Raw genomic sequence first — 54,657 nt, 5'->3', positions numbered from 1 at the left:
GGGGCGCGGGGTGGGCACGTCCACGGCGCCGTCGCCGCCCGCGGCGGCGGGCTCACCGTCCCCGGGGCCGGCCGAACAGGCCGTCAGCCCGCCGGCGGTCAGCACCGCGACGAGCGCGGGGACCGCCGTCCGTGTGATGGTCGCGGCGCGCTGCACCGGGTGCCCTCCCTGCTCTCGGACCGGTGAACCGGCAGGGCACCATGTCTACCGCATGGCGTCAGGGCCAGACCAGGCAGTACGGCTGGTGGCCGGCCTCGTGCAGGCGGCGGGAGAAGTCCTGCCACTCGTGCAGCAGCCGGTAGACGCCGAACGCGTCGCTCGGCCCGCTGCGGTCGGGGACCGTGGACCAGATGAACGCCGCGGCGCCCACCGTCTCGTCGCCGATGCCGCGCAGGGGGTCGACCGCCGTTGTGGGCAACTTCACGACCGCGTAGTCGGGGTGGAGGACCACCAGCTCGAGCGGCGGGACCCGGTGCAGCGGGATGCCCTCGATGCCGGTGAGGACCATCGCGGCCATCGTCTCCGGCTTGATGCGGGTGAACATGCCCTGGCCCAGCTCGTCGCCGCCCAGCTCCTCGGGCCGCATCGACAGCGGGACACGGGCCGCCGTCGCGCCGTCCGGCGCGCCGAAGTACTTGTACGTCACCGCCATCCGGCCGCCCCTGGCCCGCGGGTCGAACTCGCCCGCCGCCGCGCCGTCGACGCCCCTGCGGCGGTGCCGGCCCCGGCGGGCACGCGCGCGCGGCCCCGCGGGCTCCGGCCCCAGGTCCCCGGTCCCCTCGCCCACTTCGCCACCGCGCTGCATGTCACCACCTGACTACTCGCGACCCCCGCCGCGCAACCGGATCATCGTTCCAGAGACCTCCCCCGTCTCACGGCGGTGAAACGCCCTGACACCGACCTGCGACGGCCTCTGTCACCATGGATCGCGTGACGCCATCCTATGCAGAAGCCCCAGTTTCGCAGACCCTTTTCGACCGGGCCGCCGCCGTGACCCCGGGCGGCGTGAACTCGCCGGTCCGCGCGTTCGGCGCGGTCGGCGGCACACCCCGGTTCATGGTGTCGGGCAGCGGCCCGTACCTGACGGACGCGGACGGGCGGGAGTACGTCGACCTGGTGTGCTCCTGGGGGCCGATGATCCTCGGCCACGCGCACCCCGAGGTCGTCGCCGCGGCACAGGAGGCGCTCACGCGCGGCACGTCGTTCGGCACGCCCACGGCCGGTGAGGTGGAGCTGGCCGAGGAGATCGTCCGCCGGGTCGCCCCGGTGGAACGCGTCCGGCTCGTCTCCTCCGGCACGGAGGCCACGATGTCCGCGATCCGCCTGGCGCGCGGCTTCACCGGCCGCGCCAAGGTGATCAAGTTCGCCGGCTGCTACCACGGCCACGTCGACGCGCTGCTGGCCGCCGCCGGCTCGGGCGTCGCGACGTTCGCCCTGCCCGACACGCCCGGCGTCACCGGCGCGCAGGCCGGCGAGACGCTGGTGCTCCCGTACAACGACCTCGACGCCGTGCGCGCCGCGTTCGAGGCGCACCCGGACCAGGTGGCGTGCGTCATCACCGAGGCCGTCCCGGGGAACATGGGCGTCGTCCCGCCCCTGCCCGGCTTCAACCAGGGGCTCGCCGACCTGTGCGCGGCGCACGGGGCGCTGCTGATCTCCGACGAGGTGATGACCGGCTTCCGGATGAGCGGCGCCGGCTGGTTCGGCGTCGAGGGGGTCGTGCCGGACCTGCTGACGTTCGGCAAGGTGATGGGCGGCGGCTTCCCCGCGGCGGCGTTCGGCGGCCGCGCCGACGTGATGGCGCAGCTCGCGCCCGAGGGTCCCGTCTACCAGGCGGGCACCCTCTCCGGGAACCCGGTCGCCACCGCCGCGGGCCTCGCGCAACTGCGGCTGCTCGACGGGACGGCGTACGCGCGCCTGGACGCGACATCGGCCGAGCTGCGGTCCCTCGCGAGCGGGGCGCTGGCGAAGGAGGGCGTGCCGCACGTCGTGTCGGCGGCGGGCAACATGTTCTCCGTCTTCCTCACCGACGGGGACGAGACGCCCGTCACCGACTTCGACGGCGCGCGGGCGCAGCGGGCCGACCGGTACACGGCGTTCTTCCACAGCATGCTGGAGCAGGGCGTGTACCTGCCGCCGTCGGCGTTCGAGGCGTGGTTCGTCTCGACCGCGCACGACGACGGCGCGATGGAGCGGATCGCCGGCGCCCTGCCGGCCGCGGCGCGCGCCGCGGCGGCGGTGGCGTGAACGCGCGGCGGGGAGACGGGCCGGGCACGGGCGGAGTACGGAGGACCGAGGGATGACGGACGAGCTGACGAGCGACCGGGGCGAGGACCGGGCGGACGGCGCGCCGCTGCGCACGGCCGCGGGCACGGACGGGGACGGTGACGGCGGGGGCGTCAGGACCGTCGTGCACGTCATGCGGCACGGCGAGGTGGAGAACCCGTCGGGCGTCCTGTACGGCCGGCTGCCCGGCTTCCACCTGTCGGACCTCGGCGTGAAGATGGCGGAGCGGGTCGCCGAGCACCTCGCGGACCGTGACATCACCGAGGTCGTGGCGTCGCCGCTGGAGCGCGCCCAGGAGACGGCCGCGCCCATCGCGCGGGCGCACGGCCTGGAGATCAGGACGGACCGCCGGCTCATCGAGGCGACCAACGTGTTCCAGGGCCGCACGTTCGGCGTCGGGGACGGCGCGCTGCGGCGGCCCGCGAACTGGCGCCACCTCCGCAACCCGTTCCGTCCCTCCTGGGGCGAGCCGTACGTCGACCAGGCCGTGCGGATGCGCAGCGCGCTCGACGCGGCGCGGGACGCGGCGCGCGGGCACGAGGCCGTGCTCGTGAGCCACCAGCTGCCCGTGTGGATCCTGCGGTCGCAGGTGGAGCACCGGCGGCTGTGGCACGACCCGCGGTCGCGGCAGTGCACGCTGGCGTCGCTGACGAGCTTCACGTTCCTCGGCGACGACCTCGTGGCCGTGACGTACACCGAGCCGGCCGGTGACCTGCTGCCCGCGCACCTGAAGGCGGGCGCGCGGCCGGTGAAGGGGGCCAAGGGGTACGGCGCCTGAGCCGTCCCCCCGAGGGCCGCGCGCCACCTCTCCCGCAAGCCCCCCACCTGGGACAAAAGCGGGACAAGGGGGGTGCGGAAGATCGCTCACCAGCGCATGGGAAACTTTTCACATGATCCAGTTCCGGGCTCTCGCCTCGGGTGTCGCCGGTCTCGCGGCATGCGTCCTGACGCTGACCGCGTGCCAGGGCCAGCAGGCGGGTTCGTCAGGTGACAACACGAACATCGTCCAGGGCTCCGGGGGGGTCCTCACGGTCGACCCGGAGGACCGGCAGACCCTGCCCGACATCAGCGGCGAGACCCTCGACGGCGACGAGCTGAGCCTCGCGGACTACCGGGGCGAGGTCCTGGTGCTGAACGTGTGGGGCTCCTGGTGCAGCCCGTGCCGCGGCGAGGCCCCGTCCCTCGTGGCCGTGGCGAACGACATGGCCGACGAGGGCGTGCAGTTCGTCGGGCTGAACCTGCAGGACCGCTCCCGGGAACCGGCGCTCGCGTTCGAGCGGACCTTCGACGTCCCGTACCCGAGCCTGTACGACCCGAACGGCGAGCTGCTGCTCGAGTTCCCGAAGGACAGCCTCAACCCGCAGGGCGTGCCGTCCACCCTCATCGTCGACCGGGAGGGCCGCATCGCCGTGCGCGCGCTGAAGGCCCTCACCGAGGAGGACCTGCGCGCCGCCCTCGAACCCGTCGTGGCGGAGAGCTGAGCGGGCGATGTTCAGCGAGACCATCCTCAGCGGTGCCCTGCTGCTGGCTCTGCCGGTGGCCGTCCTCGGCGGGCTGGTGTCGTTCTTCTCCCCGTGCGTCCTGCCGCTCGTGCCGGGCTACCTGTCGTACGTGACGGGGGTCGGCGGCGCCGACCTCGGTGACGCGCGGCGCGGCCGTCTGGTCGCGGGCGCGGCGCTGTTCGTGCTGGGCTTCTCGGCGGTGTTCGTGTCGTTCGGGACGCTGTTCGGCGAGTTCGGACGGAATCTGCTGCGGCACCAGGAGACCCTGAGCAGGGTCTTCGGCGTGCTGACGATCCTGCTCGGCATCACGTTCATGGGGCTGCTGCGCGGCTTCGGGCAGCGTGACCTGCGGCTCCACACCAAGCCGGTGATAGGGCTGATCGGCGCGCCGATGCTCGGGGTCGTCTTCGGGATCGGCTGGACGCCGTGCGTCGGGCCGACGCTGTCCGCGGTGCTGTCGCTGTCGTTCCAGCAGGCGACGGCCGCGCGGGGCGCGGTCCTCTCCCTCGCGTACTGCGTGGGGCTCGGGCTGCCGTTCATCGTGACGGCGTTCGCGTTCCGGCGGGCGCTGGGCGCGTTCACCTGGGTCAAGCGGCATTACGTGTGGGTGATGCGGCTCGGCGGCGGGATGCTCGTCGTCACGGGGCTGCTGCTGGTCACCGGCGTGTGGAACGACGTCGCCGCTGAGCTGCGCATCTGGACCTCCGGCTTCACGACAGGGGTGTGACCGCCATGACCGACGACACGGCGCCCGACGGCACCGGCCCCGGCCGGGCGGCCGACGAGCACGACGAGCAGGGGGAACACGGCGACGGCCCCCCGGAACGCGACGACGCCACCGGCGGGCTGAGCACCGCGCCCGCCGAGGACGACGGCACATCCGTCCCCGGCTCGTTCGGCGGCACGCGCGCCCCCGGCGTGCTCGGCGCGCTGGCGTGGACGGGGCGCGAGACGCTCGGCTGGGCGCGCTGGTTCTGGCGGCAGCTCACGTCGATGCGCATCGCGCTGCTGCTGCTGTTCCTGCTGGCGCTCGCGAGCGTCCCCGGATCGCTCATCCCGCAGCAGAACAACGACGAGCTGGCCGTCCGGGACTTCCGCGAGCGCAACCCCGGCCTCGCCGACTTCTACGACACGCTGCAGCTCTTCCACGTCTACTCGTCGGTGTGGTTCTCGGCGATCTACCTGCTGCTCTTCATCTCCCTCGTCGGCTGCATCCTGCCGCGGACCTGGCAGTTCGTGGGGCAGCTCCGCAGCCGCCCGGCGCGCGCGCCGCGCCGGCTCGACCGCATGCCGGCGTACACGACCTGGCGCACCGAGGCCGCGCCGGACGAGGTCCTGGACACCGCGCACCGCCTGCTGAAGCGCCGCAGGTTCAGGACCGACCGGCGCGACGACGCCGCCGGCAGGGCGCACGTCGCCGCCGAGAAGGGCTACCTCCGCGAGGCGGGGAACCTCCTGTTCCACCTGTCCCTGGTGGTCCTGCTGATCGCGTTCGCCGTGGGCCGCATGTTCTACACGGAGGGCTCGAAGCTCCTCGTCGAGGGCAGCAGCTTCGTCAACAACGTCACGGTCCTCGACGACTTCGAGGGCGGCCAGCTCTACGACCTGAACGACCTGGAGCGCTTCAGCTTCACCCTGGACGACTTCCGCGCCGAGTTCGCCGACTCGGGACCCGACATCGGCACGCCGGAACTGTTCGAGGCCGACGTCTCCTACCACGAGGACGACGGCACCGAGCGGCACACCACGATCGACGTCAACACCCCGCTGCGCATCGGCGACACCCGCGTCCGCCTGATCGGGCACGGCTTCGCGCCGGTGGTGACCGTCACCGACGCCGAGGGCAATGTCGCCTACCGCGACTCCGTCCCGTTCCTGCCGCAGGACGCCGCGCTCACCTCGACCGGCGTCGTCAAGGTCCCGGACTACGTGGGCCCCGACGGCGAGCCGGACCAGCTCGGCTTCCAGGGCCTGTTCAACCCGACGTACGCCCTCGACGAGGTGAACGGCCCGCACTCCACGTTCCCCGAGGCCCTCGACCCGCGGCTCACGCTGAACGTGTACCACGGCGACCTCGGCGTCAACTCCGGCCTGCCGCAGAACGTCTACCAGCTCGACACGACGCACCTCGACCAGCTCACCGACGACAGCGGCGAACCCCTCAGGTTCACGCTCACGGAGGGCGAGTCGTACGAGCTGCCGGACGGCCGCGGCACCATCACGTTCGAGGGCCTGGAGCAGTGGGCCACCTTCCAGGTGACCACCCGGTCCGGGAACACCTGGGCGCTCGTCGGCGCGCTGGCCGCCGTCGTCGGGCTCGTCGGGTCGCTGCTGCTCCAGCGGCGCCGCGTGTGGGTGCGTGCCTGGACGGGCGGCGACGGGCTCACCGTCGTCGAGATGGCGTCGCTCGGCCGGACCGAGTCGGCGCGCGTCCCGCAGGAGCTGGCCGGCCTCGCCGACCGCCTCGCCGCCGACGCCCCCCTCGTGCCCGACGATCCCGACGGCGATCCGGACGGCGGCGGACCGCCCGGCGACGACACCGACGACGGCGGGCCGTCCGACGACGACACCGCCTCCGAGTCCGCCCCTGCCGAAGGAGCACGCAGATGATGCACGTCGTGACCCTCGCCGCCGACGAGAACCTGGCCGACACGAGCAACGTGCTCGTGTACTCGGCCATGGCGGTGTACGCCCTGACCTTCCTCGCCTACACCGCCGAGTGGATCCTCGGCAGCCGCAGCAAGGTGGCCAGGACCGCCGCCGCGCTGACCGCCGAACGCGCCGCCGACGCGGCCGCCGTACCGGCGCAGCGCCCGTCCGTGACCGTCCGCTCCAGGGGCGGCACGGACGTCCTGGAGCGGCCGCAGGTCGTCACGCGGTCGTCCACACCGGCGCGGGACGCCGTACCGGACGGCCCCGGCGCGGCCGGCGGGGACGAGCGCGGCGACACCTACGGCCGGATCGCGGTGTCCCTGACGGTGCTGGCGTTCGCGCTGCACCTCCTGGGCGTCGTGACGCGGGCCGTGGCCGTGGAGCGCGGCCCGTGGGGCAACATGTACGAGTTCTCCGTCGCGCTCGGCGTCGTCGCCGTCGCCGGCTTCCTCGGGTTCCTCCTGTTCCGCGTGGACGTCCGCTGGCTCGGCCTGCCCCTCATCACGACGGTGCTGCTCGACCTCGGCCTCGCCGTCACGGTGCTGTACAACGAGCAGACGCAGCTCGTGCCGGCGCTCGACTCGATGTGGATGTGGATCCACGTGCCGCTCGCGATCATCTGCGGCGGCCTGTTCTTCCTCGGCGCGATCGCTTCGGGGATGTTCCTCTTCCGCGACCGGTACGAGTCGAAGCTGGAGGCCGGGCAGACGCCCGGCCGGTTCGCCGCCTCGGTCATGGAGCGGCTCCCCTCCGCCCTGACGCTCGACCGCTTCGGCTACCGCATCAACGCCGCCGTCTTCCCGGTGTGGACCTTCACGATCATCGCCGGCGCCATCTGGGCGGAGACCGCGTGGGGCCGCTACTGGGGCTGGGACCCGAAGGAGACGTGGGCGTTCATCACCTGGGTCGTGTACGCCTGCTACCTGCACGCCCGCGCCACGGCCGGGTGGAAGGGGCGGCGGGTCGCGTACCTCGCCGTCATCGGGTTCACCTGCTTCCTGGTGAACTACTTCGGCGTGAACATCTTCTTCAACAGCCTCCACGGCTACGGCGGCGTCTGAGCCCGCCGGCCGGTCACCCGCACGGGCGACGGCCCCCGCACCCGGATCGTGGATCACCGGGTGCGGGGGCCGTTTCGCGCCGTACGGTCAGGGCCGGTCGGGGCCGCCCGCGGGGTTGTCGTCGTCGGAGTCGTTCGGGGAGGAGTCCTTCAGGCGCTCCTCACGGCGCCGCAGGTCCTCCTCCCAGTTCTCCAGGAGCTCACGGTCCTGCGCGGACTCGGCGCGCCGCGCCTCGTCGTCGTCCCGCCGGGCGCCGTCGCCCAGCGAACGCAGGAATTCGGGGTTGTCGTCCGGAGCGACCCACTGCACCGAGCCGCGGCCCCCGGAGGGCGTACGGCGACGGCGGCCCACCAGGATCCAGGCGAGCGCGCCGAGCAGCGGGGCGAGGACGATGAGCGCGATCCACAGCAGCTTCGGAAGGTGACGGACGTCCTCGTCGTCGGAGCTGATGCAGTCCACCAGGGCGTAGATGGCCAGCGCTAGCGGCACCAGGAACAGCAGCACCCTGAGCATGGTAGTTCCCCCTGGGCGGTATGGACCGGAGCCCTGCGGTCAGGCCCCCTGACCGAAACCAGGGTAATGCGTCCGGAATACTGAGCGGCATGGCGTATGACGACCTTCGCGGCCTGCTGAAGGCCCTCGAACGGGACGGTGACCTCAAGCGGGTCAGGGCCGAGGTCGATCCCCACCTGGAAGTGGGGGAGATCACCGACCGCGTGAACAAGGCGGGCGGCCCCGCGCTCCTCTTCGAGAACGTGAAGGGGTCGGACCTCCCGCTCGCCATGAACGTCTACGGCACCGACCGCCGCCTGCTGAAGGCGCTCGGCCTGCCGTCGTACGACGCGATCGGGGACCGCATCGGCGGGCTGCTCAAGCCCGAGCTGCCGCACGGCTTCGTCGGCGTGCGGGAGGCGTTCGGCAAGCTCGCCTCGATGAGCCACGTGCCGCCGAAGAAGGTGCGCGGCGGACCCGTGCAGGAGATCGTGCTCAAGGGCGACGACGTGGACCTCGACGCGCTGCCCGCGCTGTTCACCTGGCCCGAGGACGGCGGCTCGTTCTTCAACCTCGGCCTCACGCACACCAGGGACCCGGAGACGGGCGTGCGGAACCTCGGGCTGTACCGGCTCCAGCGCCACGACCGCCGCACGATCGGCATGCACTGGCAGATCCACAAGGACAGCAGGAACCACTACCAGGTCGCGGCGCGGCGCGGCGAGCGGCTGCCGGTGGCGATCGCGTTCGGCTGCCCGCCGGCCGTGACGTACGCCTCGACGGCGCCGCTCCCCGGGGACATCGACGAATACCTGTTCGCCGGGTTCCTGCAGGGGCAGCGGGTGGAGATGGTCGACTGCGTGACCGTTCCGCTGCAGGTGCCGGCGAAGGCCGAGGTGGTGCTCGAGGGCTGGCTGGAGCCGGGGCGCGAGCTGCCGGAGGGGCCGTTCGGCGACCACACGGGCTTCTACACGCCGCAGGAGCCGTTCCCTGCGCTGACGATCGACTGTGTGACGATGCGGCGGAAGCCCGTCCTCCAGTCGATCGTGGTGGGCCGGCCGCCGACCGAGGACGGGCCGCTCGGCCGGGCGACCGAGCGGTTCTTCCTGCCGCTGCTGAAGGTCATCATCCCGGACATCGTGGACTACCACCTGCCGGAGGCGGGCGGCTTCCACAACTGCGCGATCGTCTCGATCGACAAGAAGTACCCGAAACACGCGCAGAAAGTGATGTCGGCGGTGTGGGGCGCCCACATGATGTCCCTCACGAAGCTGATCGTCGTGGTGGACGCCGACTGCGACGTGCACGATCTGCACGAGGTCGCCTGGCGGGCGCTCGGCAACGTGGACTACGCCCGTGACCTGCTGCTCACGGAGGGACCCGTGGACCACCTCGACCACGCCTCGTACCAGCAGTTCTGGGGCGGCAAGGCCGGGATCGACGCGACGGCGAAGTGGCCGGGCGAGGGGTACACGCGGGACGGCGGCTGGCCGCACATGGTCGTCTCCGACCCGGGGACGGCGGAGCGGGTCAGCCGGCGCTGGAAGGAGTACGGGCTGTGACGGCGACGGTGGCGGGCGGTTCCGGGACGGGCCGGGTGCGGGCGTTCCTGCGGCTGGTGATGATCGAGCACTCGGTCTTCGCGCTGCCGTTCGCGTACATCGCGACGCTGACGGCGATGTTCCTGGACGGCTCGGAGACGGTGGCGTGGGGGACGCTGGTGCTCGTCACGGTCGCGATGGTGGGGCTGCGGACGTTCGCCATGGCGGCGAACCGCGTCATCGACCGCGAGATCGACGCCCGCAACCCGCGTACGGCCGGGCGTGAGCTGGTCACCGGCGCCGTGTCGGTGCGGACGGCGTGGACGGGCGCGTTCGTGGCGCTCGCGGTGTTCCTGGGCGCCGCGGCCATGCTGAACCCGCTGTGCCTGGTCCTCGCGCCGGTCGCGGTCGTCCCGATGGTGGTCTATCCGTACGGCAAGCGGTTCACGGACTACCCGCACGCGATCCTCGGCCTGGCGCAGGCGATGGGGCCGGTCGGCGGCTGGCTCGCGGTGACCGGCGCCTGGTCGTGGGAGGCGGTGATACTGGGCGTGGCGGTCGGCCTGTGGATCGGCGGCTTCGACCTGATCTACGCCTGCCAGGACGTGGCGGCGGACCGCGGGCACGGGGTGCGTTCCGTGCCGGCGCGGTTCGGCGTCGCGGGGGCACTGTACGGGGCACGCGTGTGCCACGCAGTGACGATGGCGCTGTTCGTCTGGTACGCGGCGGCGACGGACGCGGGGGCGTTCCTCTGGGCGGGGCTCGCGGTGGTGGCGGGCGCGTTCGTCTACGAGCACGGGATCGTGAAGCCGGGCGACCTGTCGCGGCTGAACCGGGCGTTCTTCTCGGTCAACGGCTTCGTGGGGATCTCGCTGTTCGTGTTCGCGCTGCTCGACCTGGCGGTGCGGGGGCTGCGCGTCTGAGGCCCGGTCCGGTGACGCCGGGTGACGGGGTGATTCAGGACACGTCGAGGCCGAGGAGGCCCTGTCCGGCGCTGTCGAGGAGCCAGACGGTGCCGTCGGCGGGTGCCTGGACGGCCTGGGGCGAGGTGAGGGCGCCGTCGTCGGTGAGCAGCGGCTGCGGCTCGGCGACGAGGTCGTCGCCGTCGAGAGGCAGGCGCCACAGGGCGGGCACGGCGGGGTCGGCGACCCAGAGCGACCCGGCGGCGTACGCGAGCCCGCGCGCCTGCGCGCCGCTGTCGGTCCACTGGTGCACGGGCGGGACATCGGTGCTCGTGGACCCGGGGACGACGGGACCGACGGCGGGACCGCCCCCGGCACCCGAATCGACGGCCCACAACCGCCCCGCCGCGTCGAACGCGAGCCCGGTGACATCGGCGAACCCGGACGCGTAGACGAGCGACCCCTGCTGCGGATTGTCGGCGGGCACGCGCCCGTCGGGCTCCATGCGGAGCACCTTGCCGGCGGGCGACTCGGGATCGGCGGCCACCTGCGGCTGCCCGGCATCACCGGTGCCGACGTACAGCATCCCGTCGGGACCGAAGGCCATGGCGCCGCCGCGGTGCCGGTCCGACAGGGGCAGGGGACCGGCGAGCGTGGCCGGTGAACTGCCGAGCCGTTCGCCGGGCGACCGGGAACCGTAATAACTGAAGCGGGCGACGCGCGCCGTGCTCTCCTGGGCGTAGTAGACGTACAGCCAGCCGTTGCCGGACGCGTCGAAGTCCGGCTCGACCGCGATGCCGTACAGCGCTGTCGCGTCGTTCACCGCGCCGATGTCCGTCGTGGCGCCGTCCGGCGCAACGTGCTGGATCACGGCGGTGTCCGACGAGCCCACGAGGAGGCTCCCGTCCGGGAGCGGCACCACACAGCACGACGTCGGGGAGTCCACGGCCAAGGTGTCGACGACCGTGGCTGTGCCCTGGGCCGGTGCCGGGTCCTGCGTCGGTTCCGGTGCCTCATCGGAGGGGGCGGGGCTCTCCGGCGAGTCCGATGGCGGAGACGACTCTTCCGGCTGTCCGGGATCGTCGTCCGCCCCGGGGTCCTGTTCACCGCTGCCGGCCGGGACGAGCCCCTCACGTTCGGCGCGGTCCGCCGCGGGCCCGACCGAGCAGCCCGCGGCCGCCGCGACGACGACGAGGGCGGCCACCACACGGCCCACTGTCCGCACCGGCCCGCGCATGCCCTAGATCGACATCCCGTAGATGATGGTGAACAGGGTGCCCAGGGACCCGATGATGAAGACACCGGTCAATCCCGCCACGATCAGCCCCTTGCCCTGTTCGGCGCTGAAGCTGTCGCGGGTCGCGGTGGAACCGATGCGCTGCTGGGCCGCGCCCCAGATGGCGATGCCGAGACAGATCAGGATGGCGAGCGCCATGATCACCTGAATCATGGTCCGCGCCTGGTCGCCCACGGCGGCGAACGGTCCCCAGTCTGGTGCGATGCCACCAATGATGCTGTCGATGTTGTCCTCGTCTTCATCCACCGAACTCACCGCCTTTCTGGCACCTGTTGCCTACCTCATCGGATTGTGCCACGCCCGAGGCGTGGAAGGGGGCCTCGGTGTCGGTGGCTTGGGGAAAGTGCGTGACTGCCCGTCACCGCCCGCCCGTGGCCGGATGACGGTGGCGAACTCGGCCGCGGGTGGGGGACAGTTGGTGCATGCGGAAGGTGCTGTATGTCGTCGGTGGCGGCGTCGGGCTGCTCGCCTGCTTCATGGCGCTGCTCGTCGTCGGGGTGTACGGCGCCGCGGCCGGGCTCCTCGGCGGCGGCTCGGGCAGCGGATCCGGCGGACGGCTCGCCACCAACGCCGTCCCCGCCGAGTACGCGGACCTCATCCAGCGGTACGGCAACGCCTGCCCCACCCTCAGCCCCGCCATTCTCGCCGCCCAGCTCAACCAGGAGAGCGGCTTCAACGCCCGCGCCGCCAGCTCGGCCAACGCCCAGGGCATCGCCCAGTTCATCCCCTCCACCTGGGCCGCCCACGGCCTCGACGGCAACGGCGACGGCGTCGCCGACGTCTGGGACCCCGCCGACGCCATCCCCTCGGCCGCCTCCTACGACTGCATCCTCGCCGAGGACGTGAAGGACGTCCCCGGCGACCCGGTCGCCAACATGCTGGCCGCCTACAACGCCGGCCCCTACGCCGTCATCAAGTACGGCGGCGTCCCGCCCTACGAGGAGACGCGGAACTACGTCGAGGTGATCCTCCGGTCCGCCGCCTCGTTCGCCGCGCCGGAGACGGACGGCCGGCTCGCCACCACCGAACAGGCCGCGGGCGCCATCGAATACGCCCAGGACAAGCTCGGCACGCCCTACCTCTGGGGCGGCGACGGCACCCCCGAGGACGGCGGCCGGTTCGACTGCTCCGGCCTCACCAAGGCCGCCTTCGCGTCCGTCGGCATCGAGCTGCCCCGCGTCGCCAACGACCAGTGGGCCGCGGGCCCGCACCCCTCGCGGGACCAACTCGCCCCCGGGGACCTCGTGTTCTTCGCGTATGATCTTCAGGATTCACGGAGTATTCATCACGTCGGCATCTACGTCGGCGGCGGGTACATGATCAACGCCCCCTACACCGGGGCCGAGATCCGCTACGACCCGATCGATTCTCCTGATTACTTCGGGGCTACCCGCCCCACCGCCGGGTGACCTTCCGGCCACCCGGTGTGAGAAGTCCCCGGTGAACCCCGCGCCCGCGGCGGCCTCCCGTTGCTGTTCGATAACGCTGTCGTGACCCTTCGGTGGACAGCGGCACTCGGGGGGATGGAGTGGGCGTTACCTGTACCGGAACAGGGGCTCCTCCCCCTGCCGCGCCCGGCAGGGTCCCCCACAGCACGAAGGGGCCGCAACGGCACATGGCTGGACTCGATAACCCCGATGTCGAGCTGGACATCCTCCACGGCGTGAACGGCCTGGCCGAACGCCTCCCCGGCTGGGCCGCCGACGCCGTCGCGTTCCTCGGCGAGTACGGCATACCCCTCGCCCTCGTCGCCCTGGTCGCCGTCGCGTGGCTGCGCGTACGCACGCGCCCCGACGCTTCCGCGGCCGTCGCCGGGCTCCTGTGGGCCGGGCTCGCCGCCGGGCTCGCCCGGCTCGTGAACATCCCCATATCCGAGTTCGTCGAACGGCCGCGCCCGTTCGTCGACCACCCCGACGAGGTCACCGCCCTGGTCGGCGGCAAGGAGGGCTGGTCGTTCGTCAGCGACCACGCGTCCGCCGCCATGGCCATCGCCGTCGGCGTCCTCCTCGTCCACCGCACCCTCGGGCTCATCACCCTCGCCCTCGCCCTGTGCCAGGGCTTCGCCCGCGTCTTCGTCGGCGTGCACTACCCGAGCGACGTGATCGGCGGCTTCGCCCTCGGCACGGCCGTCGCGCTGCTGCTCGCCCCCGTCGCCATGTCCCTGCTGACGCCGCTCGTCCGCACGCTGAGCGGTACGCGGCCCCTCGGCTGGCTCAGCGCCCCCGCGGATCCCGGACCCGCCGAACGGCCGGGCCGCCGCCCCGGTCTCGCCGCCTGACCCGCGCCCTCAGCCGGCCGCCGCCAGGTGCGCCGCCGCTTCGGCGCGCGCCAGGGGCCGCGAGCGCCGCGCCGACCCGTACCAGCCGCAACTGCACTCCGGTGCGAGGAACGGCCCGCGCTCCGTCAGCGCGATCCGGTGCCGCACCGGCTCGGCGCCGCCGCCCCGGTCCGCCGCGCGGTCCCCAGCCTGTTCCTCCACCCGACCACCGTAACGGCCGTCCCCGGATCTCGTTAGGCGAGGCAGGTCCGATACGACGGGTATGGGGGTGTCGGCAGATCATGCGGGTCTCGCGGCGCACGCTCACCAGCGGGAAGGTCGCCCTGTTCGCGGCCGGGGTCACCCTCGCCGCCTCCGGATGCACGGGTACGGGCGCGGCGGCGCAGGGTGGTACGGAGGACGCCGGCGAGGTCGTCCGGCGGGCGCCCGACGTCCTGGCCGACGCCGGCACCTCCCGGGCCACCACCGCCATGCAGATGGTGACCGGCGGCACGCGGATCACGATCGAGGGCCGCGGCGGCTTCGACTTCGCCGGCCGCACCGGTGAGCTGCGGCTGACCCTCCCCGAGGGCGACGCGGTCACCGAGGTGTTCGTCCCCGGCCTCCTCTACATGAAGAACCGCGGCGCCGGCGTCCCCGCCGACAAGTGGGTCCGCATCGACGTCGACACCCTCAGCGACGGCAACCTCGTCACCGGCGGCGCCACCGACCCCCTCACGGCGGCCGAGCTGCTGCGCGGCGTCGCGCACGCCGCCGACCTCGGCTGGACCGACGTGGACGGCGAGTCCCTGCGGCACTACCGGGGCGTCACCGACATCGCCGTCGCCGCCGAGCGGGCCACGGGGGAGACCCGCGAGCAGCTCGCGTGCGCCGTCGGCGGCTTCACCGACACCCGGGTGCCGTTCGACGCCTACCTGGACGGCCAGGGGCGGCTGCGCAAGGTGCGGCACCAGTTCAGCTTCGCCGGGGGCGGCGGCGGGGTCGAGGTGGCGTCCACCGTCACGCTGGAGGACTTCGGCGCACCGGTGCAGGTGGTGCTGCCGGACACGGGGGAGGTGTACGCGGGGGCGGTGGCGTAACGGTTCGGCGGCGTACGGTCCCCGGTCAGGTGCGCAGCAGACGCGCGATGGCGGCGGTGGCCTCCTCGACCTTGGCGTCGATCTGCGGGCCGCCCTGCTGGGCCGCGTGCGCGACGCAGTGCCGCAGGTGCTCGTCGAGCAGCTGGAGGGCGAACGACTGGAGGGCCTTGGTGGAGGCGGAGACCTGGGTGAGTATGTCGATGCAGTACACGTCCTCCTCGACCATGCGCTGGAGGCCGCGGATCTGGCCCTCGATGCGGCGCAGCCGTTTGAGGTGCGCGTCCTTGTCCTTGCTGTACCCGTGCGGCCCTGCGCTCGAATCGGTCATATCGCCCTCCCGGTCTCATATACCCCTGATGGGTATAGCGTAACGAACGCGCGCCGGGGCGGGCGGTGAGGTCCGCCTCCCGGCAACCTGTGCGACCGATGGAATTCATCTTCTCTTCACTCATGCCCATCGGACACTTCACCTCGGTCTGCCTACTTTCGTCGGAGAGGGGCGACGGGAAGGAACGGACGACAGTGAAGCCACTCCTCGGCGCGGCCGTCCTGGCCTTCGGCGCCGTGGCGCTCACCGCCTGCGGTTCCGACGACAATTCCGGCCTCCCCGGGGCCGTGCGGTTCTCGCCGAAGGACATCCGCTGCGCGTCCGGCGGCGGCACGCTGCTGTCCTCCGGATCGAGCGCCCAGGCCAACGCGATGGAGGTCTGGGTGAACAGCTACCAGGCGAATTGTGACGGCTCCCGCGTCACCTACAAGGCCACCGGCTCCGGCGCCGGCGTGCAGGAGTTCCTCCAGGGCACGACCGCGTTCGCCGGTACGGACGCGCCGCTCACGGACGCCGAGACGGCCGCGTCGCGGTCCGTGTGCGCGGACGGCGGGCGCGCCGTCCACCTGCCGATGCTGGCCGGCCCCATCGCCGTCGGCTACAACCTGCCGGGCGTCGACGGCCTGGTCCTGGACGCGCCGACCCTCGCCCGGATCTTCGACTCGGCCGTCGACCGCTGGGACGACCCGGCCATCGCCCGGCTCAACCCCGACGCCGACCTCCCCGACCTGCCCATCACGCCGTTCCACCGCTCCGACGGCTCCGGCACCACGGCCAACTTCACCGCCTACCTCGCCGCCGCCGCCCCCGACGCATGGCCGCACGAGCCCGACAAGACCTGGCGCGGCCGGGGCGGGCAGTCGGCGGACGGCTCGTCCGGGCTCATCGGGCAGGTCCAGCAGAACGAGGGCGCCATCGCGTACGTCGAGCTGTCCCACGCGCACCGCAACGGCGTCGCCACCGCCCGCCTCGACACCGGCGCGGGCCGTCCGGTGGCCCCCCGCGTCGAGACCGCGTCGCGGGCCGTCGACCGCGCCCGCGTGACCGGCGAGGACGGCGACCTCGTCCTCACCCTCGACCACACGGCCCGCTCACCCGGCGTCTACCCCATCGTCCTCATCACCTACGAGATCGTCTGCGACCGCGGCAACCGCCCCTCGACCCTGCCGCTGACCCGCGCGTTCCTCGGCTACACGGCGAGCGACCAGGGGCAGCGCGACCTCGCGGGCATCGACTACGCGCCGCTGCCCGACCGGCTGGCCGAGCAGGTCCGCGAACGCGTGGCGGGGCTGTCGTGAGCGCCCGGGACCGGTCGCGCCGCGCCCCGGGGCACCGTTCCGCCGAGCGCCGCGGCGACCGGGTGTTCCGCGGCCTGTCCCGCGGCTCGGGCGTCACGCTGCTCGTGGTGATGGCGGCCATCGCGGCGTTCCTCGCGGTCCGCTCCGTCATCGCCGTCCGCCACGACGAGGGCAACTTCCTCACCACCTTCGAGTGGGACGCGAACGCCGACCCGCCCGTCTTCGGCATCGCGGTCCTCCTGTTCGGCACGGTCGTCAGCTCGGTCGTCGCGATGGTCCTCGCGGTCCCGGTCGCCATCGGGATCGCCCTGTTCCTCACGCACTACGCGCCGCGCCGCCTGGCCGCGCCCCTGAGCTACCTCGTGGACCTGCTGGCGGCCGTCCCGAGCATCGTCTACGGCCTGTGGGGCGCGCTGTACCTCGTGCCGCGCCTCACCGGCCCCTACCTGTGGCTCGACCAGTGGTTCGGCTGGACGGGCGTCCTCGCGTACGACGGGACGCCCGCCAGGTCCCTCATGACGGCCGGCCTGCTGCTCGCCGTCATGATCCTGCCGATCGTGACGAGCGTGACGCGCGAGGTGTTCCGGCAGGCGCCCGCCGGGCCGCAGGAGGCGGCGCTCGCGCTGGGCGCCACCCGGTGGGAGGTCATCCGCATGACGGTCCTGCCGTTCGCCAGGTCAGGGATGATCAGCGCGTCGATGCTCGGGCTCGGCCGCGCGCTCGGGGAGACGATGGCGGTCGCCACGGTCCTGTCGCCCGGCTTCTTCATCGAGGCGAGCCTGCTGGAGTCGGGCGGCGCCACGTTCGCCCAGAACATCGCGAGCCAGTTCAAGGAGGCCGGGTCGATGGGCCGGGACGCGCTGATCGCCTCCGGGCTCGTCCTGTTCCTCCTCACGCTGCTGGTGAACGGCGCCGCCCGCCTCCTGATCGCCCGCCGCGCCGAGTACTCGGGGGCCGCCGCGTGACCGGCACCCTCCGTCCGCCCCGGCTGCCGCGCTGGACGCCCGCCGCCCTGCTGACCGGTTCCGTCGCCGTCGGCGCCCTCGCGGGCGTGCTCGCCGGGCTGCGCAGCCACGCGCAGTGGGGCGTGATCGCGGCCGCCGTCTTCGTCACCGCCACGTTCGCGCTCACCGCGCGGGTCGAGGGCAGGCGGCGTGCCGTGGACCGGCTGGCGGCCCTCGCCGTGTGGGCCTGCTTCATCGTCGCGCTGCTGCCGCTGCTGTCCCTGCTGTGGGAGACCGTCGGGCGCGGCCTGCCAGGCGTCGACTGGTACTTCCTCACCCACTCGATGAACGGCGTCCTGTCCTGGCAGCCGGGCGGCGGCATCTACCACGCCGCGCTGGGCACGCTGGAGCAGGTCCTGATCGCCTCGGTGCTGGCGCTGCCCCTCGGTCTCCTGACGGCGGTCTACCTCGTGGAGTACGGGCGCGGCCGGCTGCGGACGGCGATCACGTTCTTCGTGGACGTCATGACGGGCATCCCGTCGATCGTGGCCGGCCTGTTCGTCCTCAGCCTGTGGATCATGATGCTCGGCTTCGGCTACTCGGGGCTGGCCGGCGCGTTCGCCCTGGCGATCCTCATGCTGCCGATCGTCGTGCGGTCCACCGAGGAGATGCTGAAGCTCGTCCCGGCCGAGCTGCGGGAGGCGGCGCTCGCGCTGGGCGTGCCGAAGTGGCGCGTGATCCTGCGGATCGTGCTGCCGACCGCCGTCGGCGGCATCGCGACCGGGGTGATGCTGGCGCTCGCGCGGATCGCGGGGGAGACGGCGCCGATCATCCTGCTCGTCTTCGGCACCGGCATGATCAACGCGAACGTGTTCGACGGCGCCCAGTCGTCGCTGCCGCTGTACGTGTACGAGCAGTGGTCGTTCGGCACGGAGCCCGCGTACGACCGTGCGTGGGCCGCGGCGCTCGTGCTGATCGCCTTCGTCATGCTGCTGAACCTGGCGGCCCGCGCCGTGGCCCGCTGGAAGGCCCCGTCGTCCGGCCGCTGAGCCGCCGCCGGGACGGAACCGAGGAGGAAGTCACCCGATCATGGCCAAACGCATCGACGTCGGCGGACTGACCGCGTACTACGGCGCGCACGCGGCGATCGAGGACATCAGCCTGCACGTCGAGCCGGGGGCCGTCACGGCGTTCATCGGCCCGTCCGGCTGCGGCAAGTCCACGTTCCTGCGGACGCTGAACCGCATGCACGAGGTCACGCCCGGCGGCCGCGTCGAGGGCACCGTCCTCCTCGACAACGAGGACCTGTACGGCCCCGGCGTCGACCCGGTGGCCGTGCGGCGCACCGTCGGCATGGTCTTCCAGCGGCCGAACCCGTTCCCCACCATGTCGATCTACGACAACGTGGCGGCCGGCCCGCGGCTGAGCGGACGGCGCGTCCGCAGGGCGGAGCTCGACGCCGTCGTCGAGCGGAACCTCCGTGCCGCCCACCTGTGGGACGAGGTGAAGGACCGCCTGCACCGGCCGGGCGCCGGCCTGTCCGGCGGCCAGCAGCAGCGGCTGTGCATCGCCCGCGCGACGGCCGTCGAACCGGAGGTGCTGCTGATGGACGAGCCGTGCTCGGCGCTCGACCCCATCTCGACACTCGCCATCGAGGACCTGATCGGGCAGCTCAAGAAGCGCTACACGATCGTCATCGTCACCCACAACATGCAGCAGGCCGCCCGCGTCTCGGACCGCACGGCGTTCTTCAACCTGTCCGGCGTCGGGCAGCCGGGCCGCCTCGTCGAGGTCGGCGACACGCACAAGATCTTCAGCAACCCGTCCGTCCAGGCCACCGAGGACTACATCTCCGGACGCTTCGGGTGACCGGCGCTCCGCCACACCGTCGCGCGGCGGCGGCCCGCGCCCGGCCGCACCGGGCATGATCACCGGGAACCGCCCAGTCCAGCGAGGGATGATCACGTCATGGCACGAAACGAGCGAACGGCCGCCGCGTCCGGCACCTTCCGGATCGGGGGCGACCTGGAGGTCACCCGCCTCGGCTACGGCACCATGCAGCTCACCGGCCCGGGCGTCTGGGGCGACCCGGCCGACCCGGCCGAGGCCCTGCGCGTGCTGCGCCGCACCCGCGACCTCGGCATCACCTTCATCGACACGGCCGACGCGTACGGCCCCTTCACCGCCGACCTGCTGCTGCGCGAGGCGCTCCACCCCTACGACGACGACCTGGTCATCGCCACGAAGGTCGGCCACACCCGCCCGGGTCCCGACGTCTGGGTGCCGCTCGGCCGCCCGGAGTACCTGCGACAGCAGGTCGAGCTGAACCTCCGCCACCTCGGCGTCGAGCGCATCGACCTGCTGCAGCTCCACCGCGTCGACCCGCGGGTGCCGCTCGCCGACCAGGTCGGCACCCTCGCCGAACTCCGCGACCAGGGCAAGATCCGCCACCTCGGCCTGAGCCAGGTCACCGTGGCGCAGCTCGAGGAGGCGCGGCGCACGGCCCCGATCGTGTCCGTCCAGAACCTCTACAACCTCGCCGACCGGTCCGACGAGGACGTGCTCGAGTACGCCGAGGCACACGGCATCGCGTTCATCCCGTGGTTCCCGCTCGCGACGGGCGCCCTGGCCGCCGGCGACAGCCCGCTGACGCGCATCGCCGCCGACCGCGGCGTCGCGCCGTCCCAGCTCGCCCTGGCGTGGCTGCTGCGGCGCTCCCCGGTCGTCCTCCCCATCCCCGGCACGTCGTCGGTGGCCCACCTGGAGGAGAACGCGGCGGCAGCCACCGTCGAACTGACCGACGACGAGTTCACCGCACTGGCGGCGGCGACGGAGAACACCACCCCGGACGACGCGGCCTGACCCGTGGGCACGGCCCCGCGCGTCCGTCCGGCGGCCCGGCCGCCGCCGGCCGGCCGGCCGCGGTCAGTGGGTGAAGAAGTGCACCACCCAGTAGCACAGCGCCGCCACGGCGCCGGCCGCCGGCATCGTGATGAACCAGCCCGCCACGATGCTTTTCGCGACGCCCCACCGCACCGCGCTGATCCGGCGGGTGGCGCCCGCGCCCATGATCGCCGAGGTGATCACGTGGGTCGTGGAGACCGGGGCGTTGAAGACGTAGGAGGCCGAGTAGAGGACGGAGGCCGCGGTCGTCTCGGCGGCGAAACCGCGCGGCGGGTCCAGCTCGATGATGCGGCGGCCCAGCGTCCGCATGATGCGCCAGCCGCCCGCGTACGTGCCGAGCGACAGCATCGCGGCGCACGACAGCTTCACCCAGACGGGGATGGCGTCGCTCTCGTCCTCCACGTCGGCGATGACGAGGGCCATCACGACGATGCCCATCGCCTTCTGCGCGTCCTGCAGGCCGTGGCCGAGGGCCATGCCCGCCGCGGACACCGTCTGCGCCATCCGGAACCCGCGCTGGGCGCGGTGCGGGTTGGCGCGGCGGAAGAGCCACAGGATGCCGACCATCACCAGGTAGCCGAGCAGCAGTCCGATGACCGGCGACACGAACATCGGTATGACGATCTTGCTGAACACGCCGCCCCAGTGCACGGCTGAGCTGCCCGCGAGCGCCGCGCCGATCATGCCGCCGAACAGGGCGTGCGACGACGACGAGGGTAGACCGTAGTACCAGGAGATGAGGTTCCACGCGGTGGCGCCGAGCAGCGCGGCGAACAGGATCGTCATGCCCCGGTCGCCGGTCGGGGTGTCGATGATCCCCTCGCTGACCGTCTTGGCGACGCCGCTGCCGAGGAAGGCGCCGGCGAGGTTCATCACGGCCGCCATGCCGAGCGCGACGCGCGGCGTCAGGGCGCGGGTGGAGATCGAGGTCGCGATGGCGTTCGCGGAGTCGTGGAAGCCGTTGGTGTAGGTGAAGAAGAGGGCGGTGCCGACCACCACGATGAGGGCGAGCGTGTCCACGGCCGGCTCAGGACTCCTTGACGACGATCGTCTCCACCGTGTTGGCGACGGCCTCGAACGCGTCCGCGGCCTCCTCCAGCACGTCGACGATCTGCTTGAGCTTCATGACCTCCATCGGCCCGTAATTGCCGTTGAAGAGGTGGGCGAGAAGGCGGCGGTGGATCTGGTCGGCCTGGTTCTCCAGCCGGTTGACCTCGATCCAGTACTCGTTCAGCCGCTCCATGGTGCGGAGGTTCGGCATGGCCTCGGCGGTCAGCTCGGCGGCCCTGCCCAGGACCTCGATCTGCTGCTCGACGCCCTTGGGGAGCTCGTCGATCTCGTACAGCACGACGAGGTCGACGGCCTCCTCCATGAAGTCCATGATGTCGTCGAGGCGCGAGGCCAGGCGGTAGATGTCCTCGCGGTCGAACGGGGTGATGAAGCTGGAGTTGAGCTGGTGGAAGATCGCGTGCGTGGCGTCGTCGCCCGCGTGCTCGGCGGCACGCATGCGGTCCGCGATCTCGACGCGCGTAGCGGGCTCGGCGCCCAGGAGCTCCATGAGCAGCTTGGAACCGCTCAGCACGTTGTCGGCCGCCGTGGCGAACAGTGCGTAGAAGCTCGTCTCCCGTGGGGTCAGGCGAAAGCGCACTACTTTTCCTCTGGCGTTCATCAAGCGGGTGTCCCCGCTGATGCTACGGGCAGATTCCGGCCACGGCTAACCCTGGATGCGTGGGGTTTTTCTCATCCGTCGCGCCCCCCGCGGTGGGGTCAGCGGTTGCCGTTGTACGGGCCGTACGGGCCGTCGCTGCTGCTCCAGCCCCCGCCGCCGCGCCCGCCGCGGCCCCCGGTGACGGAGCGCACGGCCGGCCGCACGTCGACCAGGTAGACGATCGTCGCGACCGTCGCGGCGAGGATCAGCACGAGCATGGCCAGGAAGAACTGCACCGCGACCGCGATGCCGAGGATCAGCAGCCAGAACGGCTTCGTCTGCTTGTCGGCGGCGCGGAAGGCGTCCTCGCGCTGGAACAGCGCGTGCACCAGCGCGTAGACGCTCATCAGGAGCAGGGCCGCGAAGATCCAGCCCACCGGGGAGCCGAGGTCGGGCAGAAGCATTCCGTCACCACCATGTCGATCGACCTGTCGTCGTCCCCTCCACGCTACCGGCCGGGAGGCGCCCGGCGTAGTGAGCGCTACCGGCCGGTACCCGGGGACGGCGCGGTCACGCCTGCGGCGGCGTCTTCTTCGGGGCGGTCCTGCGGGCCGCGGTGCGCCGGGGCTTGGGCGCCGCCTTCTCCCCGGCGTCCGGCGCCGCCTCGGCGGCGGGCTCGGTGACGGGCTCGGTCACGGGTTCGGTGACCGGCTCGGTGACGGGCTCGGTGCGCTCGACCCGGACGTCGTCCCCGGCAGCGGCCTCGTCGGCACGGCGCCGCTCCACGACGGTGCGGCCGCGCTCGGCGAGGCCGTCGTACGCCTCGCGCGCCTTGACCGCGTACTCCAGGGCGATGCCGACGCCCTGCATCGCGACCGCCTGCGCCTGCTCGCGCAGCTTCGGCAGCCGCTCGGGGGCCTCGGCGCGCAGCCGCTCGAACGCGGCGGGCAGCTCGCGCAGCTTCTGCGCGGCCAGGTCGGCCGTGCCGGCGGCCACGTACAGCGGCGTGGCGTCGGCCAGGGACTTGCGGAGGTCGTCGGTGAGGGCCATCAGCGGTTCTCCTTGCGGAACGATTCGTAGATCTGGAGCAGTGCCTGCTTCTGCTGATCGGTGAGACCGGAATCGGCCAGGACCGCTTCCCGCACTCCGGTCGGCGGCTGCCCGGCCGCGGGCTCCTGCACACGCTCGTCGAGGATCCCGGCCTGGACGTACAGCGTCTCCGCGGAGATCCGCAGCCCCTTGGCGATCTGCTGGAGGATCTCCGCGCTGGGCCTGCGCAGCCCGCGTTCGATCTGGCTCAGGTACGGGTTGGAGACGCCAGCCGCCTCGGCGAGCTGCCGGAGCGACAGTTTCGCCTGCCGCCGCTGCTCGCGCAGGAACGCGCCGAGATCCCCCACTCCGAGTGAAGCCATGCTCCCCAGGGTGCCCCAGGTCGCTAACTATTGCAAGCAACCTGCTTGCGCCATGCCGCACAGGGGTCAGGACCGCCGGCGGCGCTCCGCGCGCTCGTACTGGAGGGGGAGGGGGTGCTCCACGCCGAGCGTGCGGGCGGCCCGGCGCGGCCAGTACGGGTCGAGCAGCAGCTCGCGGCCCAGCGCCACGGCGTCGGCCTCGCCGTTCGCGAGGATCTTCGCCGCCTGCTCCGGGTCGGTGATCAGGCCGACGGCGGCGGTCGGCACGCCGGCCTCGCGGCGCACCCGCTCGGCGAACGGCACCTGGTAGCCCGGCCCGGACGGGATGCGGGCCGCCGGCAGGTTGCCGCCGGTGGAGACGTGGATCAGGTCCGCGCCGTGCTCCGCGAGGAGGGCGGCGAGGCGCACGGTGTCGTCCGCCGTCCAGCCGTCCGGCTCGATCCAGTCGGTGGCCGACACGCGGAAGAACACGGGCGTGTCCTCCGGGACGGCGGCCCGTACGGCGTCGGCGACCTCGACGGCGAGACGGGCACGGTTCCCGAACGAGCCGCCGTACGCGTCCGCGCGGTCGTTGGAGACGGGGGAGAGGAACTCGTGCAGCAGGTAGCCGTGGGCGGCGTGGACCTCGATGACCTCGTACCCGGCGGCGACGGCGCGGCGCGCGGCCCGCGCGAAGTCGTCCACGACGCGGCGTATGCCGTCCTCCGTCAGGGCCTGCGGGACGGGCTTCCCCTCGTCGAACGGCACGGCGCTCGGCGCGACGGGCTCCCAGCCGCGCTCGCCGGCCGGAAGCGGCCGCCCGCCGAGGAACTCCTTGTCGGTGCTGGCCTTGCGGCCCGCGTGCGCGAGCTGGACGCCGGGGACGACGCCCTGCTCGCGGAAGAAGGCCGTGAGCCGGCGGTGCCCCTCGGCCTGGGCGTCGTTCCAGATGCCGAGGTCCCACGGCGTGATGCGGCCCTCGGGGGACACGCCCGTGGCCTCCACCAGGATCAGCCCCGGACCGCCGACGGCGCGGGCGCCGTAGTGCTGGACGTGCCAGTCGGTGGGGGTGCCGGTGGCGGGGCCGTCGGCGGGCGCGCTGTACTGGCACATCGGCGCCATCCACACCCGGTTCGGGAGGGTGACTCCGCGCAGGGTCAGGGGTGTGAAGAGGCTGGTGGACACGGGATCTCTCCTCGGTGGTGCGGGGGTGGGGGTCAGGCGAGCCGCTCGGCCAGCGCGGCGGCGAGCGGCGCGGAGGACGCCGGGTTCTGGCCGGTGAGCACGGTCCTGTCGGTCACGACGTGCGGCGCCCAGGGCTCGCCCGTCTCGACGCGCAGGCCGGCCTCCGCCAGCCGGTCCTGGAGCAGCCAGGGGGCCTTGGCGGCGCTGCCGGCCTGCCGCTCCTCCTCGTTGGTGAACGCCGCGACGCGGTGGCCGGCGAAGGCGTTCGTGCCGTCCGCCCTGACGGCCGCGAGCAGGGCGGCCGGGCCGTGGCAGACGACGGCGACGGGCATGCCGGAGTCCAGCGCGCGGGTCAGCAGCGCGCCCGCGTCGGCGTCGGCGGCGAGGTCCTCCATCGGGCTGTGGCCGCCGGGCACGTACACCGCGTCGTAGTCCTCGACGCGGACCCGCGCGATGGCGACGGGGCGCCGGAACTCCGGCGCGGTCTCCACGGTGTGCCGCAGCCGTCCGGCCTCCTCGGGGCCGCCCGCGGCGCCGGGCGCGAGGCTGGCCGGGTCCACGGGGGGCACGACGCCGCCGGGGGTGGCGACGGACACCGCGTGCCCGGCGGCACGGAGGGCCGTCAGCGGCACGACGGCCTCCTCCGCCCAGAAACCCGTGGGGTGCCGGGTGCCGTCGGTCAGCGTCCAGTGGTCGGCGCCGGTCATCACGAAAAGGATCCTGGCCATTGCTCTCTCCTCGAAGGGTCCGCCGGTGGAGCGGTCCCGACGGTAAACCCGCGGCTCATCCGGAAACCAATGCATCGGCCGATCCATTCCATAGGAATTCGCATGACCGCCCGGGTGCGGCCGTGCCTATCCTGTGCGGTGTGACGAACCCGACGACCGGGGGCGCCGGGATCCCGCCGCACACCGACCTCAACCAGCTCCGCACCTTCCTGGCCGTCTACCGCGCGGGCTCCCTCACCGCGGCGGCCCCGCTGCTCGGCCTCTCCCAGCCGACGGTGACGACCCAGATCAGGGCGCTGGAGCGGCGCACCGGACGCGAGCTGTTCACCAGGTCCGCGCGGGGCGTCGAGCCGACGGCGTTCGCGCACGAGCTGGCCGGCCGCCTGGCCGACCCCCTCGACGCCCTCGTCGCGCTGGAGGGAACGGGACCCGGCGCGGACGACCGTACGGTCCCCGTGTACCTCGCGGGACCCGCCGAGCTGCTCTGCACCCGCGCGCTGCCCGCGCTCGCCCCCCTGGTCGCCGGCGGCCTGCGGCTGCGCGTGGCGACCGGCCTGACCGACCCGCTGCTGGACGAACTGCGCGCCGGCCGCCACGACCTCGTGATCTCCACCCGGCGCGTCCGTGGCCGCGCCCTGGTCTCCGTGCCGCTCGCGGACGAGGAGTTCGTGCTGGTCGCCGCGCCGGTGTGGGCGCTCCCGGCGGACGGGGACGTGTGCGCCGCCGTCCGCGCCGTCCCCCTCGTCACGTACGCCGATGACCTGCCGATCGCCCGCAGGTACTGGCGGACGGTGTTCGGCAGGCGGCTCACGGCGCGGGCCGCGCTGACCGTGCCCGACCTGCGGGGCGTGGTGTCGGCCGTGGCGGCGGGCGCGGGCTGTGCCGTCGTGCCGCGCTACCTGTGCGAGGACGAGCTGGCCTCGGGCCGGCTCGTCGTGCTGCACGAGCCGGCGGAGCCGCCCATCAACACGGTGCACCTCGCCGAGCGCCCCGGCGCCGGCGCCAATCCCTGCGTGGTCCGCGTCCGGGAGCGGCTGCGGGAGGCCGCGCGGGCCTGGTAGGCGCCGCCCGGCTCAGCCGCCGGCGACGGCGGCGGCCGCGTAGAGCAGGTCGCGCGTCGCGGGGGCCGACTCGTGCTCGCCGTGCCACACCAGGCGCAGCGCCAGGTCCGGCGCCGGCAGGGGGAGGCGTACGAGGGTCCCGGCGCGCAGCGCGTCGTCCACCGCGAAACGGGGCAGCAGGGCGATGCCGAGGCCCTGCCCGGCCCAGGCGCGCATCACGGGGACGCCGCCCGCGTGCACCCGGGTGGCGTGGGTGCCGATGAGGTGGTCGGCGGCCATGCGGAACGAGCACGCCGCCGCGTTCACCAGCAGGCGTTCGCCCGCGAGGTCGGCGGGCGCCAGGGTGTCCCGTGCGGCCAGCGGGTGCCCCGGCGCGGCGACGAGCGCGAGGGGGACCGTGCCGACGTCGAGGTGGGCCAGGGGCGCGGCCGGCGCGGCGAAGCCGAGGTCGCCGAGCGCGTCGCCCGTGTCGAGGAGCAGTGCCGCCGCGAGGTCGCCCGCCACCACGGCGGCGAGCAGCTCGTCCCTGCGGGTCGCCGCCCGCACCTCGACCGCGAGGCCGGGGCGGCGGTCGGCGAGGCGCGCCAGGACGGCGGGGACGCACGTCGCGGCGATCGTCTCCAGGGCGCCGAGCCGTACGGCGGCGCGGTGGCCCGCGACATCGGCGGCGGCGCGTTCGGCGTCGTCGAGGAGGCGGCGCGCCCAGACGGTCATGCGGTCGCCGGCCGGGGTGGGGCGCATGCCCTGCGGGGTGCGGTCGAACAGCGGGACACCGAGGGACGTCTCCAGGGCGCGGATGTGCGCGGAGACGGAGGAGGGCGCCAGGTCCAGTTCGGCGGCGGCGCGGGTGACGGTGCGGTGGCGGACGACGGCCCGGAACGTCCGCAGGTGGCTGAGCTCCACTGGGTCCCCCGTCCTCTCGCCGCCGGGCGTTCGGCAGTGCCGAACGGAGTGTACGGCGCAGCCGGTGGAGCGCGGCGGGCCGTCCGGCGCAGGCTGCCCGGCATGACAGATGTCCACACCGCCCTGTCCCCTGCCGGGTCCGCCGCGCGCCGGGGGACGGCCCTGTTCGGGATCGCCCTCGGCTACTTCATGGTGCTTCTCGACACGACCGTGCTCTCGGTCGCCGAGCCGGACCTCGCCGACTCGCTGCACACGTCCATGGCGGGCCTCCAGTGGGCGGTGACCGGCTACACCGTCGTCTTCGCCGCCCTGCTGCTGACCGCCGGCGCGGTCGCGGACCGGCTGGGCGCCGACCGGGTGTTCCGGGTCGGCGTGGCGGCGTTCGCCCTGGTGTCGCTGCTGTGCGCCTGCGCGCCCGGCACGGTGTCGCTCGCCGTGCTGCGCGCGGTGCTCGGGGCCGCGGCGGCCGCGTGCGTGCCGTCGTCGCTCGCGCTCATCGGCCGGCTGTACCCCGACCGTGCCGCGTACGCGCGGGCGGTGGCGACGTGGGCCGCCGTCAGCGGCGCGGCCGTCGCGGCGGGGCCGCCCGTCGGCGGGGTGCTGGTGGGGGCGTTCGGCTGGCGGGCGGTGTTCCTGGTGAACGTGCCGCTCGGCGCGGTCGTCCTCGCGCTGACGCTGGGGCGCGGGCTGCCGCGCTGCCCGCGCGGCGACCGGCGGATCGACGTGCCGGCGCAGCTCGCCGCGTGCGCCGCGCTCGCGCTGGTGACGGACGGCGTGGTGGCGGCCGGCGGGCAGCACTGGCCGCACGCCGCGGCGTCGCTGGCGGCCGGGCTGGTGGCGGGGGCGGTGTTCGCGGCGCTCGAACGGCGCTCCGCCGCGCCGGTGCTCGACCCCGGGCTGCTCGGGGCGGCCGGCGCGCGGGCGGGCCTCGCGTCGGGCGCGGCCGTGAACTTCACGCTGACCGGCGGCCTGTTCGTCCTGCCCCTGCTGCTGGAGGACCGGGCGTACGGGCCGGCGGCGACCGGCCTCGCGCTGCTGCCGCTGACGCTGCCGTTCGCGCTGAACCCGCCGCTCACCGGCCGGATCGTGGCCGCGTCCGGGCCGCGCGGTCCGGTGCTGGGCGGGCTCGTGCTGCTGGCCGCCGGGACCGCGCTGCTCGGCGGCGCGCTCGGTACCGGGGCGCCGTACGGGTGGCTGGCCGCGGGGCTGCTGCTGACGGGGCTCGGGGTGTCGTTCGCGCTGCCCGCGCTGGTGGCCGCCGTGGTCGGGGCCGCGCCCGCGGGCTCGGCGGGCGCGGCCGGCGGCCTCGTGAACGCCGTCCGGCAGGTCGGCGCCACGCTGGGCGTCGCGCTGATGGGCGTGCCGCTGACGGTCGCCGGTACGGACGGCGGCGCCGGTGCCCCGGTCGGCGCGTTCGGGATCGCGGCCGTGGTGTGCGCGGGCGCGGCGGTGTGGTTCGCCCGCGCCCGCGCGTGAACCGGCGCTGTCCGCACGGGCCGCGTGCGCGGAGTGGTCAGATGCGGCGGCCCCTGGCCCGCTGATCCTCGACGGATGTGCCGAAGAGCCGCAGGAAGGACGGGGTCATGCAGGCGATGAGTTCGCTCAGTTCCGGATCGCTGAGGTCGTCGAGGCGTACGGCGCCGTCCACCAGGTCGTCGGCCGTGTGCGCCAGGCGTTCGGTCCGCTCCCGGGTGCGGTGGACGCGGGTCCGGTGCTCCACGCCGCTCCTCGGCCCGTCCGCCCCGTCGTCCGCCGGGGCGGCTTCGGGTTCGGGCGGCAGGCGGACGAGTTCCTGGAGGACGTGGTGCTCGGCCTCGGCCTTGAGGAGGCCGAGGCGGCCGACGCGCTGTTCGTGGGTCTCGCCGCCCGGCACCTCGTCCTCGAGGATGAGCAGGTTCCAGAGATCGCCGACCTGCTGTTCCACGAGTTCGCCGAGGCTGGTGAAGAAGGCGGTCGGGTCGGAGAGCCCGGCGCAGCGCTCGGGGAGCCAGCGCCGCCAGTAGGCGTGGGCCTCGACGCCGTACCGGTTGATGGACACAGCGGCGCGTTCTCCTTCGGGACGGGTGGCGGTCGCCGGCCGCCGCGACGCGTTCGCGCCGGTCAGGTGGTGACGGAGGATGAGGGCGCCGACGTGTCGGCGGCCAGCGTGATCGCGAGGACGCCGAGGACCGTTCCCATGACCCACCGCTGGGCCTTCAGCCAGGTGGGCCGGCGCGCCAGGAAGACGGCGATGCCGCCGGCCGCGAGGACGATGACGAGGTTGACGCCGATGCTGACGGCCACCTGGACCGAGCCGAGGACCATGCCCTGCAGGGCCACGTGGCCGGCGTCGACGTCCACGAACTGCGGCAGCAGCGACAGGTACATCACGGCGATCTTCGGGTTCAGCAGCGCCGTCGTCAGGCCCATCGCGAACAGGCGGCGCGGCGGGTCGTGCGGTATGTCGTCGCGCGGCGTGAAGACGGAGACGCCGCCGGGCCGCAGGGCGCACCAGGCGAGCCACAGCAGGTACGCCGCGCCGGCGAGCTTGATGCCGGTGTACACCTCGGGGACGGCCGTGAGGACGGCGGAGAGGCCGAGGTTCGTCGCGAGGAGGTAGACGAGGAACCCGGCCGCGACGCCGCCGAGCGAGACGACGCCGGCCCGGCGGCCCTGGGTGATGCTGCGGGAGACGAGGTAGAGCATGTTCGGCCCCGGCGTCAGGACCATGCCGAGGGCGACCAGGAAGACGCCGGCGACGGCGCTCGGTTCGATCATGCGGCCGAGAGTAATGACGGCGCACTGATCGGTGCAATATCTGCCATTGCACTCGGTGCAATCCTGTGTTTGGATGCCCCGGATGAACGACTACCAGCGGGTCGCCGACGCGGTCGCGCGCGACATCAGGTCCGGACGGCTCAGGCCCGGGGACCGGCTCCCCCCGCAGCGCGCGTTCGCCCGGCAGCGCCGCATCGCGCCCTCGACGGCCGCCCGCGTGTACGCCGAGCTGGCGCGCCGCGGTCTCACCGTCGGCGAGGTGGGGCGCGGCACCTTCGTGCGGGCCGGCGCCGACGCGGCGCCCGGCGTCCCCGCCCTGTCGGAGCCGGTCGCGCGGGGGCACGTCGACCTCGAACTCAACCATCCCCTCCTGCCCGGCCGGGCCGCCGCCCTCGCCGCCGGGCTCGGCGGGCTGCTGCGCCCCGATGTGCTGGCCGCCGCGCTCGCCCCCTCCGGCGTCGCCGGCACGGCCGCCGCGCGCGACGCGGCCGGCGCCCTCCTGGCGCGCGGCGGCTGGCGGCCCGCCGCCGACGACGTCCTGTTCACCGGGAACGGGCGGCAGGCCATCGCCGCCGCCGTCGCCGCCCTCGTGCCGCCGGGCGGGCGGCTCGGCACCGAGCGGCTGACGTACCCCGTCCTCGCGGCGCTCGCCGCCCGCGCCGGCGTACGGCTCGTCCCGCTCGCCATGGACGGCGACGGGCTGCTCCCCGAGGCCGTCGAGGAGGCGCACCGCGCGGCGCCCCTGCACGCGGTCTACGTCCAGCCCGTCCTGCACAACCCCCTGTCCGTCACCATGCCCGAGGCCCGTGCCCGCGCGCTGGCGGACGTCCTGCGGCGCACGGGTCTGCCCGCCGTCGAGGACGGCATCTGGTCCTTCCTGCGGGACGACGTGCCGCCGCTGGCCGCGTACGCGCCGGACCGTGTCGTCCTCATCGACAGCCTGTCGAAGCGGATCGCCCCCGGCCTCCCGCTCGGCTTCGCCGTGGTGCCGCCGGGGCTGCGGGACGGCGTGGCGCGTGCCGTGCGGGCGGGGGGCGCGGCGCCCGGGCGGTTCGTCCTCGAAGCGGTGGCGCGGTGGGTCGCGGACGGCACGGCCCGCGATCTCGCCGCGGCGAAGCGGCGGGACGCCGCCGCCCGCCAGGAGATCCTGGCCGGGGCGCTCGGCGGCTTCGCGCTGCGGACGGACCCGTGCTCGTACTTCTGCTGGTGGGACCTGCCGCCGGCCTGGCGCGCCGACACGTTCGTCGTGGCGGCGGCGCGGCGCGGCGTGTCCGTCACCCCGGCGGCGGCCTTCGCGGTCGGCGACGCCGGTACGCCGGCGGCCGTGCGCGTCGCGCTCGCCGCGCCGCCGCCCGAGGTGCTGGAACGGTCGCTGCGCGTCCTCGCCGGCGTCGCCCGCTCGGACCCGCGCGACGAGGCGAGCGACGACCGCTGAGCCGCCGGCGTGCGGGCCGTCGCCGCTCGCTGCCGGCCGGCACTGTCCGCGCGGTCACGGGCGCGTGTCCCGTCGTGCCGTTGGCCGGTACGGCACCGCCCCCGGCCACGCGCCACGGGCGGCGGTGCGGCCGGGCGCGGGGACGGCTTGACTCTCACATCGGTGTCAGAGTGCAGCATGACCGCGTGAACGACACCCTCACCGGCACGTCCGGTCTCGACGTCCTGCTCCGCGGCACCGGCGGCCCCGGGCTGCTCCTCGCGCACGGCGCCGGCGGCGGCATCGCCGGCAATTTCGGTCTCGTCCTCGACGACCTGGCGCGCGACCACCTGATCGTCGGCCCGCACTACCCGGGCGCCGGGGCCACGCCGGTCGCTGACGGCCCCCTCGACCTGGACGACCTGGCCGACCGGCTCGTCGCGTCGGCGGTGGCCGCCGGGCGGGAGCGGTTCGCGGTGCTCGGCGAGTCCCTCGGCAGCGCGGTCGCCGTACGGGCCGCCGCCCGCCACCCCGACCGGGTGACCGGCCTCGTGCTCACCGTCGGTTTCGCGACCGCCGACCCCGTGCTGCGCGTCGCGTCCGAGCTGATGGTGGCGCTCGACCGGGCCGGGGAGCGGCGCGCCATGGCCCGGTTCGCCACCGTCGCCTGCCTCACCGATCCGCTCCTCGCCGCCCTGCCGGCCGCCGGCATCGAGGCCGCCGTCGACGCCGCGCAGGCCGGCCTCCCACCCGGCACCGCCGCCCACTTCGACCTGGTCGCACGGGTGGACGTGACGGCGGACCTGCCCGGCCTGAGCGTCCCGGTCCTCGCCGTCACGGCGGGCGCGGACCGCCTCGTCCTGCCCGCGACCCAGCGCGCCCTGGCGGCCGCCGTCCCCGGCGCGCGCCACGTCGAACTGCCCGGCGCCGCGCACGTGCTGGGCGAGGCGGACCGGACGGTGTGGCTCGGGCACGTGCGGGAGTTCCTCGCCGACCACGGGCTGTGAGCCGGCCTTTCGTCCGGTAGCGGACCATCCGCATCTGACCAATCCGCGTGCGGATCGTTACGCTGGCCGTATGACTGCTCTCAGCCCCGGGCGCGGCGAGCCCGACCTGTCCTACTACCTCGACCACACCGGCCACGTGCTGCGCTCGCGCATGGCGGCCGCCCTCGCGGAGATCGGCCTCACGGCCCGGATGCACTGCGTCCTGGTCCACGCGCTGGAGGAGGAGCGGACGCAGGCGCAGCTCGCCGAGATCGGCGACCTCGACAAGACGACGATGGTCGTCACCGTGGACGCGCTGGAGCGTGCCGGGCTCGCCGAGCGCCGGCCCTCCAGCGCCGACCGGCGGGCGCGCATCATCGCCGTGACGGAGAAGGGTGCCGAGGTGGCGCGGCGCAGCCAGGAGATCGTGGACGGGGTGCACCGGGAGGCCCTGGGGTCGCTCCCCGACGCGGACCGCGACGCGCTGCTGCGGGCGCTGCGGACGCTGGCCGCCGGGCACCTCGCCACCCCCGTCGAGAGCCCCCGGCCGGTCCGCCGCGCCCGCCAGACGGAGCGCTGAGGAAGCAGACTTTCCGGAAGGAGATCGTCTGCAACAAAACTATATGCTACGGTCCTTCGTGTTGTCCCCGTACGGCCCGAGGAGACCGTCATGCGCAGTGATCCCGTTCCCGCAACCCCCTCCCTCCCGTCCCGGCGCGCCCGCGCGCTCGCCCTCGCCGTCGTCTCCACCGGGACGCTGATGACGGTCCTCGACGGCAGCATCGTCACCGTCGCGCTCCCCGCCATCCGCGACGACCTCGGCTTCTCGCCGGCCGACCTGAGCTGGGCGGTCAACGCGTACCTGATCCCGTTCGGCGCGTTGCTCCTGCTGGCCGGGCGGCTCGGCGACCTGATCGGCCGCACCCGCGTCTTCCTCGCGGGCATCGCCCTGTTCACGGTCGCGTCGGGCCTCGCAGGACTGGCCGGCTCCCCGGCCGTCCTGCTCACGGCCCGGTTCCTCCAGGGCGTCGGCAGCGCCCTCGCCGCGGCCGTGAGCCTCGGCATCCTCGTGTCCCTGTTCCCCGGTCAGTCGGAACGGCGGCGCGCCATCGCCGTCTACAGCTTCACCGGCGCCGCCGGCGCGTCCATCGGGCAGGTCGCCGGCGGCCTGCTGACCGACGCGTTCGGCTGGCACTGGACCTTCCTGATCAACCTCCCCATCGGCATCGCGGCCCTCCTGATCGGCCGTGCCGTGCTGCCCGCCGCCAAGGGCATCGGGATGGCCGCCGGCATCGACGCCCCCGGCGCCCTCTTCGTCACCGGCGGCCTGATGCTCAGCATCTACGCGGTCGTCGGCGCCGACGACCGCGGCTGGACGTCCGCCCAGACCCTCGGCTGGGGCGCGCTCGCCGCCGTCCTCCTCGTCGCCTTCTTCGTCCGGCAGTCCAGGGCCGCCACCCCGCTGCTGCCCCTGCGGCTCCTGCGGTCGCGCGCCGTGGCCGGGGCCAACGTGGTGCAGCTCCTCACCGTCGCGGCCACGTTCGCCTTCCAGGTGATCCTCGCCCTCCACCTCCAGAACGTCCTCGGCTACGACGCCACCGGCACCGGCATCGCCATGCTGCCCGCCGCCATCATGATCGGCCTGGTGTCCCTCGGCGTGTCCGCGCGGCTGACCGCCCGGTTCGGCGAGCGCACCGTCCTCCTCGGCGGGCTGCTGCTTCTGGCCGGCGTGGTGGGGCTGCTGATCCGCGTCCCGGCCGACGCCTCCTACGTCCGGGACGTCCTGCCGTCGCTGCTCCTCGCCGGCGGATTCGGGCTGGTGCTGCCCACCCTGGCAGCGCTCGGCATGTCGGGGGCGCGCCCCGACGACGCGGGCATCGTCTCCGGGCTCTTCGCCACGGCGCAGCAGGTCGGGTCCGCCCTCGGCGTCGCCGTGGTCTCCACGCTCGCCGCCGCGCGGACGGACGAACTGCTCGCCTCGGGACACGACCGGGCCGACGCGCTGGCCGGCGGCAACCACCTCGCGTTCGGCATCGCCACCGGCCTCGTGGTCGCCGCGATCACCGTCGCGTACGTCACCCTGCGCCGCCCCGCACGGGTCGCCGCCCTGCCGGAGCGCGAGCACGTCACCGCGGCGTGAGACGCGTGCACGGCGCAGCCCGCGGCGGACCGGGAACGGTCCGCCGCGGGCGCGGTTAGAGTGCGGACCGTGCAGTCCCCTCACACCTCGCAGCCCGAAGTCCTCGCCCGGGTCGACCGGGTCCTCGCGGACGGGGCGGCGCCCCCGTCCCCGACGGCCCGCAACGGCGCCGTGTGGCGCCTCACCCCGCCCGACCGCCAGCTCGACGCCAACGTCGTCCGGCTCGCCGCCGGCACCACCATCCCCCCGCACGTCGAGCCGGACCTCGACGTGCTCCTGCACGTCCTGGCCGGCGGCGGCAGGCTGCTGACGGACAGCGGCGCCGCCGACCTCGTGCCCGGCGCCATCGCCTGGCTCCCGCACGGTGCGCGCCGTTCCCTGGAGGCAGGACCCGACGGGCTCGCGTACCTCACCGCGCACCGCCGCCGGCCCGGGCTCGCGATCCGGTCCGCCGCGCCCGCCCCCGAGGCGGCGCCCGAGCCGGAGGGCGGCGAGACGGCCTGCTTCCTCCACCGCGTGTGCGCCGAGTGCGGCCGCTTCGCCCCCGAGGCGGACGCCCGCTACTGCGCCCGCTGCGGCGCGGAACTGCCCATCGAGGCCCACTGACCGCGGCGTCGCCCCGTACGCCTCCCGACCGTGGCGCACATCACCATCGCCTCAGCGCCCCGGGCGGTGGAAAGTTACGACCATGCGCGAAATGGCTACGGTCATCCACCGGCTGCGACATGACCTGCTGGACCACGACGGCGAGGTGCCCGCGGGCGGGCCGGTGACCGCCCCGGGACCCGACGGCACCTGGCAGGACATCGACTACGACGATCAGGACCCGGCCCACTGGGGGCCGTTCCGACATCTCGAACGCACGCTCGATCTGGCCAGGGCCGACGGCCAGGGGGTCACGGCCCTGCGCGCCCTCGACGCCTGGGACCGCGTCGCCCCGCACTCGGACAACTGGTGGTACAACGAGATCGGCGTCCCCCGGACCATCGGCGACATCCTCCTGCTGACCAGCGCCGACACGGGCACCGGCGCCGCCGCCAACGGAACCGCCACGGCCCGCGCCGACCGCTACGCGCGGCTCGTCGCCGGACTCGCCGCCACGCGGACCGTCCCCCCGACCGGCCAGAACCTCGTCTGGTCCGAGGGCATCGCCCTGCGCGCCGGCCTCCTCGCGGGCGACCCGGCGGCCGTGACCGCCGCCGTCACCGCCATGTCCGGCGTCCTGCGCGTCACGGACGCCGAGGGCATCCAGGCCGACATGAGCTTCCACCAGCACGGCGCCCAGCTCTACAGCGGCGGCTACGGCCACTCCCTCGCGCTCGACCTCTCGCGCTGGGTCCACGCGCTGCACGGGACGCCCTGGGCGTTCGGCGCCGCCGAGGTGGCCCTGTTCACCGACTTCGTGCTCGACGGCCAGCGGTGGGCGGTCCACGGCGGCGGTTTCGACTTCACCACCATGGGCCGCGAGGTGGCGCGCGCCGCCGCGCACCACGTGCCGGACGCCCTGCGGACGGTCGTGCGGCGACTGCTGGCGGCCGGCGCGCCGCGCGCGGACGAACTGGCCGCGTTCGACGCCGCGATGGCCGGCGACCCGGACGCGCCCCGCCCGGCGGGCAGCCGTCACTACCCGCGCTCCGACTACCTCGCGCACCGGCCGGCCGGCGCGGGCTGGTCCCTGTCGGTCCGCATGTCGTCCACGCGCACCGCGCCCACCGAGTGCATGAACGGCGAGAACCTGCGCGGCCGCCACCTCGGCGACGGCGTGGCCGCCGTCCGCGTCGGCGACGACCCCGAGGACGGCTACCGCGCCGTCCTGCCCGTCTGGGACTGGGCGCGCCTGCCCGGCATCACGGCCGAGCAGGTCCCGGACCCCGCGGCCCTCTTCCCCCGCCCCAACGGCCAGCACGGCGCCTCGGCACGCGTCGGCGCCTGGACGGACGGCCGTCACGCCGTCGCCCTGCACCACCTCGCGGGCACCGACGGGTTCACGGACGGCTGGAAGGCGTGGTTCTGCTTCGACGACGCCTACGTGGCCCTCGGCACCGCCATCAGCGCCCCGGGCGCCGCGCACCCGGTCGTCACCACCGTGGACCAGCGGCTGGCGACCGGCCCCCTGACCACCGGCCCCGGCTGGGTGCACCAGGGGCGCATCGGGTACGTCCGGCCGGCGGGCGTGCCCGGCACGGACGCCCCCGCCGCGCGGGTGACCAAGCGGACCGGCAGGTGGTGGGATCTCAGCAGCAGTGGCGACGACACGCGTCGTACGGCCGAGGTGTTCTGGACCGGGTTCGACCACGGACCGGCGCCGGCCGGGGCCTCGTACGCCTGCCTCGTCCTGCCGGGCGCCGACGCCGCGACGACGGCCGCGCGGGCCGCCGCCCCCGGCTTCACCGTGCTGGCCGCGACGCCCGCGACACTCGCCGTCCGCTGCGACCGCACCGGCGTGACCCTCACCGCGCACACCGAGGGACCGGAGCCCCGGTTCACGCGCGAGGAGGCGTAGGGAGGACGGGCGGGCCGCGCCGGTCCGCCCGTCAGCGCTCGAAGCGGCTCGGCAGGGGGAAGTACGACTCCAGGAAACCGGACAGCCGCGCCGCCGCGGCCGCCTTCTCCTCCTCTGGCGTCTGGACGTCGTTCAGGCAGAAGAAGTCGTAGCGCCTCGTCCCTGCGATCTCCGCCAGGATCCCGGCCGACTCCGGTTTGCCGATGTCGGCGTACCGCAGGGAGTACTTGCCGGGCACCGCGCGGCCGGTGAGGTAGGCGTGATGGTGGTGCAGCGTCGACGCCATCGCCACGTCCGTCAGGGAACGGAAGCGGGCCGCCGCCGTGCGCGCGATCTCCTCCGGGAAGCGCTCCTCCAGCTCCAGCATCACGGACCGGATCTGCGGGTGCGGCGTGTGCTTGAACTTCGCGACGATCAGCCGGCCGTGCTCCCGCATCAGCATGCGCGCCACGTTCTTGCCCGCCGAGTTCGGGGCCGGCTCGTCCGGGTGCGGGTCGCCCAGGCCGATCTGGAAGGGCGCGACGGGCAGCTTCGCGATGCCGTTGCCGTGGAAGAAGTGCCCCGCGTCCACGGGACGGCCGACGAACACGTCGTCGTTGAAGTAGAGGTAGTGCTCGGACAGCCCCGGGATGCGGTGGAGCTGCGTGCCGATCGCGTGGGAGTTGAAGACGGGCAGGACCGAGGGGTCGGCGAAGATCTCCTTGTGGTCCACGATCCGGATGCCCGGCGCGCCGGTGTCCAGCCAGGACGGGACCTGCCCGTCGGTGACGATGTGGACCGTCCGCACGAACGGGGCGAACATCTCCAGCGACCGCAGCGAGTACTTCAGCTCGTCGTGGCTCTCGTAGCGCGACGCGCCGGTCTCGCGGGCGTTGATGGCGGGCGCCGCGCCGCCCGAACGGTACGCCTCCCGCTTCGCCGCAAGCTCCGGGTCCGAGCCGTCCACCCACGTGTAGACGACGTCGACGGGGAAGTCCACGGCGTCCGCGCGCGGCTGCGCGAATCCCTCCCACGTCGGGCGGTCGCGCCCGGCGACGGTCAGCGTCGCGGGGACGAGGGCCTCGGGCGGCAGCGTGTCGGTCACGGCGTTGGCGCGCGGCGCGACCAGCGACTCGGCCACGAGCGACGGCGGCGCGAGGCTGCGCAGCGGGCCGCGCCGCTCGACGAGCCGGTCGTCCGCCAGGAACCGCCGCCCGTCGCGCCAGAACTCGACCTCGCACGCCAGGCCGAAGTCGGCGAGGACCTGCCCGGCCGGGCCGAGCTGCAGCTCACCGAAGCGGATCGTGTCCTGGCGCTTCAGCGCGGCGGGCAGCGAGCCGTCCGCGTACAGCACGGCGTCGGCGGGCAGCGCGTCGGACCCGGTCTTCATGGCGTACAGGGCCGTGCCGCCGTACGTGGCGCGCAGCGCGGCCAGCAGCCGCTTGCGGTCCGCGTGGCGCACGCCGACGACGTGGCGCGTCCGGGAGCGGCCGGGGACGAGGAAGTACTCGATCCCGGCGCCGTCCAGCGCGTCGCAGACCAGGTCCAGGTTGCGCGCGGCGGCGTCGGCGGCGCTGAAGCGGGTCACGGTCCGCCCGTAGAAGACGGTCCCCTCCACCTCGACGGTGCGCATCGCGGGGTCCGAGTCGAGCAGCGCGCGCCGCCGCGCCGCCACGCGCTCGGCCTGCTTGCGCTCCGCCGCCGCGGCCTGCTCCGCCTTGCGCCGCTCGGCCCGTGCCTGCCGTACGGGGGCCGGCAGCAGTCGCGCTCCGAGCGCCTTGATGCGTGGCTGCATGACAGGACCGGCCTTTCCGTCGCGCCTCCGGACCGGTCGCCGTACGGGTCCGGTCCGTCAAGGAACACCGGTGGGCGAACGGGTGAAGTCCGTGTGTGGTCAGAAAAGCATAAGTGTCACCCGCATGGCCCCGGCTCCTGCCCGGGGACGCCCTCCGTCCTGGTCGTCAGGTCGGCGTCCGTGATGGGGCGCAGCACGCGGCACGGCGTCCCGACCGCGACCACCATCGGCGGGACGTCCCTGCTGACGACGCTGCCGGCGCCGATGACCGAGCCGTGGCCGATCCGGACGCCGGGCAGCACGACGGCGTTGCTGCCGATCCACACCCGGTCCTCGATGACGATCGGCTCCGAGAAGCGGGCGTAGTCGACCCGGCGCGTCGGATGCACCGGGTGCCCCGTCGTGGTGAGCGTCACATTGGGCGCGATCATGACGCCGTCCCCGATCCGGATCTCGACGTCGTCGACGAAGGACAGGTTGACGTTGCCGAAGAAGTCGTCACCGATGTGGACGTTGCTCCCGAAGGCGGCGCTGAACGGCGCGTTCAGGACGGCCCGCTCACCGACCGAGCCGAGGATCGCGGCCAGCAGGGCGCGCCGCCGCTCCTCCTCGCCCGGCGGGGTGTGGTTGTACGCGAAGACCAGGTCGGCCCGCCGGCGCGTGTTCTGGAACGCCGCCTCCGACTCGGAATAGACGAGACCCCGCCGTATCCGGTCGAGGACCTCCCGCTCACTGTCCGCCCGCACCACGGCACCCCCTTCTTCCGGGCCTGCGGCCCGGTCGGTGCCGAAGCATACGGACCGGCGGGCGCACCGGCCACCGCGTCAGCCCGCTCCCCAGTACGAGCCTCCCCGGCGCGCGCCCGGCCGCCGGAGCGGGCATCCCCCTGGCAGGGACCGTACGACCGGCGCGGGCCGGCCGGCGAAGGAGCACCGACCATGACACGACCGACCATGACCCCCGACGACCTCGACCGCCGCATCCTCACCGCGCTGGTCGCCAACGCCCGTACCAGCTTCGCGGAGATCGGCGCCGCCGTCGGCCTGTCCGCGCCCGCCGTCAAGCGCCGCGTGGACCGCATGCGGGAGACCGGCGTCATCACCGGCTTCACGACCGTCGTCACCCCGGCGGCGCTCGGCTGGCGGACGGAGGCGTACGTCGAGGTGTACTGCGACGGCGCGGCGCCGCCCCGCCGGCTGGCCGAGGTCGTGCGCGACCACCCCGAGATCGTCGCCGCCATGACGGTGACCGGCGGCGCCGACGCCCTGCTGCACATCCGCGCCGGCGACATCGGGCACTTCGAGGAGGTCCTGGAGCGCATCAGGACCGAGCCGTTCATCCGCAAGACGGTCAGCCAGGTCGTCCTCTCGCACCTCATCACCACCAGCCCCGAGGCCGGCGCAACGAACAGCGGCTGACCGGGCGCATCACGCAACACCCCTGCGCGTACGCGCAACGGCGGTTCCTTGTACCGGGCGGGCGCCCTTCCTACCGTTGACGGCATATCACCGCATTCCCCCCGGCCCGCCGGAGGAACGGGAGGTCCCGCCATGCCGCCGCCCGCCGACCCCCTCGCCACCGCGCCGCCGGCGCCCGTGACCGTCCCGGCCCCGGCCCCGGCCGTGCCGGGCAGGACCGCGACACCCCGCCGCTTCCTCACCTGCGAGCCCGTCCACTTCGCCGTCGAGTACGCCATCAACCCGTGGATGGTCCCCGGCACGCCCGCCGACGCCGGGCTCGCCAGCGCCCAGTGGGCCGGTCTCGTCGGCGCCTACCGGGCGCTCGGTCACACCGTCGAGACGGTCCCGGCCGTGCCCGGCCTGCCGGACATGGTGTTCGCCGCCAACGCGGCCGTCGTCATCGGCGGCCGCGTGTTCGGCTCCCGGTTCCACGCGCCCGAGCGGCGGCCCGAGGCCGCGGCGTACGGCCGCTGGTTCGCCGGCGCCGGGTTCACGGTGCACGACCCCGGCGCCGTCAGCGAGGGCGAGGGCGACTTCGTGCCGGCCGGCGGGCTGCTGCTGGCCGGTCACGGCTTCCGCACCACGCGGGAGGCACACGCCGAGGCGCAGGAGTTCTTCGGCCTGCCCGTCGTATCGCTGCGCCTGACGGACCCGCGCTTCTACCACCTGGACGTCGCGCTGTTCGCCCTCGACGACCGCACGATCGCGTACTGGCCCGGCGCCTTCTCCCCGGGGAGCCGCGCCGTGCTGGAACGCCTCTTCCCCGACGCCGTGATCGCCGACGAGGCGGACGCCCTCGCGTTCGGCCTGAACTCCGTCTCCGACGGCCGTCACGTCTTCCTCGCCCCCCGTGCCACCGGCCTGGCCCGCGCCCTCACCGCGCGCGGCTACGTACCCGTCCCCGTGGACCTCTCCGAGCTCCACAAGGCGGGCGGCGGCATCAAGTGCTGCACCCAGGAGATCCGCCCATGACCCTCACCGCACCCCGTGGCTCCGCCGAGCTGATCCGCGCCGAGGCGCCCGTCCTCGCCCACAACTACCACCCGCTGCCCGTGGTCGTCGCCCGCGCCGAGGGCGCCTGGGTCGAGGACGTCGAGGGCCGCCGCTACCTCGACCTCCTCGCGGGCTACTCGGCCCTCAACTTCGGCCACCGGCACCCCGCCCTGATCGAGGCCGCGCGCCGCCAGCTCGACCGCGTGACGCTGACGTCGCGGGCGTTCCACCACGACGGCCTGGCCGGCTTCGCCGAGAGCCTGGCCGCGCTCACGGGCCAGGACATGGTGCTGCCGATGAACACCGGCGCCGAGGCCGTCGAGAGCGCCGTGAAGGTGGCCCGCAAGTGGGCGTACGAGGTGAAGGGCGTCCCGGAGGGCGCGGCGACGATCGTCGTGGCCGCCGGCAACTTCCACGGCCGCACCACCACGCTGGTCAGCTTCTCGACGGACGACGAGGCCCGCGCCGGGTACGGCCCCTACACGCCCGGGTTCCGCGTCGTCCCGTACGGCGACGCCGATGCCGTCGCCGACGCCGTGGGCGACACGACGGCCGCCGTCCTGATCGAGCCGATCCAGGGCGAGGCGGGCGTCGTCATCCCGCCCGAAGGACACCTGCGCGCCGTCCGGGAGATCACGCGGCGGGCGGGCTGCCTGTTCGTGGCCGACGAGATCCAGTCCGGGCTCGGCCGCACCGGCACGACGCTCGCCGTGGAGCACGAGGACGTCGTGCCCGACCTCGTCCTGCTGGGGAAGGCGCTCGGCGGCGGCATCGTGCCCGTGTCGGCGGTCGTGGGGCGCCGCGACGTCCTGGGTGTCCTGCGGCCAGGGCAGCACGGGTCCACGTTCGGCGGCAACCCGCTGGCCACCGCCGTCGGCACCGCCGTCACGGAACTGCTGGCCACCGGCGGGTTCCAGCGGCGCGCGAGGGAACTCGGCGCCGTCCTCGACGCGGACCTCACCGCGCTCCACGGCCACGGCGTCGTCGCCCACCGCGCGCGCGGCCTGTGGGCGGGCATCGACATCGACCCGGCGGTCGGCACGGGCCGCGAGATCGCCGAACGGCTGCTGCGCGAGGGCGTCCTCGTGAAGGAGACCCACGGCTCGACCATCCGCATCGCGCCGCCCCTGACCATCGGGGAGGACGACCTGCACCGGGCACTCACCGCCCTGCGCACCGTCCTGGCGGCCTGACGCCCCCGTCCGGAAACCGCCGGTGCCGGCCCCGCTCGCGTGCTGGGACCGTCCCATGCGCACCCGCCCCGCGGACGGATCGGCCGGCCGGGACCAGTACGGCAAGGCGGTCCGCTTCCGCGCCCTGCACAGCGGCGGCCGCCCCCTCGTCCTCGTCGACGTCCCGGACGCGGCGGGAGCGACCGCCGTCGCCACCACCAGCGCCGGCGCGGCCCGGGCGCTCCGGAAGGCGACCGGCCGCCGACCGCTCGTCCGACACACCCCGGGCGGGCGCCGCGGGCGGTCACATCTGGCGCACCCTGCCGGCCGGGTGGTCGGGAACACCGGGGGTCGCGGAAGCAGACAGTCCGACAAGGAGTTGGAGACTGATGACGGCTTCGGAGCCGGGCGGTGCGCTGTAGATCATCATGGTCATGTCCGGGTCGTCGGGGGCACGCATGGCGACGTAGTCGAGCGTGAGTTCACCGACTCGGGGATGGGCGAACCGTTTGCGACCGCGGGTCTTGCCGCGCACATGGTGATCGGCCCACAGGCGGCGGAATTCGACACTGCCCAGGGACAGTTCCCCCATCAGCACGGCCAGCTGGGGGTCTTCCGGGTGGCGTCCGGCGTCCAGGCGCAGGTTGGCCACGGTGTCGCGTGCCTTGGCCTCCCAGTCGGGATACAAGTCCTTGGCGGACTCGTCCAGGAAGACCAGCCGGGCCATGTTCCGCTCGGCGGCCGGCAGCGACGGGAAGTCGGCGATCAGCAATCGTGCCGGCTCGTTCCAGGCCAGGATGTCCAGGCGCCGTCCGATGATGTAGGCCGGAACGCCGGCCAGGGCTTGCAGGGCCTGGCGCATCTCGGGTCCGACCTGCTGAGGGCGGGCCGGGCGCCGACGGGTGCGGGCGGGCTTGGCGAGGTTGTGCAGGTGAGTGCGTTCGTCGGCGTCCAGCCGCAGCGCGGCGGCGACGGCGTCGAGCACGTCGGGGGAGACATTGCGGGCCCGGCCCTGCTCCAGGCGGGTGTAGTAGTCGACGCTCACCCCGGCCAGCAGCGCCAACTCCTCGCGGCGGAGCCCCGGCACGCGGCGCCGCCCGCCGAAGGACTCGGTTCCCGCCTCCTCCGGTCGCAGGCGGGCCCGTCTGGCCTTGAGGAACTCGCTGAGCTGCTGTGCACGGTCCATGGCCACAGTGTCAGGTACCGCGGCGAGGTGGTGCCTGGTCCTGCTGGACCCAGGCACGGCGGACCGGGGTCGAGCGCAGCTCTGGTCGAGGCGGGAGGCGGTTCGCAGGATGGAGGACATCCGCCGGTCGACACCGGCACCGACCACGACGATCACGACCCGCAGGGGGAGCCCTTCATGTCGAACACACTCATCATCGTTGCCTCGTTCACCGCCAAGCCGGGCCAGGAGGAGCGTCTGCGCCAGGAGCTGGACGCGATGATCGCACCGTCACTGGCCGAGGAGGGCTGCCTGGGCTACCAGCCGTACGCCGACCCCGCCCGCCCCGACCGGATGATCATCATGGAGGAGTGGGCCGACACCGCCGCCCTGGACCACCATTTCTCGCTGCCGCACTTCGCCCACGTCGCGAAGGCGCTGGACGAGATCCTCGCCGAGCCGTTCACCCTGCGGCGCCTGACCGGAATCCCCGCCTGATCCAGCACCACACGCACCCGTTCCCCGGGCCGTACCCCCGACTCGCACGACGGGGGTACGGCCCCTCGTGCGGACGGCTTCGGGAACCGACGGCGCCGGCGATCAGGACCACCGCGCCATCGATGCCCTGCGCTCACCGAAATCCGGGACGCGGCTGCCGATGATCCGGAACCGCACGGCGCGCACTGGGTCAAGGAGATCACCAAGGACTCCGGACGTCCTGTTCAGCTATCGGCCGATTGATGAGCAATCCCCGGACCGGCCCGGCCGTCTTGCCGGCACCCCGTCCTGGTCCCGTCCCGTCACGCTCCGTCCGGCGCGGTCCAGTTCCCGGCCACCCAATCCGCCAGCGTCGTCAGCTCCGGGTGCTGCGCCCGCAGCGCCGGGAGGTCCGCCGCGTAACCGTGCCGGTTGAACCAGTCGAACATCAGCGCCATCTCCTCGTCCTCCGCCCGCAGCTCCTCGACCGGCCGGGACTCGAACCGCACCGGCCGCCCCACGGCGCCCGCGAACACCTCGGCGATGCCGGGACCGGTCAGTTCGTCACCCGCGATCTCGATCCGCCGGTCCAGGTGGCCGCCCGGGTCGTCGAACGCGTCGGCCGCGAAGACCCCGATGTCCCGCGCCGCGATCATCTGGAGCGGGACGGACGGGTCGAGCGCCATCGTCAGCACCGGTTCGCCGTCCCGCCACACCGGTCCCGCGCCCGCGAAGTTGTCCATGAAGTACGCCGGCCGCAGGATCGTCGCCGGCAGGCCCAGCGCCTCGATGTGCCGCTCCACGCGGCCCTTGCTCTCGAAGTGCGGCACGCCGCTGCCCCGGTCCGAGCCGCCGACCGAGCCGTACAGGAAGTGCGACACCCCGGCCCGCGCCGCCGCGTCCGCGACCGCGCGGCCCTGCCGCGTCTCGCCCTCCGTGCCGTCGGGACCCGTGAACGTCTGCACGCTGTACACCCCGTACGCCCCGCGCAGCGCCGCGTCGAGCGTCGCCGGGTCCTCCATGTCGCCGCGCACCGTGTCGGCGCCCGCGCCGGCCAGCGCCCGCGCGGACTCGGAGCGCGGATCACGGACCACCGCGCGCACCGGACGGCCGCGCCGCAGCAGCTCGCGCGCCACCGCGCCCCCCTGCCGCCCCGTGCCGCCGAACACGACGATCACGTCGTTCGCGCGATCCGCCATCACACCTCACCGCTTCCTCTCCCGGCTCCGTCGGGTGCCCGCCGCCGGCCACGGGGACACCGGGACCCGCCGCGACCGGCCACCCGATCGTGCGGGTCGCCCGCGCCCGCGACGGCGGCGGCGCGCCGCCGCCCCGCCGGCGCGGCGGCCATCCGGGGCAGGCACCGGACGCCGGGGGGACCCGCGGAAACCCGTCGACGCACCGTCCGGCGCGCCGCCAGACTCGGTCCATGACGGACACGACGAGCACCGGAGGCCCCCCGACCGACCCCGACTGCGTCTTCTGCGCCATCGCCGAAGGACGCGCCGAGGCGAGCATCGTGCACGAGGACGAGACGGCCGTCGCGTTCATGGACCTGCGGCCCGTCACGCCCGGACACCTGCTCGTCATACCCCGCGCCCACGCGCCGGCACTCGACGATCCGGACGACCGCTCGGCGGACGCCGTGTGGACCATCGGGCGCCGGCTGGCCCGGGCGCTGCGCGATTCCACGCTGCGCTGCGAGGGCATCAACTTCTTCGTGGCCGACGGGGAGGCGGCGTTCCAGGAGGTGTTCCACTTCCACCTGCACGTCTTCCCGCGCTTCGCCGGCGACCCGTTCCGCCTCTCCGCGGACTGGCACACGCGTGAGCGGCCCGAACTGGACGCCACCGCCGCCGCCGTACGCGCGGCCCTGGCCGCCGGCCCCGGCCACGCCTGACGCGCTCACCGGGCGAGCACGGGGCGGACCCGTCAGGACGCCCCACAGATGTCGGCGCGGGCTTGCGCCGGCTCCTCCTCGGCGAAGGCCCCGTGCTCCTCCTGGTAGCTCAGCAGGTCGGCGCCGAGCAGCTCGTGCCGCGCCCGGCGGGCCATCGCCTCGGGGGCGTGTCCGGCGTGGTCGGCGGGCGGCGTGTCCGTACCGCGCGGCATCTCCGTCATGACGACATCGTCTCCCGCTCCGCCGTGCCCTCCGGCCGCTCAGGCGTGGTCCGCCGGCGCGGTCGCCCCCGCCAGGCGGTCGCGCAGGGTGGCCGCGAACTCCTCGGCCCGCGCCAGCCGCGTCCGCAGGTCAGCGACCCGCTCCCGCGCGGCCTCCTCGAAGCCGCGGACCCGCTCGACGACCTCGGCGCGCTCCGCGTCGGTCAGTCCACCGCTGTCGAGGCGGTCGGTCGCCGCCAGCAGTTCGCGCATCTCCTCCAGCGCGAAGCCGAGCGGCTTCATCCGCCGGATGACGAGCAGGCGCGCCACGTCGGCCTCGGTGTAGAGGCGGAAGCCGCCCTGCGAGCGGGCCGACGGGACGACGAGGCCGGTCTCCTCGTAGTGCCGGATGGTGCGCAGGGACAGCTCGGTCCGCGCGGCGACCTCGCCGATCTGCATGTGTCCGCCGTCCACGCCCATGTCCTCGTCCCTCCGCGGAAACCTACCCTAACGTCAGGGTAGGGTTGCCGGAGTCGAGGGCCGGTCCACGCCGCCCCCGCCGTGGCCGATGCCGTCCCCGGCGCGAGAAACCCTATTCCCCCGGGAGAGCAGCGTGCGTGACTCCGTGGCCTCCGGCGCCACCGCCGGTCCGCCGTGACGCCCCTTTCCTGACCGTCCCGGCGCGCCGCCGCGTGCCTCGGGCCGTCCGCTCCGACCCACGGCCGCCGTCCCCGGCGGGCCGACCTCCGCGCGCCGCGTCCCGCCGTCACGGCGTGCCCGAGTACGACAACAGGTGACCGTTTCCTTGTCCTCCCCGCCCGTTCCCGCCCTGTCGCCCGCCGCGCGGCTGCTGCGCCCGCTGCGCCCGGACTGGCTGCGCGACCCCAAGGTCTGGCGCACCGAGATACTGGCCGGGCTCGTCGTCGCCCTGGCGCTGATCCCCGAGGCCATCTCGTTCTCCGTGATCGCCGGGGTCGATCCCGCGATCGGGCTCTTCGCCTCGTTCACCATGGCCGTCACCATCTCCGTGGTGGGCGGACGGCGCGCGATGATCTCCGCCGCCACCGGCGCCGTCGCCCTCGTCATCGCGCCCGTGAACCGCGAGCACGGCTTCGGGTACCTCGTCGCCACCGTCATCCTCGCCGGCGTCCTGCAGATCGCCCTCGGCGCGCTCGGCGTCGCCAAGCTGATGCGGTTCGTCCCCCGCTCGGTGATGGTGGGCTTCGTCAACGCCCTCGCCATCATGATCTTCATGGCCCAGGTGCCCGAGATGCACGACGTCCCCTGGGCCGTGTACCCGCTCATCGCCGGCGGCCTCGCGCTCCTGGTGTTCTTCCCGAAGGTCACCCGGGTCGTCCCCGCGCCGCTGGTGTCGATCACGGCCCTCACTGTCATCACCGTCGCCGCCGGGATCGCCGTCCCCACCGTCGGCGACAAGGGCGAGCTGCCGTCGTCGCTGCCGACGCCAGGACTGCCGGACGTCCCGTTCACCCTCGACACCCTGACGACGATCGCGCCGTACGCCCTGGCGATGGCGCTGGTCGGCCTGATGGAGTCGCTGATGACGGCCAAGCTCGTGGACGACATCACCGACTCGCGCTCCAGCAAGACCCGCGAGTCCATCGGCCAGGGCGTCGCCAACATCGTCACCGGCTTCTTCGGCGGCATGGGCGGCTGCGCCATGATCGGCCAGACGATGATCAACGTGAAGGTCTCGGGCGCCCGCACCCGCCTGTCCACGTTCCTCGCCGGCTCGTTCCTGATGGCGCTGTGCGTCGTCGTCGGCCCCGTCGTCTCCGACATCCCGATGGCGGCCCTCGTCGCGGTCATGGTGATGGTGTCGTTCACGACGTTCGACTGGCACTCCATCGCCCCGGCGACGCTCAGGCGGATGCCCGCCGGCGAGATCACCGTCATGGTGATCACCGTGATCGTGGTGGTCGCCACCGACAACCTCGCCATCGGCGTCGTCGTCGGCTCCATCACCGCCATGGTCGTCTTCGCCAAGCGTGTCGCCCGCCTCGCCGAGGCCACGGCCGTGGTCGACCCCGACGGCCGCACGGTGGTCTACCGGGTCACCGGCGAACTGTTCTTCGCCTCGTCCAACGACATCGTCGGCCGGTTCGACTACGCGGGCGACCCCGACAAGGTCGTCATCGACCTGTCCGCCGCCCACGTCTGGGACGCCTCCTCCGTGGCCGCCCTGGACGCGATAGGGGCCAAGTACGCCGAGCGCGGCAAGACCGTCGAGATCACCGGTCTCAACGAGCAGAGCGCCCGCCTGCACGGCACGCTCAGCGGCGAACTGGCGGGCAGCCACTGACGGGCCGGCCCGGCGGGCGTCCCCGCGTCCCCGGGCCACCGTGCCCATAATGTCCGGAAAGCCGGGAGAGGGTACCGGCCCAGGCGGACAGTGAGGTGGCCCCATGACCGAGCCGGCGCGGATCATCACCCCGTTCGACCCCGACACGGTCACCGCCGCCGACGTCGTCGCCGGCGTCGACCTGTCGGGACGCCGCGCCGTCGTCACCGGCGCGACGTCCGGCATCGGTGCCGAGACGGCCCGCGCGCTCGCCGCCGCCGGGGCCGAGGTCACGCTCGCCGTACGGGACACCGCCGCCGGCGCCCGCGCCGCCGCCGGGATCACCCGCGGCACCGGCAACCACCGCGTCCTCGTCGCCCCGCTCGACCTCGCCGACCAGGCGTCCGTCACCGCGTTCACCACCGCCTGGGACGGGCCGCTGCACATCCTGGTCGCCAACGCCGGCGTGCTGGCCCCGCCGGTGACCCGGACCGCCGAGGGCTGGGAGACGCACCTCGCCGTCAACCACCTCGGCCACTTCGCGCTCGCCACCGGCCTCCACCCGGCCCTCGGCGCGGCCGGCGGGGCGCGTGTCATCACCCTCACCTGCGCCGCTCACCGGCTCGCCGCCCCCGACCCGGACGACCTCGACTTCCGCGCCCACCGGTACGACCCGGCCGTCGCGTACGCCCGCTCCAAGTCCGCCACCGCGCTGTTCGCCGTCGAGGCGCACCGCCGCTGGTCCGGCGACCGCATCGCCGTCAACACCGCCGACCCGGGGCCGACGGCGACCCGCCTCACCCGCTGGACCGACCCGGACGGCGCGCCGGGGGGCGCCCCCGCCCGGCGCGGCGCGGCCACTCCCGTTGTGCTCGCCGCCTGGCCGCCGCTCGCCGACATCGGCGGCCGCTACTTCACGGCGTGCAGCGAGGCCGTCCCGGAAGCCGTCGCCCCCCACGCCCGCGATCCGGAGGCCGCCCGGCGCCTGTGGGACCTCTCGTACGACCGGGTGAGCACCTCACCGCGCGGCTGACCGATTCATCCCCTTTGTGCGGTTGAATGACGCGTTGAAGCCCGGACCGCGCGACGCCCAGGAGATCCCCCATGCGCTTTGTGACCACCCGCGACGGCGCGAACCTCTACTACAAGGACTGGGGCACCGGCCGCCCGGTCGTCTTCCTCCACGGCTGGCCCTTGAACGCCGACGCCTGGGACGACCAGCTGAACGCCGTCGCCGAGGCCGGATTCCGCGGCGTCGCGCACGACCGGCGCGGCCACGGCCGCTCCACGCAGACCTGGCACGGCAACGACATGGACACCTGGGCCGACGACCTGGCCCAGATCATCGAGACCCTCGACCTGCGCGACATCACCCTCGTGGGCCACTCCATGGGCGGCGGCGAGCTGTGCCGCTACATCAGCCGCCACGGCACGTCCCGCGTCCGGCAGGCCGTCCTCGTCGCCGCCGTCCCGCCGCTGATGCTGCGCACCGAGACCAACCCCCAGGGCGTCCCCATCGACGAGCTCGACGCCATCAGGCAGGCCATCAGGGCCGACCGTGCCCAGTTCTGGCACGACCTCGCCGGCCGCTTCTACAGCGCCGACGACGGCGCGATGAGCACCGGCCTCGCCGACGCGTTCTGGTTCATGGCGATGCACCAGGGCGTCAAGGCGGCCCTCGCCTGCGTCAAGGAGTTCTCCGAGACGGACTTCACCGAGGACCTCCGCGCCATCGACGTGCCGGCCCTCGTCGTCCACGGCGACGACGACCGCATCGTGCCGCTCGCCGCGACCGGCGAGAAGGCGGCCCGGATCATTCCCGACGCCACCCTCACCGTCTACCCCGGTGGCTCCCACGGCCTGCCCGGCGCCCCGGGCACGAAGGACCGCCTCACCGCCGACCTCCTCGCCTTCCTGCGGGCCTGAGCCCGGCCCAGGCGGCGCGGCCGGCCGTCACTCCGCCGGCGCCGCCGCGCTCTCCCGGCCGGCGGCCCGCGGCACATGGGCGGCCACCGTACGGCGCACCGCCCGCGCCTGCCGCAGCACGTCCCACGTCAGCACGACCAGCGCGCCCCACACCAGCAGGAAGCCGGCCCACCGCTCCGGCGGCATCTCCTCGTGGAACACCAGCAGACCCAGCAGGAACATCAGCGTCGGCGCCAGGTACTGCATCATCCCGACCACCGACAGCGGCAGCCGCACCGCGGCCGCGCCGAAGAAGATCAGCGGCAGCGCCGTCGCCACGCCCGTGCTCATCAGCAGCAGCGCGTGCCCCGCGCCCCCGGACGTGAACGAGCCGTCGCCCCGCGCGCCGAGCACCACCAGGAACCCGAGCGCCGGCAGGAACTGCAGCAGCGTGTCGGCCGTGAAGCCCTGGAGCCCGTCGAGCCCCGTCGTCTTCTTCACCAGCCCGTACAGGGCGAAGCTGACGCTCAGCGCCAGCGACACCCACGGCACCTGCCCGTACGCCACGCCCATCACGACGACGGCCAGCGCCCCGATCCCGACCGCCGCCCACTGTGCCGGCCGCAGCCGCTCCCGCAGCACGACGACGCCGAGCGCGATCGTGAACAGCGGGTTGATGAAGTAGCCGAGGGACGCCTCCAGCACCCGGTCCTCGGCGACGGCCCAGATGAACAGGTACCAGTTGGCGGTGATGAGGCTGGCCGACGCGGCCAGCAGGGCGAGCCGCTTCGGCTGCCGCAGCAGCGGGCGTATCCAGCCCCAGTCGCGGACGAACGCCACCAGGATCAGCGCGGTCGGCAGCGACCACACCATCCGGTGCGCCAGCGTCTCGCCCGCGCCGATCCCGTCCAGCAGATCCCAGTACAGGGGCAGCAGCCCCCACATGCCGAACGCGCCCAGGCCGAGCGCGAGCCCCGAGCCGCTGGCCGTGGCACCACCCGTGCTCATCCCTGCTCCTTCCGCGGGCGGCCGGCGATCGGGCCGCGTCCACCGCGACGGTAACGCCGCAGCGCGGACATGTCATTCCCGCCCGCCCCGCCCGGGGAGGGCGGGACGGGCGGGAACGGGTGGAGCGGGAGCGCGGGGAACCGCGTGCCGTGTCAGCCGACGACCGTCCAGGTGTCGCCGCCGGCGAGCAGCGCGCCCAGGTCGCCCTTGCCGCGCTGCTCGACCGCCTGTTCGAGCTGGTCGGCCATCAGGTCGTCGTACGCGGGCCGCGCCGCGCTGCGGAACACGCCGATCGGCGTCCGGTGCAGCGTCTGCGGGTCGGCCAGGCGGGACAGCGCGAACGCCGTCGTCGGCGAGGCGGCGTGCGCGTCGTGCACGAGCACACCGGCCGTGCCCTCGGCCGCCACGTCGACCACCGACAGCTCGCCCGTCGCCGGATCGCGGACCACGCCCCGGCTGCCGAGCCCGTCACCGCCGTCCGCCTCGGCCCACGGCGCGCCGAACCGGATCGGCTGCCCGTGCTCCAGGCGGATCACGGCCTCCTGCGCCGTCTGCTTGTCCTTCAGCAGGTCGAACGCGCCGTCGTTGAAGATGTTGCAGTTCTGGTAGATCTCGACCAGCGCCGAGCCGCGGTGCTCGGCCGCCGCCCGCAGCACGCCCGTCAGGTGCTTGCGGTCCGAGTCCACCGTGCGGGCGACGAACGACGCCTCCGCGCCGAGAGCGAGCGACACCGGGTTGAACGGGGTGTCGAGCGAACCCATCGGCGTGGACTTCGTGATCTTGCCGGACTCCGACGTCGGCGAGTACTGGCCCTTGGTGAGGCCGTAGATCCGGTTGTTGAACAGCAGGATCTTCAGGTTCACATTGCGGCGCAGCGCGTGGATCAGGTGGTTGCCGCCGATGGACAGCGCGTCGCCGTCACCGGTGACGACCCACACCGACAGGTCGCGGCGGGCCGTCGCAAGACCCGTGGCGATGGCCGGCGCGCGCCCGTGGATCGAGTGCATGCCGTACGTGTTCATGTAGTACGGGAAGCGGGACGAGCAGCCGATGCCGGAGACGAAGACGATGTTCTCCCGGGCGACGCCCAGCTCCGGCAGGAAACCCTGCACCGCGGCGAGCACCGCGTAGTCACCGCAGCCGGGGCACCAGCGGACCTCCTGGTCCGACTTGAAGTCCTTCGCCGACTGCGGCTTCTCCGCCGCCGGGACGAGGGACAGCGCCGTGCGCGTCCGCCCGGCCGCGTCGGGGGTGATCTCAGTGGTCATCGGAGAGAGCCTCCTTGAACGCGGTTGCGAGCTGCTCGGCCTTGAACGGCAGGCCCGTGACCTGCGTGATCGACCGGACATCGACCAGGTAGCGGGACCGCAGCAGCACCGCGAGCTGGCCGAGGTTCATCTCGGGGAGCAGCACGGTGTCGTACGCCCGCAGGACCTCGCCCAGGTTGGCGGGGAAGGGGTTCAGGTGCCGCAGGTGGAGCTGGGCGATCCGCCCGCCCTCCCGGCGGATGCGCCGCACCGCCGCCGTGATCGGCCCGTACGTCGAGCCCCAGCCCAGCACCAGCGTCTGCGCGCCCTCGCCGGGCGCGCCGCTCGGGTCGTCCACGACGACGTCCGGCACGCGCACGCCGTCGACCTTGGCCTGGCGGGTGCGGACCATGTGGTCGTGGTTCGCCGGGTCGTAGGAGATGTTGCCGGTGCCGTCCTGCTTCTCGATGCCGCCGATGCGGTGTTCGAGACCGGGGGTGCCGGGCACGGCCCACGGGCGGGCCAGCGTCTCCGGGTCGCGCTTGTAGGGCCAGAACACCTCGGTGCCGTCGGCCAGTTCGTGGTTCGGGCCGGTCGCGAACCGCACCCGCAGGTCCGGCAGCTCGTCGGTGTCCGGGATGCGCCAGGGCTCGGAACCGTTCGCCAGGTAGCCGTCCGACAGGAGGAAGACCGGCGTCCGGTGGGTGAGGGCGATCCGGGCCGCCTCCAGCGCCGCCGTGAAGCAGTCGGCCGGCGTCGCGGGCGCCACGATCGGGACGGGCGCCTCGCCGTTCCGGCCGAACATGGCCTGCAGCAGGTCGGCCTGCTCCGTCTTGGTGGGCAGGCCGGTGGACGGGCCGCCGCGCTGGATGTCCACGACGAGCAGCGGCAGTTCCAGCGACACGGCGAGGCCGATCGTCTCCGACTTCAGGGCCACACCGGGCCCCGAGGTCGTCGTCACGGCCAGCGAACCGCCGAACGCCGCGCCGAGCGCCGCGCCGATGCCGGCGATCTCGTCCTCCGCCTGGAAGGTGCGCACGCCGAAGTTCTTGTGCTTGGACAGCTCGTGCAGGATGTCCGACGCGGGCGTGATGGGGTACGAGCCGAGGTACAGCGGCAGGTCGGCGCGCTGCGCGGCGGCGACGAGGCCGTAGGAGAGCGCCAGGTTCCCCGAGATGTTGCGGTAGGTGCCGGCCGGGAAGGCGGACGCGGCGGGCGCCACCTCGTAGGAGACGGCGAAGTCCTCGGTGGTCTCGCCGAAGTTCCAGCCGGCGCGGAACGCCGTCAGGTTGGCCTCGGCGATCTCCGGGCGCTTCGCGAACTTGGTCCGCAGGAACGACTCCGTGCCCTCGGTCGGCCGGTGGTACATCCACGACAGCAGACCGAGCGCGAACATGTTCTTCGAGCGCCCGGCCTCCTTCCGCGTGAGGTCGAAGCCCTTCAGCGCCTCCACCGTGAGCGTCGTCAGCGGGACGCGGTGGACGCTGTACGCGTCGAGGGTGCCGTCCGTGAGCGGGTCCTGCGCGAAGCCGACCTTCGTCATCGCGCGCGAGGTGAACTCGTCGGTGTTGACGATGATCTCGGCACCGCGCGGGACGTCGGGGAGGTTCGCCTTGAGGGCGGCCGGGTTCATCGCGACCAGGACATCGGGGGCGTCGCCCGGCGTCAGGATGTCGTGGTCGGCGAAGTGCACCTGGAAGGACGACACACCCGGCAGGGTCCCGGCGGGTGCGCGGATTTCCGCGGGAAAGTTCGGCAGGGTGGCGAGGTCATT

Annotated in this window: 58 protein-coding genes (2 of these 58 cut by a window edge); 32 read left to right on the top strand and 26 right to left on the bottom strand. The window is 73.9% G+C overall.

Features of this window, described 5'->3' with window-relative positions:
• Both EMA09_RS12815 and EMA09_RS12810 read right to left on the bottom strand, forming a co-directional pair.
• A protein-coding gene (locus EMA09_RS12815) for a DUF3558 domain-containing protein (RefSeq protein WP_240796369.1) crosses the window boundary here: on the bottom strand, nucleotides 1-156 show its start. The gene continues 561 nt to the left of window position 1, outside the view; 156 of the gene's 717 nt are visible here — the first part of the coding sequence; it begins with the start codon at nucleotides 154-156; its stop codon lies off the left edge, out of view.
• Between the two features lie 61 nt (nucleotides 157-217).
• A complete protein-coding gene (locus tag EMA09_RS12810; RefSeq protein ID WP_129841193.1) occupies nucleotides 218-805 on the bottom strand; it encodes a hypothetical protein in 588 nt (195 codons plus the stop codon).
• Between the two features lie 116 nt (nucleotides 806-921).
• On the opposite strand from EMA09_RS12810, the gene hemL reads away from it, so the two are divergent.
• The 6 genes from hemL (at nucleotide 922) to ccsB (ending at nucleotide 7,501) form a co-directional block, all read left to right on the top strand.
• Nucleotides 922-2,247 carry a glutamate-1-semialdehyde 2,1-aminomutase gene (hemL, locus tag EMA09_RS12805; RefSeq protein ID WP_129841192.1) on the top strand — a complete coding sequence of 442 codons (1,326 nt, stop codon included), beginning with the start codon at nucleotides 922-924 and terminating at the stop codon, nucleotides 2,245-2,247.
• A gap of 172 nt (nucleotides 2,248-2,419) precedes the next feature.
• Complete coding sequence (locus tag EMA09_RS12800; protein ID WP_240796661.1) at nucleotides 2,420-3,064, top strand: histidine phosphatase family protein; 645 nt, start codon at nucleotides 2,420-2,422, stop codon at nucleotides 3,062-3,064.
• A gap of 112 nt (nucleotides 3,065-3,176) precedes the next feature.
• Nucleotides 3,177-3,767: a TlpA disulfide reductase family protein gene (locus EMA09_RS12795; RefSeq protein WP_129841190.1), complete on the top strand. Its 591-nt coding sequence runs from the start codon at nucleotides 3,177-3,179 to the stop codon at nucleotides 3,765-3,767.
• A gap of 7 nt (nucleotides 3,768-3,774) precedes the next feature.
• The gene (locus tag EMA09_RS12790; protein ID WP_129841189.1) at nucleotides 3,775-4,515 is read left to right on the top strand and encodes a cytochrome c biogenesis protein CcdA; all 741 of its coding nucleotides are present in this window, start codon (nucleotides 3,775-3,777) and stop codon (nucleotides 4,513-4,515) included.
• Nucleotides 4,516-4,520: 5 nt separating this feature from the next.
• Nucleotides 4,521-6,398 (top strand): cytochrome c biogenesis protein ResB, encoded by a 1,878-nt coding sequence (locus tag EMA09_RS12785; RefSeq protein ID WP_129841188.1) that lies wholly within the window; start codon nucleotides 4,521-4,523, stop codon nucleotides 6,396-6,398.
• Nucleotides 6,398-7,501, top strand: a complete 1,104-nt coding sequence (ccsB, locus tag EMA09_RS12780) for a c-type cytochrome biogenesis protein CcsB (protein WP_129844001.1) — start codon at nucleotides 6,398-6,400, stop codon at nucleotides 7,499-7,501. Before EMA09_RS12785 ends, ccsB begins: the two co-directional genes overlap by 1 nt.
• 87 nt (nucleotides 7,502-7,588) lie before the next feature.
• On the opposite strand, the gene EMA09_RS12775 is transcribed toward ccsB, so the two are convergent.
• Entirely contained in the window at nucleotides 7,589-8,014 is a 426-nt protein-coding gene (locus EMA09_RS12775) for a PLD nuclease N-terminal domain-containing protein (RefSeq protein ID WP_129841187.1), read from the bottom strand.
• Nucleotides 8,015-8,103: 89 nt separating this feature from the next.
• Here EMA09_RS12775 and EMA09_RS12770 point away from each other — a divergent pair, with 89 nt between their 5' ends.
• On the top strand, nucleotides 8,104-9,555 hold the full coding sequence (locus EMA09_RS12770) for a menaquinone biosynthesis decarboxylase (RefSeq protein WP_129841186.1): 1,452 nt from the start codon (nucleotides 8,104-8,106) through the stop codon (nucleotides 9,553-9,555).
• Complete coding sequence (gene mqnP, locus EMA09_RS12765) at nucleotides 9,552-10,457, top strand: menaquinone biosynthesis prenyltransferase MqnP (protein WP_129841185.1); 906 nt, start codon at nucleotides 9,552-9,554, stop codon at nucleotides 10,455-10,457. Before EMA09_RS12770 ends, mqnP begins: the two co-directional genes overlap by 4 nt.
• Nucleotides 10,458-10,491: 34 nt before the next feature.
• Here mqnP and EMA09_RS12760 read toward each other — a convergent pair whose 3' ends face one another.
• Both EMA09_RS12760 and EMA09_RS12755 read right to left on the bottom strand, forming a co-directional pair.
• Nucleotides 10,492-11,643 carry a PQQ-dependent sugar dehydrogenase gene (locus EMA09_RS12760; RefSeq protein ID WP_129841184.1) on the bottom strand — a complete coding sequence of 384 codons (1,152 nt, stop codon included), beginning with the start codon at nucleotides 11,641-11,643 and terminating at the stop codon, nucleotides 10,492-10,494.
• 33 nt (nucleotides 11,644-11,676) lie between these two features.
• Nucleotides 11,677-11,979, bottom strand: a complete 303-nt coding sequence (locus EMA09_RS12755) for a hypothetical protein (protein ID WP_129841183.1) — start codon at nucleotides 11,977-11,979, stop codon at nucleotides 11,677-11,679.
• A gap of 176 nt (nucleotides 11,980-12,155) precedes the next feature.
• Here EMA09_RS12755 and EMA09_RS12750 point away from each other — a divergent pair, with 176 nt between their 5' ends.
• Both EMA09_RS12750 and EMA09_RS12745 read left to right on the top strand, forming a co-directional pair.
• Entirely contained in the window at nucleotides 12,156-13,142 is a 987-nt protein-coding gene (locus tag EMA09_RS12750) for a bifunctional lytic transglycosylase/C40 family peptidase (RefSeq protein ID WP_129841182.1), read from the top strand.
• 206 nt (nucleotides 13,143-13,348) lie between these two features.
• Nucleotides 13,349-14,011, top strand: a complete 663-nt coding sequence (locus EMA09_RS12745) for a phosphatase PAP2 family protein (protein ID WP_129841181.1) — start codon at nucleotides 13,349-13,351, stop codon at nucleotides 14,009-14,011.
• Between the two features lie 9 nt (nucleotides 14,012-14,020).
• On the opposite strand, the gene EMA09_RS12740 is transcribed toward EMA09_RS12745, so the two are convergent.
• A complete protein-coding gene (locus tag EMA09_RS12740; RefSeq protein ID WP_129841180.1) occupies nucleotides 14,021-14,212 on the bottom strand; it encodes a hypothetical protein in 192 nt (63 codons plus the stop codon).
• A gap of 80 nt (nucleotides 14,213-14,292) precedes the next feature.
• Between EMA09_RS12740 and EMA09_RS12735 the strand changes: the two genes are divergently transcribed.
• A complete protein-coding gene (locus tag EMA09_RS12735) occupies nucleotides 14,293-15,090 on the top strand; it encodes a hypothetical protein (protein ID WP_129841179.1) in 798 nt (265 codons plus the stop codon).
• A 25-nt stretch (nucleotides 15,091-15,115) separates the two neighbouring features.
• Here EMA09_RS12735 and EMA09_RS12730 read toward each other — a convergent pair whose 3' ends face one another.
• Nucleotides 15,116-15,418 (bottom strand): metal-sensitive transcriptional regulator, encoded by a 303-nt coding sequence (locus EMA09_RS12730; protein WP_129841178.1) that lies wholly within the window; start codon nucleotides 15,416-15,418, stop codon nucleotides 15,116-15,118.
• Nucleotides 15,419-15,612: 194 nt separating this feature from the next.
• On the opposite strand from EMA09_RS12730, the gene pstS reads away from it, so the two are divergent.
• The 5 genes from pstS to EMA09_RS12705 all read left to right on the top strand — a co-directional run bounded on the left by pstS (nucleotide 15,613) and on the right by EMA09_RS12705 (nucleotide 20,522).
• Nucleotides 15,613-16,716: a phosphate ABC transporter substrate-binding protein PstS gene (gene pstS, locus EMA09_RS12725; RefSeq protein WP_240796368.1), complete on the top strand. Its 1,104-nt coding sequence runs from the start codon at nucleotides 15,613-15,615 to the stop codon at nucleotides 16,714-16,716.
• Complete coding sequence (gene pstC / locus EMA09_RS12720) at nucleotides 16,713-17,681, top strand: phosphate ABC transporter permease subunit PstC (RefSeq protein ID WP_129841176.1); 969 nt, start codon at nucleotides 16,713-16,715, stop codon at nucleotides 17,679-17,681. Before pstS ends, pstC begins: the two co-directional genes overlap by 4 nt.
• Nucleotides 17,678-18,709 (top strand): phosphate ABC transporter permease PstA, encoded by a 1,032-nt coding sequence (gene pstA, locus EMA09_RS12715; protein WP_129841175.1) that lies wholly within the window; start codon nucleotides 17,678-17,680, stop codon nucleotides 18,707-18,709. The genes pstC and pstA overlap by 4 nt, the downstream gene beginning before the upstream one ends.
• Before the next feature lie 40 nt (nucleotides 18,710-18,749).
• The gene (gene pstB / locus EMA09_RS12710; RefSeq protein WP_129841174.1) at nucleotides 18,750-19,529 is read left to right on the top strand and encodes a phosphate ABC transporter ATP-binding protein PstB; all 780 of its coding nucleotides are present in this window, start codon (nucleotides 18,750-18,752) and stop codon (nucleotides 19,527-19,529) included.
• A gap of 99 nt (nucleotides 19,530-19,628) precedes the next feature.
• Nucleotides 19,629-20,522: an aldo/keto reductase gene (locus EMA09_RS12705; protein ID WP_129841173.1), complete on the top strand. Its 894-nt coding sequence runs from the start codon at nucleotides 19,629-19,631 to the stop codon at nucleotides 20,520-20,522.
• A 63-nt stretch (nucleotides 20,523-20,585) separates the two neighbouring features.
• Here EMA09_RS12705 and EMA09_RS12700 read toward each other — a convergent pair whose 3' ends face one another.
• The 7 genes from EMA09_RS12700 to EMA09_RS12670 form a co-directional block, all read right to left on the bottom strand.
• Nucleotides 20,586-21,584 (bottom strand): inorganic phosphate transporter, encoded by a 999-nt coding sequence (locus EMA09_RS12700; protein ID WP_129841172.1) that lies wholly within the window; start codon nucleotides 21,582-21,584, stop codon nucleotides 20,586-20,588.
• 7 nt (nucleotides 21,585-21,591) lie between these two features.
• Nucleotides 21,592-22,212: a DUF47 family protein gene (locus tag EMA09_RS12695; protein ID WP_129841171.1), complete on the bottom strand. Its 621-nt coding sequence runs from the start codon at nucleotides 22,210-22,212 to the stop codon at nucleotides 21,592-21,594.
• A 119-nt stretch (nucleotides 22,213-22,331) separates the two neighbouring features.
• Nucleotides 22,332-22,676, bottom strand: a complete 345-nt coding sequence (locus EMA09_RS12690) for a DUF2516 family protein (protein WP_129841170.1) — start codon at nucleotides 22,674-22,676, stop codon at nucleotides 22,332-22,334.
• A 106-nt stretch (nucleotides 22,677-22,782) separates the two neighbouring features.
• Nucleotides 22,783-23,262 (bottom strand): hypothetical protein, encoded by a 480-nt coding sequence (locus EMA09_RS12685; RefSeq protein WP_129841169.1) that lies wholly within the window; start codon nucleotides 23,260-23,262, stop codon nucleotides 22,783-22,785.
• Nucleotides 23,262-23,624, bottom strand: a complete 363-nt coding sequence (locus tag EMA09_RS12680; protein ID WP_129841168.1) for a helix-turn-helix transcriptional regulator — start codon at nucleotides 23,622-23,624, stop codon at nucleotides 23,262-23,264. Before EMA09_RS12680 ends, EMA09_RS12685 begins: the two co-directional genes overlap by 1 nt.
• A gap of 66 nt (nucleotides 23,625-23,690) precedes the next feature.
• Complete coding sequence (locus EMA09_RS12675; protein WP_129841167.1) at nucleotides 23,691-24,788, bottom strand: NADH:flavin oxidoreductase/NADH oxidase; 1,098 nt, start codon at nucleotides 24,786-24,788, stop codon at nucleotides 23,691-23,693.
• A 32-nt stretch (nucleotides 24,789-24,820) separates the two neighbouring features.
• Nucleotides 24,821-25,516, bottom strand: coding sequence for a type 1 glutamine amidotransferase domain-containing protein (locus EMA09_RS12670; RefSeq protein WP_129841166.1), 696 nt, complete (start codon nucleotides 25,514-25,516; stop codon nucleotides 24,821-24,823).
• Between the two features lie 140 nt (nucleotides 25,517-25,656).
• Between EMA09_RS12670 and EMA09_RS12665 the strand changes: the two genes are divergently transcribed.
• Complete coding sequence (locus EMA09_RS12665; RefSeq protein ID WP_240796367.1) at nucleotides 25,657-26,577, top strand: LysR family transcriptional regulator; 921 nt, start codon at nucleotides 25,657-25,659, stop codon at nucleotides 26,575-26,577.
• 12 nt (nucleotides 26,578-26,589) lie between these two features.
• Here the strand turns inward: EMA09_RS12665 and EMA09_RS12660 are convergent, their stop codons facing one another.
• On the bottom strand, nucleotides 26,590-27,480 hold the full coding sequence (locus tag EMA09_RS12660) for a LysR family transcriptional regulator (protein ID WP_129841165.1): 891 nt from the start codon (nucleotides 27,478-27,480) through the stop codon (nucleotides 26,590-26,592).
• Between the two features lie 102 nt (nucleotides 27,481-27,582).
• Between EMA09_RS12660 and EMA09_RS12655 the strand changes: the two genes are divergently transcribed.
• Nucleotides 27,583-28,956 carry an MFS transporter gene (locus EMA09_RS12655; RefSeq protein WP_129841164.1) on the top strand — a complete coding sequence of 458 codons (1,374 nt, stop codon included), beginning with the start codon at nucleotides 27,583-27,585 and terminating at the stop codon, nucleotides 28,954-28,956.
• A gap of 37 nt (nucleotides 28,957-28,993) precedes the next feature.
• Here the strand turns inward: EMA09_RS12655 and EMA09_RS12650 are convergent, their stop codons facing one another.
• Nucleotides 28,994-29,518, bottom strand: a complete 525-nt coding sequence (locus EMA09_RS12650) for a hypothetical protein (RefSeq protein WP_240796366.1) — start codon at nucleotides 29,516-29,518, stop codon at nucleotides 28,994-28,996.
• Nucleotides 29,519-29,580: 62 nt separating this feature from the next.
• Nucleotides 29,581-30,237: a LysE family translocator gene (locus EMA09_RS12645; RefSeq protein ID WP_129841163.1), complete on the bottom strand. Its 657-nt coding sequence runs from the start codon at nucleotides 30,235-30,237 to the stop codon at nucleotides 29,581-29,583.
• A gap of 82 nt (nucleotides 30,238-30,319) precedes the next feature.
• On the opposite strand from EMA09_RS12645, the gene EMA09_RS12640 reads away from it, so the two are divergent.
• From EMA09_RS12640 to EMA09_RS12615, 6 genes are all read left to right on the top strand, one after another.
• Entirely contained in the window at nucleotides 30,320-31,672 is a 1,353-nt protein-coding gene (locus EMA09_RS12640) for a PLP-dependent aminotransferase family protein (protein ID WP_129841162.1), read from the top strand.
• A gap of 185 nt (nucleotides 31,673-31,857) precedes the next feature.
• A complete protein-coding gene (locus tag EMA09_RS12635; protein WP_129841161.1) occupies nucleotides 31,858-32,658 on the top strand; it encodes an alpha/beta hydrolase in 801 nt (266 codons plus the stop codon).
• 70 nt (nucleotides 32,659-32,728) lie between these two features.
• On the top strand, nucleotides 32,729-33,217 hold the full coding sequence (locus EMA09_RS12630) for a MarR family winged helix-turn-helix transcriptional regulator (RefSeq protein WP_129841160.1): 489 nt from the start codon (nucleotides 32,729-32,731) through the stop codon (nucleotides 33,215-33,217).
• A gap of 90 nt (nucleotides 33,218-33,307) precedes the next feature.
• Nucleotides 33,308-34,777, top strand: a complete 1,470-nt coding sequence (locus tag EMA09_RS12625; RefSeq protein WP_129841159.1) for an MFS transporter — start codon at nucleotides 33,308-33,310, stop codon at nucleotides 34,775-34,777.
• 69 nt (nucleotides 34,778-34,846) lie between these two features.
• Nucleotides 34,847-35,383: a hypothetical protein gene (locus EMA09_RS12620; protein WP_129841158.1), complete on the top strand. Its 537-nt coding sequence runs from the start codon at nucleotides 34,847-34,849 to the stop codon at nucleotides 35,381-35,383.
• 91 nt (nucleotides 35,384-35,474) lie between these two features.
• Nucleotides 35,475-37,280 carry a polysaccharide lyase family 8 super-sandwich domain-containing protein gene (locus EMA09_RS12615; protein WP_206305941.1) on the top strand — a complete coding sequence of 602 codons (1,806 nt, stop codon included), beginning with the start codon at nucleotides 35,475-35,477 and terminating at the stop codon, nucleotides 37,278-37,280.
• A 31-nt stretch (nucleotides 37,281-37,311) separates the two neighbouring features.
• On the opposite strand, the gene EMA09_RS12610 is transcribed toward EMA09_RS12615, so the two are convergent.
• Both EMA09_RS12610 and EMA09_RS12605 read right to left on the bottom strand, forming a co-directional pair.
• Entirely contained in the window at nucleotides 37,312-39,054 is a 1,743-nt protein-coding gene (locus EMA09_RS12610) for a stealth family protein (RefSeq protein ID WP_129841156.1), read from the bottom strand.
• A 116-nt stretch (nucleotides 39,055-39,170) separates the two neighbouring features.
• Nucleotides 39,171-39,800 carry a sugar O-acetyltransferase gene (locus EMA09_RS12605; RefSeq protein WP_129841155.1) on the bottom strand — a complete coding sequence of 210 codons (630 nt, stop codon included), beginning with the start codon at nucleotides 39,798-39,800 and terminating at the stop codon, nucleotides 39,171-39,173.
• 192 nt (nucleotides 39,801-39,992) lie between these two features.
• Here EMA09_RS12605 and EMA09_RS12600 point away from each other — a divergent pair, with 192 nt between their 5' ends.
• The 3 genes from EMA09_RS12600 (at nucleotide 39,993) to rocD (ending at nucleotide 42,700) form a co-directional block, all read left to right on the top strand.
• Entirely contained in the window at nucleotides 39,993-40,472 is a 480-nt protein-coding gene (locus EMA09_RS12600; RefSeq protein ID WP_129841154.1) for an Lrp/AsnC family transcriptional regulator, read from the top strand.
• 132 nt (nucleotides 40,473-40,604) lie between these two features.
• The gene (ddaH, locus tag EMA09_RS12595; protein ID WP_129841153.1) at nucleotides 40,605-41,486 is read left to right on the top strand and encodes a dimethylargininase; all 882 of its coding nucleotides are present in this window, start codon (nucleotides 40,605-40,607) and stop codon (nucleotides 41,484-41,486) included.
• A complete protein-coding gene (gene rocD / locus EMA09_RS12590) occupies nucleotides 41,483-42,700 on the top strand; it encodes an ornithine--oxo-acid transaminase (protein WP_129841152.1) in 1,218 nt (405 codons plus the stop codon). The genes ddaH and rocD overlap by 4 nt, the downstream gene beginning before the upstream one ends.
• Nucleotides 42,701-42,983: 283 nt before the next feature.
• On the opposite strand, the gene EMA09_RS12585 is transcribed toward rocD, so the two are convergent.
• Complete coding sequence (locus tag EMA09_RS12585) at nucleotides 42,984-43,865, bottom strand: helix-turn-helix transcriptional regulator (protein WP_129841151.1); 882 nt, start codon at nucleotides 43,863-43,865, stop codon at nucleotides 42,984-42,986.
• Nucleotides 43,866-44,042: 177 nt separating this feature from the next.
• On the opposite strand from EMA09_RS12585, the gene EMA09_RS12580 reads away from it, so the two are divergent.
• Nucleotides 44,043-44,342, top strand: a complete 300-nt coding sequence (locus EMA09_RS12580) for a putative quinol monooxygenase (RefSeq protein ID WP_129841150.1) — start codon at nucleotides 44,043-44,045, stop codon at nucleotides 44,340-44,342.
• Nucleotides 44,343-44,644: 302 nt separating this feature from the next.
• Here the strand turns inward: EMA09_RS12580 and EMA09_RS12575 are convergent, their stop codons facing one another.
• Entirely contained in the window at nucleotides 44,645-45,520 is an 876-nt protein-coding gene (locus EMA09_RS12575; RefSeq protein ID WP_129841149.1) for an NmrA/HSCARG family protein, read from the bottom strand.
• 230 nt (nucleotides 45,521-45,750) lie between these two features.
• Here EMA09_RS12575 and EMA09_RS12570 point away from each other — a divergent pair, with 230 nt between their 5' ends.
• Entirely contained in the window at nucleotides 45,751-46,221 is a 471-nt protein-coding gene (locus tag EMA09_RS12570) for an HIT domain-containing protein (protein ID WP_129841148.1), read from the top strand.
• Between the two features lie 32 nt (nucleotides 46,222-46,253).
• On the opposite strand, the gene EMA09_RS12565 is transcribed toward EMA09_RS12570, so the two are convergent.
• Entirely contained in the window at nucleotides 46,254-46,442 is a 189-nt protein-coding gene (locus tag EMA09_RS12565) for a hypothetical protein (RefSeq protein ID WP_129841147.1), read from the bottom strand.
• A 39-nt stretch (nucleotides 46,443-46,481) separates the two neighbouring features.
• Nucleotides 46,482-46,895, bottom strand: coding sequence for a MerR family transcriptional regulator (locus tag EMA09_RS12560; RefSeq protein WP_129841146.1), 414 nt, complete (start codon nucleotides 46,893-46,895; stop codon nucleotides 46,482-46,484).
• A 331-nt stretch (nucleotides 46,896-47,226) separates the two neighbouring features.
• Between EMA09_RS12560 and EMA09_RS12555 the strand changes: the two genes are divergently transcribed.
• The 3 genes from EMA09_RS12555 to EMA09_RS12545 all read left to right on the top strand — a co-directional run bounded on the left by EMA09_RS12555 (nucleotide 47,227) and on the right by EMA09_RS12545 (nucleotide 50,649).
• The gene (locus tag EMA09_RS12555) at nucleotides 47,227-48,744 is read left to right on the top strand and encodes a SulP family inorganic anion transporter (RefSeq protein WP_129841145.1); all 1,518 of its coding nucleotides are present in this window, start codon (nucleotides 47,227-47,229) and stop codon (nucleotides 48,742-48,744) included.
• Nucleotides 48,745-48,847: 103 nt separating this feature from the next.
• Complete coding sequence (locus tag EMA09_RS12550) at nucleotides 48,848-49,756, top strand: SDR family NAD(P)-dependent oxidoreductase (RefSeq protein ID WP_129841144.1); 909 nt, start codon at nucleotides 48,848-48,850, stop codon at nucleotides 49,754-49,756.
• 71 nt (nucleotides 49,757-49,827) lie between these two features.
• Nucleotides 49,828-50,649, top strand: coding sequence for an alpha/beta hydrolase (locus EMA09_RS12545; protein ID WP_129841143.1), 822 nt, complete (start codon nucleotides 49,828-49,830; stop codon nucleotides 50,647-50,649).
• A gap of 27 nt (nucleotides 50,650-50,676) precedes the next feature.
• On the opposite strand, the gene rarD is transcribed toward EMA09_RS12545, so the two are convergent.
• The 3 genes from rarD to EMA09_RS12530 form a co-directional block, all read right to left on the bottom strand.
• Nucleotides 50,677-51,636 carry an EamA family transporter RarD gene (gene rarD, locus EMA09_RS12540; protein ID WP_129841142.1) on the bottom strand — a complete coding sequence of 320 codons (960 nt, stop codon included), beginning with the start codon at nucleotides 51,634-51,636 and terminating at the stop codon, nucleotides 50,677-50,679.
• 152 nt (nucleotides 51,637-51,788) lie between these two features.
• A complete protein-coding gene (locus EMA09_RS12535) occupies nucleotides 51,789-52,904 on the bottom strand; it encodes a 2-oxoacid:ferredoxin oxidoreductase subunit beta (protein ID WP_129841141.1) in 1,116 nt (371 codons plus the stop codon).
• A protein-coding gene (locus EMA09_RS12530; RefSeq protein WP_129841140.1) for a 2-oxoacid:acceptor oxidoreductase subunit alpha crosses the window boundary here: on the bottom strand, nucleotides 52,894-54,657 show its 3' portion. The gene runs 168 nt beyond the window's last position; the window shows 1,764 of its 1,932 coding nt (coding positions 169-1,932); its start codon lies beyond the right edge, outside the window — the gene reads right to left on this strand; it ends in the stop codon at nucleotides 52,894-52,896. Before EMA09_RS12530 ends, EMA09_RS12535 begins: the two co-directional genes overlap by 11 nt.

It is taken from the genome of Streptomyces sp. RFCAC02 (genome assembly GCF_004193175.1).
Lineage (GTDB): Bacteria > Actinomycetota > Actinomycetes > Streptomycetales > Streptomycetaceae > Streptomyces.
This window is presented reverse-complemented; position numbering and strand designations above follow the sequence as displayed.

Bases quoted from the DNA above. Each gene is read 5' to 3' on its own strand.
- EMA09_RS12630 (WP_129841160.1), top strand. From the start codon at position 32,729: ATGACTGCTCTCAGCCCCGGGCGCGGCGAGCCCGACCTGTCCTACTAC.
- EMA09_RS12600 (WP_129841154.1), top strand. From the start codon at position 39,993: ATGACACGACCGACCATGACCCCCGACGACCTCGACCGCCGCATCCTC.
- EMA09_RS12750 (WP_129841182.1), top strand. From the start codon at position 12,156: ATGCGGAAGGTGCTGTATGTCGTCGGTGGCGGCGTCGGGCTGCTCGCC.
- EMA09_RS12610 (WP_129841156.1), bottom strand. From the start codon at position 39,054: ATGCAGCCACGCATCAAGGCGCTCGGAGCGCGACTGCTGCCGGCCCCC.
- EMA09_RS12625 (WP_129841159.1), top strand. From the start codon at position 33,308: ATGCGCAGTGATCCCGTTCCCGCAACCCCCTCCCTCCCGTCCCGGCGC.
- EMA09_RS12730 (WP_129841178.1), bottom strand. From the start codon at position 15,418: ATGACCGATTCGAGCGCAGGGCCGCACGGGTACAGCAAGGACAAGGAC.
- EMA09_RS12645 (WP_129841163.1), bottom strand. From the start codon at position 30,237: ATGATCGAACCGAGCGCCGTCGCCGGCGTCTTCCTGGTCGCCCTCGGC.
- EMA09_RS12545 (WP_129841143.1), top strand. From the start codon at position 49,828: ATGCGCTTTGTGACCACCCGCGACGGCGCGAACCTCTACTACAAGGAC.
- EMA09_RS12795 (WP_129841190.1), top strand. From the start codon at position 3,177: ATGATCCAGTTCCGGGCTCTCGCCTCGGGTGTCGCCGGTCTCGCGGCA.
- EMA09_RS12770 (WP_129841186.1), top strand. From the start codon at position 8,104: ATGGCGTATGACGACCTTCGCGGCCTGCTGAAGGCCCTCGAACGGGAC.
- EMA09_RS12570 (WP_129841148.1), top strand. From the start codon at position 45,751: ATGACGGACACGACGAGCACCGGAGGCCCCCCGACCGACCCCGACTGC.
- pstB (WP_129841174.1), top strand. From the start codon at position 18,750: ATGGCCAAACGCATCGACGTCGGCGGACTGACCGCGTACTACGGCGCG.
- EMA09_RS12680 (WP_129841168.1), bottom strand. From the start codon at position 23,624: ATGGCTTCACTCGGAGTGGGGGATCTCGGCGCGTTCCTGCGCGAGCAG.
- EMA09_RS12785 (WP_129841188.1), top strand. From the start codon at position 4,521: ATGACCGACGACACGGCGCCCGACGGCACCGGCCCCGGCCGGGCGGCC.
- ddaH (WP_129841153.1), top strand. From the start codon at position 40,605: ATGCCGCCGCCCGCCGACCCCCTCGCCACCGCGCCGCCGGCGCCCGTG.
- EMA09_RS12580 (WP_129841150.1), top strand. From the start codon at position 44,043: ATGTCGAACACACTCATCATCGTTGCCTCGTTCACCGCCAAGCCGGGC.
- hemL (WP_129841192.1), top strand. From the start codon at position 922: ATGGATCGCGTGACGCCATCCTATGCAGAAGCCCCAGTTTCGCAGACC.
- EMA09_RS12575 (WP_129841149.1), bottom strand. From the start codon at position 45,520: ATGGCGGATCGCGCGAACGACGTGATCGTCGTGTTCGGCGGCACGGGG.
- EMA09_RS12640 (WP_129841162.1), top strand. From the start codon at position 30,320: ATGAACGACTACCAGCGGGTCGCCGACGCGGTCGCGCGCGACATCAGG.
- EMA09_RS12685 (WP_129841169.1), bottom strand. From the start codon at position 23,262: ATGGCCCTCACCGACGACCTCCGCAAGTCCCTGGCCGACGCCACGCCG.
- EMA09_RS12655 (WP_129841164.1), top strand. From the start codon at position 27,583: ATGACAGATGTCCACACCGCCCTGTCCCCTGCCGGGTCCGCCGCGCGC.
- EMA09_RS12775 (WP_129841187.1), bottom strand. From the start codon at position 8,014: ATGCTCAGGGTGCTGCTGTTCCTGGTGCCGCTAGCGCTGGCCATCTAC.
- EMA09_RS12790 (WP_129841189.1), top strand. From the start codon at position 3,775: ATGTTCAGCGAGACCATCCTCAGCGGTGCCCTGCTGCTGGCTCTGCCG.
- EMA09_RS12690 (WP_129841170.1), bottom strand. From the start codon at position 22,676: ATGCTTCTGCCCGACCTCGGCTCCCCGGTGGGCTGGATCTTCGCGGCC.
- rocD (WP_129841152.1), top strand. From the start codon at position 41,483: ATGACCCTCACCGCACCCCGTGGCTCCGCCGAGCTGATCCGCGCCGAG.
- EMA09_RS12535 (WP_129841141.1), bottom strand. From the start codon at position 52,904: ATGACCACTGAGATCACCCCCGACGCGGCCGGGCGGACGCGCACGGCG.
- EMA09_RS12550 (WP_129841144.1), top strand. From the start codon at position 48,848: ATGACCGAGCCGGCGCGGATCATCACCCCGTTCGACCCCGACACGGTC.
- EMA09_RS12615 (WP_206305941.1), top strand. From the start codon at position 35,475: ATGGCTACGGTCATCCACCGGCTGCGACATGACCTGCTGGACCACGAC.
- rarD (WP_129841142.1), bottom strand. From the start codon at position 51,636: ATGAGCACGGGTGGTGCCACGGCCAGCGGCTCGGGGCTCGCGCTCGGC.
- EMA09_RS12800 (WP_240796661.1), top strand. From the start codon at position 2,420: ATGCGGCACGGCGAGGTGGAGAACCCGTCGGGCGTCCTGTACGGCCGG.
- EMA09_RS12565 (WP_129841147.1), bottom strand. From the start codon at position 46,442: ATGACGGAGATGCCGCGCGGTACGGACACGCCGCCCGCCGACCACGCC.
- EMA09_RS12745 (WP_129841181.1), top strand. From the start codon at position 13,349: ATGGCTGGACTCGATAACCCCGATGTCGAGCTGGACATCCTCCACGGC.
- ccsB (WP_129844001.1), top strand. From the start codon at position 6,398: ATGCACGTCGTGACCCTCGCCGCCGACGAGAACCTGGCCGACACGAGC.
- EMA09_RS12810 (WP_129841193.1), bottom strand. From the start codon at position 805: ATGCAGCGCGGTGGCGAAGTGGGCGAGGGGACCGGGGACCTGGGGCCG.
- EMA09_RS12585 (WP_129841151.1), bottom strand. From the start codon at position 43,865: ATGGACCGTGCACAGCAGCTCAGCGAGTTCCTCAAGGCCAGACGGGCC.
- EMA09_RS12735 (WP_129841179.1), top strand. From the start codon at position 14,293: ATGCGGGTCTCGCGGCGCACGCTCACCAGCGGGAAGGTCGCCCTGTTC.
- EMA09_RS12705 (WP_129841173.1), top strand. From the start codon at position 19,629: ATGGCACGAAACGAGCGAACGGCCGCCGCGTCCGGCACCTTCCGGATC.
- EMA09_RS12670 (WP_129841166.1), bottom strand. From the start codon at position 25,516: ATGGCCAGGATCCTTTTCGTGATGACCGGCGCCGACCACTGGACGCTG.